Annotated in this window: 51 protein-coding genes and 1 other RNA gene (1 of these 52 running past the window's edge); 14 read left to right on the forward strand and 38 right to left on the reverse strand. The window is 61.2% G+C overall.

Features of this window, described 5'->3' with window-relative positions; translation table 11 throughout:
- Positions 1–219: the end of a HAMP domain-containing sensor histidine kinase gene (locus U1A53_RS17245; protein ID WP_322282869.1), read on the forward strand. It extends 1,197 nt beyond the left edge of the window; the window shows 219 of its 1,416 coding nt (coding positions 1,198–1,416); the start codon falls outside the window, past its left edge; the stop codon is at positions 217–219.
- A 2-nt stretch (positions 220–221) separates the two neighbouring features.
- Here U1A53_RS17245 and U1A53_RS17250 read toward each other — a convergent pair whose 3' ends face one another.
- From U1A53_RS17250 to U1A53_RS17320, 15 genes are all read right to left on the reverse strand, one after another.
- Positions 222–1,637, reverse strand: coding sequence for a neutral/alkaline non-lysosomal ceramidase N-terminal domain-containing protein (locus U1A53_RS17250; RefSeq protein ID WP_322282871.1), 1,416 nt, complete (start codon positions 1,635–1,637; stop codon positions 222–224).
- Between the two features lie 12 nt (positions 1,638–1,649).
- The gene (locus U1A53_RS17255) at positions 1,650–3,572 is read right to left on the reverse strand and encodes a CehA/McbA family metallohydrolase (protein ID WP_322282872.1); all 1,923 of its coding nucleotides are present in this window, start codon (positions 3,570–3,572) and stop codon (positions 1,650–1,652) included.
- A gap of 59 nt (positions 3,573–3,631) precedes the next feature.
- Complete coding sequence (locus U1A53_RS17260) at positions 3,632–4,342, reverse strand: hypothetical protein (protein WP_322282874.1); 711 nt, start codon at positions 4,340–4,342, stop codon at positions 3,632–3,634.
- A gap of 30 nt (positions 4,343–4,372) precedes the next feature.
- On the reverse strand, positions 4,373–5,578 hold the full coding sequence (locus U1A53_RS17265; protein ID WP_322282876.1) for a VCBS repeat-containing protein: 1,206 nt from the start codon (positions 5,576–5,578) through the stop codon (positions 4,373–4,375).
- Positions 5,579–5,597: 19 nt separating this feature from the next.
- Complete coding sequence (locus tag U1A53_RS17270) at positions 5,598–6,542, reverse strand: S8/S53 family peptidase (protein WP_322282877.1); 945 nt, start codon at positions 6,540–6,542, stop codon at positions 5,598–5,600.
- Complete coding sequence (locus tag U1A53_RS17275) at positions 6,532–8,970, reverse strand: PVC-type heme-binding CxxCH protein (RefSeq protein ID WP_322282879.1); 2,439 nt, start codon at positions 8,968–8,970, stop codon at positions 6,532–6,534. Before U1A53_RS17275 ends, U1A53_RS17270 begins: the two co-directional genes overlap by 11 nt.
- Positions 8,971–9,041: 71 nt before the next feature.
- Complete coding sequence (locus U1A53_RS17280; RefSeq protein WP_322282880.1) at positions 9,042–9,794, reverse strand: SDR family NAD(P)-dependent oxidoreductase; 753 nt, start codon at positions 9,792–9,794, stop codon at positions 9,042–9,044.
- 20 nt (positions 9,795–9,814) lie between these two features.
- Entirely contained in the window at positions 9,815–11,173 is a 1,359-nt protein-coding gene (locus tag U1A53_RS17285) for a gfo/Idh/MocA family oxidoreductase (protein ID WP_322282882.1), read from the reverse strand.
- A 42-nt stretch (positions 11,174–11,215) separates the two neighbouring features.
- Positions 11,216–12,274 (reverse strand): Gfo/Idh/MocA family oxidoreductase, encoded by a 1,059-nt coding sequence (locus U1A53_RS17290; protein WP_322282883.1) that lies wholly within the window; start codon positions 12,272–12,274, stop codon positions 11,216–11,218.
- Positions 12,275–12,289: 15 nt separating this feature from the next.
- The gene (locus U1A53_RS17295; RefSeq protein ID WP_322282884.1) at positions 12,290–15,820 is read right to left on the reverse strand and encodes a PVC-type heme-binding CxxCH protein; all 3,531 of its coding nucleotides are present in this window, start codon (positions 15,818–15,820) and stop codon (positions 12,290–12,292) included.
- 25 nt (positions 15,821–15,845) lie between these two features.
- Positions 15,846–16,952: an SUMF1/EgtB/PvdO family nonheme iron enzyme gene (locus U1A53_RS17300; RefSeq protein ID WP_322282886.1), complete on the reverse strand. Its 1,107-nt coding sequence runs from the start codon at positions 16,950–16,952 to the stop codon at positions 15,846–15,848.
- A gap of 26 nt (positions 16,953–16,978) precedes the next feature.
- Positions 16,979–17,977, reverse strand: a complete 999-nt coding sequence (locus U1A53_RS17305) for a Gfo/Idh/MocA family oxidoreductase (protein ID WP_322282888.1) — start codon at positions 17,975–17,977, stop codon at positions 16,979–16,981.
- A gap of 43 nt (positions 17,978–18,020) precedes the next feature.
- Positions 18,021–18,791 (reverse strand): SDR family oxidoreductase, encoded by a 771-nt coding sequence (locus tag U1A53_RS17310; protein ID WP_322282890.1) that lies wholly within the window; start codon positions 18,789–18,791, stop codon positions 18,021–18,023.
- Between the two features lie 4 nt (positions 18,792–18,795).
- Complete coding sequence (locus U1A53_RS17315) at positions 18,796–19,134, reverse strand: hypothetical protein (RefSeq protein WP_322282892.1); 339 nt, start codon at positions 19,132–19,134, stop codon at positions 18,796–18,798.
- Positions 19,131–20,084, reverse strand: coding sequence for an NAD(P)-dependent oxidoreductase (locus U1A53_RS17320; RefSeq protein WP_322282894.1), 954 nt, complete (start codon positions 20,082–20,084; stop codon positions 19,131–19,133). Before U1A53_RS17320 ends, U1A53_RS17315 begins: the two co-directional genes overlap by 4 nt.
- A gap of 71 nt (positions 20,085–20,155) precedes the next feature.
- Here U1A53_RS17320 and U1A53_RS17325 point away from each other — a divergent pair, with 71 nt between their 5' ends.
- The gene (locus U1A53_RS17325; RefSeq protein ID WP_322282896.1) at positions 20,156–20,932 is read left to right on the forward strand and encodes an AraC family transcriptional regulator; all 777 of its coding nucleotides are present in this window, start codon (positions 20,156–20,158) and stop codon (positions 20,930–20,932) included.
- A gap of 20 nt (positions 20,933–20,952) precedes the next feature.
- Here the strand turns inward: U1A53_RS17325 and U1A53_RS17330 are convergent, their stop codons facing one another.
- The 8 genes from U1A53_RS17330 to U1A53_RS17365 form a co-directional block, all read right to left on the reverse strand.
- Positions 20,953–21,795, reverse strand: coding sequence for a M15 family metallopeptidase (locus tag U1A53_RS17330; protein WP_322282898.1), 843 nt, complete (start codon positions 21,793–21,795; stop codon positions 20,953–20,955).
- 5 nt (positions 21,796–21,800) lie between these two features.
- Complete coding sequence (locus U1A53_RS17335; RefSeq protein ID WP_322282900.1) at positions 21,801–22,196, reverse strand: RidA family protein; 396 nt, start codon at positions 22,194–22,196, stop codon at positions 21,801–21,803.
- A gap of 13 nt (positions 22,197–22,209) precedes the next feature.
- Positions 22,210–23,583: a hypothetical protein gene (locus U1A53_RS17340; RefSeq protein ID WP_322282902.1), complete on the reverse strand. Its 1,374-nt coding sequence runs from the start codon at positions 23,581–23,583 to the stop codon at positions 22,210–22,212.
- Positions 23,584–23,633: 50 nt separating this feature from the next.
- Positions 23,634–24,434 (reverse strand): aldolase/citrate lyase family protein, encoded by an 801-nt coding sequence (locus U1A53_RS17345; protein ID WP_322282903.1) that lies wholly within the window; start codon positions 24,432–24,434, stop codon positions 23,634–23,636.
- Between the two features lie 95 nt (positions 24,435–24,529).
- Positions 24,530–26,356 (reverse strand): phosphoenolpyruvate carboxykinase (GTP), encoded by a 1,827-nt coding sequence (locus U1A53_RS17350; protein ID WP_322282904.1) that lies wholly within the window; start codon positions 26,354–26,356, stop codon positions 24,530–24,532.
- An 86-nt stretch (positions 26,357–26,442) separates the two neighbouring features.
- A complete protein-coding gene (locus U1A53_RS17355) occupies positions 26,443–27,288 on the reverse strand; it encodes a BPL-N domain-containing protein (RefSeq protein ID WP_322282905.1) in 846 nt (281 codons plus the stop codon).
- On the reverse strand, positions 27,285–28,106 hold the full coding sequence (locus U1A53_RS17360; RefSeq protein ID WP_322282907.1) for an SGNH/GDSL hydrolase family protein: 822 nt from the start codon (positions 28,104–28,106) through the stop codon (positions 27,285–27,287). Before U1A53_RS17360 ends, U1A53_RS17355 begins: the two co-directional genes overlap by 4 nt.
- Positions 28,107–28,108: 2 nt before the next feature.
- A complete protein-coding gene (locus tag U1A53_RS17365; protein ID WP_322282909.1) occupies positions 28,109–28,822 on the reverse strand; it encodes an SGNH/GDSL hydrolase family protein in 714 nt (237 codons plus the stop codon).
- A 90-nt stretch (positions 28,823–28,912) separates the two neighbouring features.
- Between U1A53_RS17365 and U1A53_RS17370 the strand changes: the two genes are divergently transcribed.
- Positions 28,913–32,515: a hypothetical protein gene (locus U1A53_RS17370; protein WP_322282911.1), complete on the forward strand. Its 3,603-nt coding sequence runs from the start codon at positions 28,913–28,915 to the stop codon at positions 32,513–32,515.
- Positions 32,516–32,576: 61 nt separating this feature from the next.
- Entirely contained in the window at positions 32,577–33,212 is a 636-nt protein-coding gene (locus U1A53_RS17375) for a DUF1080 domain-containing protein (RefSeq protein WP_322282912.1), read from the forward strand.
- A 57-nt stretch (positions 33,213–33,269) separates the two neighbouring features.
- Here U1A53_RS17375 and U1A53_RS17380 read toward each other — a convergent pair whose 3' ends face one another.
- From U1A53_RS17380 to U1A53_RS17390, 3 genes are all read right to left on the reverse strand, one after another.
- The gene (locus U1A53_RS17380) at positions 33,270–35,090 is read right to left on the reverse strand and encodes a monovalent cation:proton antiporter-2 (CPA2) family protein (protein WP_322282914.1); all 1,821 of its coding nucleotides are present in this window, start codon (positions 35,088–35,090) and stop codon (positions 33,270–33,272) included.
- 10 nt (positions 35,091–35,100) lie between these two features.
- Positions 35,101–35,565 carry a VOC family protein gene (locus tag U1A53_RS17385; RefSeq protein WP_322282916.1) on the reverse strand — a complete coding sequence of 155 codons (465 nt, stop codon included), beginning with the start codon at positions 35,563–35,565 and terminating at the stop codon, positions 35,101–35,103.
- 84 nt (positions 35,566–35,649) lie between these two features.
- Complete coding sequence (locus tag U1A53_RS17390) at positions 35,650–36,522, reverse strand: DMT family transporter (RefSeq protein ID WP_322282918.1); 873 nt, start codon at positions 36,520–36,522, stop codon at positions 35,650–35,652.
- Positions 36,523–36,659: 137 nt separating this feature from the next.
- On the opposite strand from U1A53_RS17390, the gene U1A53_RS17395 reads away from it, so the two are divergent.
- Positions 36,660–36,896 (forward strand): hypothetical protein, encoded by a 237-nt coding sequence (locus tag U1A53_RS17395; RefSeq protein WP_322282920.1) that lies wholly within the window; start codon positions 36,660–36,662, stop codon positions 36,894–36,896.
- 1 nt (position 36,897) lies between these two features.
- Here the strand turns inward: U1A53_RS17395 and U1A53_RS17400 are convergent, their stop codons facing one another.
- From U1A53_RS17400 to U1A53_RS17425, 6 genes are all read right to left on the reverse strand, one after another.
- Positions 36,898–37,800, reverse strand: a complete 903-nt coding sequence (locus U1A53_RS17400) for a YceI family protein (protein WP_322282921.1) — start codon at positions 37,798–37,800, stop codon at positions 36,898–36,900.
- A complete protein-coding gene (locus tag U1A53_RS17405) occupies positions 37,797–38,300 on the reverse strand; it encodes a VOC family protein (RefSeq protein WP_322282922.1) in 504 nt (167 codons plus the stop codon). The genes U1A53_RS17400 and U1A53_RS17405 overlap by 4 nt, the downstream gene beginning before the upstream one ends.
- A gap of 4 nt (positions 38,301–38,304) precedes the next feature.
- The gene (locus tag U1A53_RS17410; RefSeq protein ID WP_322282923.1) at positions 38,305–39,375 is read right to left on the reverse strand and encodes an alkene reductase; all 1,071 of its coding nucleotides are present in this window, start codon (positions 39,373–39,375) and stop codon (positions 38,305–38,307) included.
- An 89-nt stretch (positions 39,376–39,464) separates the two neighbouring features.
- Positions 39,465–39,857, reverse strand: a complete 393-nt coding sequence (locus U1A53_RS17415) for a hypothetical protein (RefSeq protein WP_322282924.1) — start codon at positions 39,855–39,857, stop codon at positions 39,465–39,467.
- 56 nt (positions 39,858–39,913) lie between these two features.
- Positions 39,914–40,615 carry a pirin family protein gene (locus tag U1A53_RS17420; RefSeq protein WP_322282925.1) on the reverse strand — a complete coding sequence of 234 codons (702 nt, stop codon included), beginning with the start codon at positions 40,613–40,615 and terminating at the stop codon, positions 39,914–39,916.
- Between the two features lie 333 nt (positions 40,616–40,948).
- Positions 40,949–43,270, reverse strand: coding sequence for a PQQ-binding-like beta-propeller repeat protein (locus tag U1A53_RS17425; protein ID WP_322282927.1), 2,322 nt, complete (start codon positions 43,268–43,270; stop codon positions 40,949–40,951).
- Positions 43,271–43,373: 103 nt separating this feature from the next.
- Here U1A53_RS17425 and U1A53_RS17430 point away from each other — a divergent pair, with 103 nt between their 5' ends.
- Both U1A53_RS17430 and U1A53_RS17435 read left to right on the forward strand, forming a co-directional pair.
- On the forward strand, positions 43,374–43,733 hold the full coding sequence (locus tag U1A53_RS17430; RefSeq protein WP_322282928.1) for a hypothetical protein: 360 nt from the start codon (positions 43,374–43,376) through the stop codon (positions 43,731–43,733).
- Positions 43,715–44,296, forward strand: coding sequence for a DUF6036 family nucleotidyltransferase (locus tag U1A53_RS17435; protein ID WP_322282930.1), 582 nt, complete (start codon positions 43,715–43,717; stop codon positions 44,294–44,296). Before U1A53_RS17430 ends, U1A53_RS17435 begins: the two co-directional genes overlap by 19 nt.
- Here the strand turns inward: U1A53_RS17435 and U1A53_RS17440 are convergent.
- Positions 44,293–45,726 (reverse strand): DUF1501 domain-containing protein, encoded by a 1,434-nt coding sequence (locus U1A53_RS17440; protein WP_322282932.1) that lies wholly within the window; start codon positions 45,724–45,726, stop codon positions 44,293–44,295. The two genes, U1A53_RS17435 and U1A53_RS17440, sit on opposite strands and share 4 nt — an antisense overlap.
- Positions 45,727–45,953: 227 nt before the next feature.
- Here U1A53_RS17440 and U1A53_RS17445 point away from each other — a divergent pair, with 227 nt between their 5' ends.
- Positions 45,954–46,862, forward strand: coding sequence for a LysR substrate-binding domain-containing protein (locus U1A53_RS17445; protein ID WP_322282933.1), 909 nt, complete (start codon positions 45,954–45,956; stop codon positions 46,860–46,862).
- 8 nt (positions 46,863–46,870) lie between these two features.
- Here U1A53_RS17445 and trpC read toward each other — a convergent pair whose 3' ends face one another.
- Positions 46,871–47,665: an indole-3-glycerol phosphate synthase TrpC gene (gene trpC / locus U1A53_RS17450; RefSeq protein ID WP_322282935.1), complete on the reverse strand. Its 795-nt coding sequence runs from the start codon at positions 47,663–47,665 to the stop codon at positions 46,871–46,873.
- Positions 47,666–47,773: 108 nt separating this feature from the next.
- On the opposite strand from trpC, the gene U1A53_RS17455 reads away from it, so the two are divergent.
- Both U1A53_RS17455 and U1A53_RS17460 read left to right on the forward strand, forming a co-directional pair.
- Positions 47,774–48,034 (forward strand): phosphopantetheine-binding protein, encoded by a 261-nt coding sequence (locus U1A53_RS17455; protein ID WP_322282937.1) that lies wholly within the window; start codon positions 47,774–47,776, stop codon positions 48,032–48,034.
- A gap of 434 nt (positions 48,035–48,468) precedes the next feature.
- A complete protein-coding gene (locus U1A53_RS17460; RefSeq protein WP_322282939.1) occupies positions 48,469–49,317 on the forward strand; it encodes a hypothetical protein in 849 nt (282 codons plus the stop codon).
- A gap of 31 nt (positions 49,318–49,348) precedes the next feature.
- Here U1A53_RS17460 and ffs read toward each other — a convergent pair.
- An RNA gene (gene ffs / locus U1A53_RS17465) (signal recognition particle sRNA small type) lies at positions 49,349–49,443 on the reverse strand.
- Positions 49,444–49,580: 137 nt separating this feature from the next.
- Between ffs and U1A53_RS17470 the strand changes: the two genes are divergently transcribed.
- Genes U1A53_RS17470 through U1A53_RS17480 form a run of 3 tightly spaced genes read left to right on the forward strand, consistent with a single transcriptional unit; the run spans position 49,581 to position 51,789 of the window.
- On the forward strand, positions 49,581–50,720 hold the full coding sequence (locus tag U1A53_RS17470) for a hypothetical protein (protein ID WP_322282941.1): 1,140 nt from the start codon (positions 49,581–49,583) through the stop codon (positions 50,718–50,720).
- A 50-nt stretch (positions 50,721–50,770) separates the two neighbouring features.
- Positions 50,771–51,559, forward strand: coding sequence for a hypothetical protein (locus U1A53_RS17475; RefSeq protein ID WP_322282943.1), 789 nt, complete (start codon positions 50,771–50,773; stop codon positions 51,557–51,559).
- Between the two features lie 23 nt (positions 51,560–51,582).
- Positions 51,583–51,789, forward strand: coding sequence for a hypothetical protein (locus U1A53_RS17480; protein ID WP_322282945.1), 207 nt, complete (start codon positions 51,583–51,585; stop codon positions 51,787–51,789).
- An 18-nt stretch (positions 51,790–51,807) separates the two neighbouring features.
- On the opposite strand, the gene hisI is transcribed toward U1A53_RS17480, so the two are convergent.
- Both hisI and U1A53_RS17490 read right to left on the reverse strand, forming a co-directional pair.
- Positions 51,808–52,224, reverse strand: a complete 417-nt coding sequence (hisI, locus tag U1A53_RS17485) for a phosphoribosyl-AMP cyclohydrolase (RefSeq protein ID WP_322282947.1) — start codon at positions 52,222–52,224, stop codon at positions 51,808–51,810.
- A 52-nt stretch (positions 52,225–52,276) separates the two neighbouring features.
- Positions 52,277–53,815 carry a hypothetical protein gene (locus U1A53_RS17490; protein ID WP_322282949.1) on the reverse strand — a complete coding sequence of 513 codons (1,539 nt, stop codon included), beginning with the start codon at positions 53,813–53,815 and terminating at the stop codon, positions 52,277–52,279.
- A 75-nt stretch (positions 53,816–53,890) separates the two neighbouring features.
- Between U1A53_RS17490 and U1A53_RS17495 the strand changes: the two genes are divergently transcribed.
- A complete protein-coding gene (locus U1A53_RS17495) occupies positions 53,891–55,711 on the forward strand; it encodes an ATP-binding cassette domain-containing protein (protein ID WP_322282951.1) in 1,821 nt (606 codons plus the stop codon).
- On the opposite strand, the gene U1A53_RS17500 is transcribed toward U1A53_RS17495, so the two are convergent.
- A complete protein-coding gene (locus U1A53_RS17500) occupies positions 55,712–57,082 on the reverse strand; it encodes an NCS2 family permease (RefSeq protein WP_322282953.1) in 1,371 nt (456 codons plus the stop codon). It lies immediately after the preceding gene.
- Positions 57,083–57,113: the final 31 nt, after the last annotated feature.

Genomic DNA, 57,113 nt, shown 5'->3' on the forward strand with positions numbered 1-57,113 from the left:
CAAGTCCTCGATCAAGGCCCCGGCGTTCCCGCCGATTCACTCGCACGTCTCTTCGAGCCCTTCTATCGGCCCGAAGCCGCACGCGGTCGCAACACCGGTGGCAGCGGCCTTGGCCTCGCGATCACCAAACGCTGCATCGATGCTTGCGGCGGCACGGTGACCGCTCGCTTGCGAGAGCCAGCGGGCTTGATCGTTGAGATTGTTATTCCAAACGGATGATCTCACTCCGCCGACTTCAGTTCTGCGAGCATCTCCAGCAGGTTCTTCGTGAGAATCACCGAGGTGTCCTCCTGCACTGAGTTCGTGCCGAGCCAGGTCTCGTAGCCGCCGAGCTTGTGCTGCTCCAGCGTTGGCAGGTAGCCATGCCTGCCATTCGCCAGGCCGATGACCATGGTCTGTAGAAAAGGACTGCGCTTCTTCAAATCGAGCCCGATCTCGACGAAGGTCTCAAAGGGAATGCCGCACACGGCCAGATCGCCGATGCGGATCGCCTGCAACTTCACCGTGATCGTCTCTTCCTTGCGCTCCGCCGCTGCGATGACGCTGCCTGCATAATTCTGTGCGAGACGCGGCAGTTTCTCGACGGCCTCTTTGTCCTTCACTGCGAGCACTGCCCTGGCTTCAGCCACATCCTGTGCGCTGGGGCGTCGATACTTCAGCGTGATCTCGCGCTGCATCATGCCGAGAGGTGCATCGCCACGATGCTTGCCGATCTTCTGATGGGCGAACCACACGGCATCGGCAGCTTTGGCGGCGACGAGGCGGATCTGCTCGAACGGCTCGCGCGGTGGCCGCGTGACGCCGAAGGGGATGTTGTTGATGTCGCCGGAGGTGCCGTTCGACATCATCGCCACCATCTTGCCGTTTCCGCGCAGGCGGTAAGGCATGATGCGGGCAAATTCGCCGAAGTAGTCCGCAGACATCTGGCCGGCTGGCGCGCCGCCGACGTAATGCAGCGAGTAGTTTGCGAACAGTGCCACCTGCTTGCGCTTCGTGTCTTCGACAGAGAGAATCGTGATGTCAGGATCGGTCGGACCGGCAGGGCGTTCGAGCACATCTGGGCTCGTGCCTGGATTCATCTTTACGGTGTCCATCCTGCCGAATGGATTGAGCGGCATCTTGCCCGGCTTGAGATACCAGCGGCGATTGAAAACTTCATCCGGCAATGGATGCGCCGCCGCACCGATGGTGGCAGGCTGGAGCGCCGTGTGGGCTTTGATGATCGACTCCGCCACGCCTGCGACAAATTGCTTGTAGTAGGCCGCGGCTGCCTCGCTGCGTGTGTTCAAAGACGGCCCGCTGTGCGTGTGTGTGGAGCTAATGAGCATCTTGTCCACCGTCATGCCCGTCTTTGCCGCTGCGAGGGCCTTGGCCTCGTTCAGCACATCCGGACCTGCACCGAGATTATCGACGACGACCATTGCCAGCGTCGTTTTGCCATCATCAAGCACCAGGGCGCGTGCATGAAAGGGATCATGCGCCTTCTCCGCCATGTTTGCGCTGAAGCCGCCGGGCATGTTCAGAGGGAAAATATTCGGTGTGATGTCCACTGCCGCGGCACCGGCGCGGAGAGCGGGTGCCGCGGCAGCGCTGAGCATGGTGAAAACAAAGGCGAGTCCAAGAGCGAGACATTTCATGGTCTAGAGGGATCAGTGGGAAAGAAGTGATTCAACTTGGATTACGACCGCCTCGTCGTGCTTCTTCAAAGCATTAAGCAGCTTGTCTTGATCGCCGCCGAAGCGCTGGATGAGCGATTGCGCGATGGCGAAGGCGGATTGAAACCGGCCATCACCGTCGGCATCGATCCAGATGGGATTGGTGGAGCCAATGACGCGTGGCGTGAAGGTCTTGCTGCTCGGTTGATATGGGCGCGGAATCTCCCAAAACGGTTCGGTGACGCCCGGCCCTGTGGCAATGACGACCAGATGAACGTCATGCGCGGGTTTGGGCAAGCTCCAGGTGATGCGCGCTTTTTCACCGGCACGATGTTCATCGTTGAGGGCCTGCTTGCGGATCAGGATGCCGTTGGCAAAGAGTTCGATGTGATCCGCCTTCACCCAGGCGGGTCCACTGACCACGGCCTCGACTTTGACCTGCTCGCCGAGCCCGGTGGCAAGATCGCCGACAGTGAATCGGTCATCGACCTTGAGCGTCGTCATCAATCCGAGGCTGACGAGCAAACGTCCCTGCTGGTAGCTGCGCCAGACGGCATCCAGATCCAGTTTCGCCGGATCAGCATCCTTCGCCGCCACATAAGTCCGGCCCTGGCCCAAAATGAAGCGGTTCACATCATGCGAATCGCTTGAGGCAATCGCCGCGATGCGATGTCCGCGATTCAGCAGCGCGAACCAGTCGCGATACAACAGATGAATGTCCGACTGCATCGCCGCTGACGTGACGACCTCCATCGCATCAATGTCCAGCGCTTCAGCCTGCCGATGTTTGCCCGTCTTGGGATTGAACTGCACGCCGCCGAGCGGGACGAAGCCGCTGTGCAGGTCGCGAGGATGATTCAGCGTGATCACCTGCACGCCCGGCGTGGCGCGGATGGCCGGGATGAGCTTCGCCCAGTCCTGCTCGTTGTGATTCACCAGCGCCGCGCCCGGTTGGATCGGGAAGGCATTGAAATGGCCGTGCTTCGTCGTGACTTCGTTGCCGATGACCGGCGTGAAATGATCCGCCACGCTCATGCTGGCGGCGGCAGGCGCGTAATCGGTGTGATGATTGTGATCCGTGGCGATCGCCAGCTCGATCCCCTCCCCCGCGATGGTGAGCATGCGTTCTTCAAGCCGCGCATCGCCATGGCCGCTGTGTGTGAGCGTGTGGATGTGGCTGTCCGCAGCGATCCAGCAGCGCGTGTCCACCTCACGCCGCAATTTTACCGACACCTCTTTGACCTCACCCGCTTTCAAAGACAGTGCCACACGCGCCACGCCCCATTCAAAACCGCGTCCTGCATGCAGCACATAATCACCCGGCGGCATCGAGAGCATCACGCGGCCCAGTCTGGTGTAAACGACCCCAGTCCTCACGGCCACATCACCCGCAGGCTCGGCACGCAACGGCTGTAACGTGCCGTCCTTTCGCGTCAGCGTGAACCGGCAGGGCAAGCCATCGCCACTCACCGTCACACTCGCGCCGCCAATCACCTCGTTCACCGGTCTTGCATCCAGAAACACCGGCCCCACCTCGATGTCATCGAGTGCTGGAGGTGCTTCGATGATCAAAACGTTCTCCCCATCACGCAAAGCACCGGCAGGCACCGCCAACACGCACTCCAGCGGCGTTTCCGTCGTCGTCAGTGTGCCGAGCTTGTTTCCGTTAATGAACACCGGCCATCCTAGCTTCACATCCCGCTGCCAGATGCGCAACGTGTGCTCCACCGCGTTCGCCTTCGCCTGAAACCGCATCTCCAGCCGCTCCGCATCCACCGGACGATCTTTGAACACATCCCACTCGAACTGGCCTGGTTTGCCAAGATGCAGCCGCTTCGCCTCCAGCATCGTCTCCTGCGCCATCGTGAAGGAACAAACCAAAACAGCCCAGAGGAAAATGAAACGCGGAAAAATCATGCGGACACCATTACGCGTCTCAACGAGACGGATTCTCATGCCGCGCTTAGCCTTTCCTCTCATTTCCCTTTCAGCAGGCGATATTCAGCCTCCGCCCTCGCCTCTAATTCGCGCTTCTTGGCTTCCGCCATGCGCCGCGACAAATCTTCAAAAGTCTCAAAGGGCTCCATTTCATTCAACAAACCGAGCCATCTCTGCGCCACACTATCATCAGGATGGCGGGCGACCACCTCCCACAACGCTAGACGTGCGATGCATCGCACAGGATAAAACTTCTCCCGCAGAGTGCCGCAGCCGCCGTTGACGACGAAATGGCCGTCGTCCATCGCCGCGAAGAACCACTCGATGGTCTGGCGATCCTGGAGACGTCGCAGTGTTTTCGCCGCGCTGATGCGCACGGCGTGAAAGTCCGACCAGGCCATCTCCCGTCCCGCCTTTTTGACCGAATCCGCATCGCCGAGCGCGGCAGCAATCACAATGAGCATACCGCGCATCTCGTCATCCAGCTCCTGCTTCATTTGTCTGCGCACGTCTGGCAGCAATGCCGCGCCAATCCTGCGGCAGTCCTGGATGATGGCCTCGCGTTTTCTCTCCGTCGGCATGCTGCGCTGCGACCAGTAGTAATCCGCCTCCGGGTTCGTTGGATCGCACTCATGTCGCAACCGGGCAAGGATGCCATCAAAGGCAGAACTCGGCCTCTCGTTCCAGTTCAGGACCAAACCGGGCACGAGCACGAACAGCAGGGCAACGATGAAGCGGTCGTGACTCATGCAGATGCAACGAATCAGCCCGCATCTTAATTAGCGCTGCGGATTCTCATACCAGATCACACCAAGTTGGTCGCGTTCCTCGCAGGTGATGACATCGAGATCGCCATCACCGTCGAGATCGAGCGTCTGCATGAGATCGTACTTCAGTCCTTCCGGCCCGCCGAGCGTGTGTTGTTTCCACGGGCCGCCACGCTGTTGTTCCAGCCACACGATGCCTTCGAGTTCGGCTTTGGCGTTTTCGCAGGTGAACAGCAGATCTGGCAGTGAGTCACCGTTCATGTCGGCAATCTTGACTGCCTTGGCATCGCCAAGTTTTGCGCCATCAAGGGTCAAAACCTGCTCCTGCCAGCCACCATCGGCTTTTTGCAGACAAAGCACGATCTCGACCGGCTTGGCAGCCACCGCCACATCCATCAGGCCGTCACCATTCACATCGCCGACATCAGCAAACATGACTTGCTTGCCCAATCCGCCAATCGCGTGCTCCTGCCACGCCGCGTGATCGCGATTGGCCGCAGCGCCGGGATTTTCGAGCCAGAACACGCCGGTGCGGCTGCCTTTGCGGTCGCTGAACAGCGCATCTGCGTCACCATCGCCATCCATGTCATGTGGTGCAAGCGACATGACCCAGCCGGCATCACGCAGCTTATGATATGACCACGCGCCAAGTTCATCCGGCTTCGGTGGCGCTTGCAGCCAGCCGACAGCGGCGTCTTGGCTCTTGGAAGCGACCAGTAAATCGACGCCATGCTGTTCGTCGAGATCGAGCGCCGCCACCTGCATCCACATCTGCTTGTTGGCCGTGGCTGGAAAAGCATCCGTGCGCCACTTATCACCCTCTGGGCGATGCCAATACAGCGTGCGCGTCTTGCCCTCCGTTCCGCTGACGACCTCCAGCCTGCCATCGCCATCGAGATCGGCAAAGATTGCCTCCTCCACGTTTTTGACCTCGCCCACCGTAACTTGCGGCCATGCTTCGCGCGCCTTGGCTGCGCCTGGATTCAAATACACGCGCACCACGCCGCCTTCCTCCCAGCCGGTGACGATGTCGGGCAGTCCGTCACGATTGAGATCTCCCAGCTTCACGCCATCCGCGCCACGCGAGGTATTGTCGATGGTGTGCCGCTGCCACACCACCCCCGGCGCAGACACCACTTCGCTGGCAAGCGTCCCCGCGACAGCAATCTCAGCCACCGGGGCAAACAGCATACCGAGGAGGGAAAGGCAGTATTTCATAAAGCGGGCGCGGCAGCAGTTACTTCTTCAGCACATGCTGCAAGGCCGCCATAACGTCGAGACGACGGAAAGATTGCTTCGTGGCGGCGTCTTCGACGGGTTTGCCGGTCTTTTGGAAGATCTTCATCATCGCGTCGGCGATGTTCTTGCCGTCAGCCCTCCAATCATAGCCGCTTTTCTCGATGGCCTCGCGCAGGAGCACGGCGGAGCCGCAGAGGATGGCGTTGGAGCTGCTCGTGGCCCGTGCAGGCACGAGGAGGTCGATCTTGGTGCTGCGGTCGAGGATGGCGATGTCTTTGCCGGGAGTGACTGCGCCGATGGCGAAGCAGTTCGGCTGTGACGCAGGCCACGAGATGCCCTTGGTGAAGTTGTGATTGCCCGCCGGAGCACTGACCCAAATGCCAAGTGCGCGCAACGTCGCGAGTTTAGCATCGATCTCGGTCGGTACAGGCTCGGCATGCTCTTTGTCATCGACGGGTGCCAAATTGACGGTGGTGATGTGATGCTCGGCGTGATGGTCGATGACCCACTGCAAAGCACGGGCAAGCGAGACGCTGTCGGTGATCTTGCAGTGGCAGCACTCAAGGCTGCGCACCACCGCGATCTGGTTATTGTAGGCCACGCCGCGCTTGCCGCCGTAGTTCACCGAGGATGGAATGCCGATCGTCGAGCCGTGATAACCCTTGCCTTCGTGCTTCGGGTCATCATCACCATCCACGGCATCAAAAGTGACGCGCACCTTCGGCACGCCGTCGATCACAGCTTTCCATTCCGGCCTCGACATAGTGCAGCCATCGTCGAGCAAGACGAGCGTTTGCCCCTTGCCGAAAGTGAGCACGTCGGCGTAGGCCTTCCAGGCAGCAATGACGCCTGCGTGCTCAAACTCGGCGGGTTGCGCCGGCTCTTGAGCGGAAGCGAGGCTGGAGAACAGCAGCAAGCCAGCAACGATGCCTTTAACGCTCATGTTTGGAGGTGAGGAAGGCCAGCAGATCACGCAGCTCCGCATCCGTCAGCGACATGACGAGTCCTGGTGGCATGAGAGAGGTCTTCAACTCGGTGCGGCTAACGATGTCGGCTTCGGGGAAGGAGCGTTCTTTGCCGGTGAGATCGCGGAAGACCTCGCTGCTGGAGGAGCGCAGAAGAATGCCGATGAACTCGGTGCCGTCCTTCAATTTGACCACAGATGGATAAAACTGCGGGGCGACTTCGCGATGCGGCTCCAGGATGGAGCGCAGGATGGCGGCGCGGTCGCCTTGCTGCGCGATGAGGGTGAGGTCGGGGCCGACCACGTTGCCACGGCCGCTTTGGCGGTGGCAGGAGGCGCAGAGGGCGACTTTGGGATGGAAGAAGAGACGACGACCCGCCTCGACGTCGGCAGTACCGGGAAGTGAATCCAGCATCTTCAACCACGCGACGGTGTCGTCGAATACGGGACGAGCGGTGCTCATGGTGAAGGACTTGTCGTGCTCGGTGAAGCGCAGGCCACGACGGGCTTCATCGCGGATGGTGGCGTTGTCACTCTTGGCGAGCTTTTGCAGCAAGGCGGTGTCTTCGACGCCGAGAATGGCTTCCGCGCGGAGCTGCGGGCTGCGTTTTTCATCGGCGGCGACTTCTGCGGAGGCTTTGCGGGCGGCGAGCGTGCGCACGACTTCAAGCGTGAGCACGTCATCGCCTGTGGCGAGGAGTTCGTTCAGCAACGGCACGGTGAGCGCCTTGTGCGTGGCAGGAACAAGCCGCAACGCGTAACCTTTGAGTCGTGCGGGCGTTTTCGGATTCGTGATGCGTTCGACGAGCACCTCGGGATTGGTCACGCCCGCGCCGGGTTCGCCGCGCAGGGTGTTCCAAGTGGCGAGAACGGCCTCGAAGAGACGGAAATCGAGTGTGGGGTCGGAAAGCATCGTTTCGACCTCGGGCATGAACTTCGTCAAAACGGCGTCGGCGATCCAGCGCAGGCACTCGAAACGCATTTCGGGATCGGTTTCGGCCACAAAGGCCCGCACCCACTTTTCGTCGTTCAAATCGGCGCGACGAAGCGCGACGAAGGCCCAGACGCGATCGGCTGCCGGGAGCTTTTTGAGTTCAGCGACGGTCCATGGCTGACGAGCGAGAGCGGTCAAAGCCGCATCGGAGAGATAAGAGTCACCACCACGGGCGAGTTCGAGCAGCTTGTTGGTGCTCAGCTTCGCTTTGCCTTCACGCAGTTCTTGGGCGAGACGCGCGTCATCGTTGAGCGGGTCAGGCGTGGTCTTGAGCCAGTTTGCTTTCGATTTGTCGATCTCCACCTTCCAGAGACGACCACGGCCGTGGATCGGATACGAACTGAACACCCAGTCGTTCATGTAGAACGCACCGTCGGGGCCGACGGCCATGCAGGTGGGGCGGAAGAAATCGCTGCCGCGCACCAGCGGGATGCGCTCGGAGGTGTAGCCCGCGCCTTTTCGCGTGAGCGGGAAGTAGTCGATGCTGTGATCGCTCCACGAGGGAATCATCACGCCGCCGCCGAGTTCGACGACCGCGCAGGGCCCCTCGCCACTCGGATGCACCATGCCGAGCGTGCCGCGCAACTCGCCGTTCCATGCGACAAAGGGATGCACGGGCGCGCTGCCATAGACCCACTGAAAGCCGTAGTCAGCGCCTTCGACAACATTGAGCAAACGGCACGGCGGACGGCTGCCGGGATCGTTTTCAGCGGCGAAGATTTCGCCGTCTTTGCGCACGAGCAGTCCAAACGGATTCCAGAAGCCCCGTGCGATGCGACGCATCTGTTTGCCATCGGCGGTGCAGCGGAAGACGCCGCCTTCACCGCGTCCGCTCACTTTCATGCCGTCGGTGCCAGTGATGGTCCAGTCTTTGCCGAAGTTCTCGCCGAGCGAGAAGACGAGGCCGCCATCGGGATGCCAGGCCATGCCGCTGAGGCCGTTGTGCGGATAATCCGCGAGCGTGTTCATCGTGGCGAGGTTCTCTTCCAAATCGCCGACGCCATCGCCATTCGTGTCCTTCACTCGCAGGATGCGATCACGCTCCGCGAGATAAATCCAGCCGTCCGGGCCGCATTCGACATGCATCGTGGCATCGGTCTTGTTGTAAAACACGCGGCGGTTTTTGCCGTTGGCATCAAAGACCACAATCTCATCGTGCTCAGGTCCCACATAGCCCTGCGGACGAAAATGCGTGTGGCAGGAAGCCAGCCAGATGTTGCCCTTTTCATCGACATCAATGCCCGTCGGCGTGACGAGATCGGGATGCTCGGCCAGCAATGTGAGTTTGACGCCGGGTTGTAACGTTTCGATCTGCGGTGGCAGATCCTTCGGCACATCGGGCGCTTTCGGTGGCGGGCCGGATTGGGCGAAAGCGGCGAGCGGGAGGAGAAAAGGGAGAAGTGATCGGTGCATGGAGGATTGGAATACGGACTGGCACCGCACACTTTGCGGCGGCGGCTCGCTTTACATGCGAGTGCTGGAGTTCAGTATGTCGCGCGACCGCCGGAGAGATCGAACACAGCGGCGGTGGTGAAGGAGCAGTCTTCGGAGCAGAGCCAGGCGACGAGCGCGGCGGCTTCCTCCTTTTTGCCAAAGCGGCCCATGGGGATCTTCGAGAGCATGTAGTCGATGTGAGACTGCTGCATCTGCAGGAGGATGTCTGTGGCGATGACGGCGGGTGTGACGGCGTTGACGGTGATGTTGGAAGTCGCGAGTTCTTTTCCAAGTGACTTGGTCAGCGCGATGACGCCTGCCTTCGACGCGCTGTAATGCGCTGCATTCGGGTTGCCTTCCTTCCCAGCGATGGAGGCGATGCTGACGATGCGGCCGTAGCCATTCTTCAGCAGATGCGGGACGACGCTGCGGCAGCAGAAGAACGGGCCGTTGAGATTGATGTCCATCACGCGCTGCCAGTCAGCGGGATCAATCTCCCAAGTCTTCGCGTTGCCGCCGGTGATGCCGGCGTTGTTCACGAGGATGTCGAGTTTTCCAAAGGCTTTCACCGTGGCCTCGGTGGCCGCTTGGACGGAGACGAGATTGGCGAGATCCACGGTGGCGGTATGCACCGTGTCCGGCGTGCCCATTTCAGCCGAAGCCTGCGCGAGCGCTGCCGCGTCCACATCCCACAGCGAGACACGAGCGCCGGAGGCGAGCAGGCGTTCGGCGATGGCGCGGCCAATGCCACGCGCGCCTCCGGTGACGATGGCGTTGCGATGATTGAGGTCGATTTGGTTCATGAAGGGTTGGCGTTGGATACTCAAAGCTCCGTCCACTGGCCGGGCACGGGCACCGGGTAGCGGCCTTTGTCATCAGACTTGATCGGCGGTTCGCTCTCATGCGTGAGCTGGTCGATGCCGGGGAACCATTCGAACTTCGACGCGAGCGCCTCGTCCCACGTCACGCTGCGACCCATGTGCATCGCGGCGCGGCCCATGATGGCGGCGAGGTTGGAGTGCGCGGCACGTTTCGCCTGATTGAAGGGCTTGTTCGTGCGGATCGCATCGAGGAAATCATTCCACTGATTCTGCCACACGGTGTGCTTTTCCTTCGGCGCGCGCCATTCGATGTTCCTGCGGTTGGTGTTCTGGTCTTTGTAAATCTCCACATCGGCGGCATGCGTGTTGCCGGAGAACTGCGCGGCTTTCTTGCTGCCATGCACATAGGTGGCGAAGTGGCTCTGCGTTTTCGCGATGTAGCGCACGGTGTGCATGGCCCGCGTGCCGTTGGGGAAGGTCCACTCGACATTGAAGGCGTCGAGGTTCTGGCTGCAATCCTGGCTGTTCGCGGCGCGTCCGCACACGCCCTGCGCGGAGACAGGCAGTGCATCGTGCAGCCAGCAAAGCTCGTCGATCTGATGGATATCCATTTCCGCCCAAAGTCCGCCGCAAACCCAGTAGAACTTCGTGAAGTTGCGCAACTGCCACTCCAGCTCGCTCTTGTCCGCTGGCTTTGGTCCGAGCCCTCCCGCAGGCCCCATGCGATAGGCGCGGGTGTATTGCAGATCGCCCAGTTCACCGGCGCGGAGGCGGCGGATGAGTTCCTCGCGGTTCGGCGAATGACGGCACATGAGACCAGCGGCAATCTTCACGCCCTTTTTCTCCGCAGCCTCGGCGGCAGCGATCACGCGCCTCACGCCGACGGGATCGGTGGCGAAGGATTTCTCCATGAAGACATTCACGCCGCGTTCCACAGCATACTCAAGCTGCTGCGGTCGAAAGCCTGCATAGCCGGTGAGCAGCGCGATGTCGCCCGATCCAGGCCGCAGCGAATCGATGGCCTTCTTGAAAGCATCAAAGCCGATGAACTGGCGCTCCGAGGGCACATCAATGCGCTCTTGAAACTTGTCGTAGAGAACCGTGTGCGACCGCTGCAGCCGGTCTTCATACAGATCGGCCATGGCGACGAGCTTCGTGGTGCTGCCGGTGGCTTCCATCGCATTGGCAATGGCACCGCTGCCACGTCCGCCGCTGCCGATGATGGCAAGCTGAATGGTGTCACTGCCCGCCGCATGGACGTGCGGTATGGCGATCCCGGCCAGAGCGGATGCGGCGACGATTTTGCCGCTTTGCTGGAAGAAATCACGACGAGTCAGGTGGTTGGAGTCGGTGGGTTTCATGGTTTTGATGGGGGCTTGCGGTTGTTTGTCTGGATCAAATCATCAGAGGCCCGCGAGCACCTCGCTGAGCTTCACCTCGCGTCCGAGTTCGAGGGAACGTTTGGCGGCTTCTAGCGCTGCGATGACCTCGACTTCCTCCTCGATGGGCACGCTCTCCTTGCCGGTGATGACGAGATCAAGGAAGGCCTCCAGCAGGTAGGCGTAAAGATTCGTCAAGTCGGGCGTGACCGTGCGCCAGCCCTTCTCGCCGTAGAGATTGATCTGGTAGCCGCTGCGCATCGCTTCTTTGTCGGCGACCATGAGCACGACATCGCGCTTCTCGCCGAAGCGCAGTCGCGCGATGTTCGCACCGGACTTGCCGACGTTGATGGCGCTCACGGCGCCCTTGCCGAGCACGGCGTAGGCCATCGAGAGCGCGTGGATGCCGTAATAAACCAGTTCGTTGCCGCAGATGACGCTCGCGAGATGCACCTCGCCGAGTTGCGGCAGTTCGTTGCGCAGCTTGATGATGTCGGGCACAAAACGCAGGCTGCTGGCGGACATGAAGCGCGTCTTCGTCTCGCGTGCGAGCTTCGCCACGGCGGCGGCCTCACGCGCGGTCATGGCGAGCGGCTTGTCGCAGAACGTGGGCACGCCTTTGCGCAGCGAATGCTCCGCGTATTTCCATTGCGATCCGCTGCCGTCATCAACGATGAGCACGGCATCGACACCGTCGCAGCATTGTTCGGGCGTGTCAGTCACGGTCTCGATGCCACAGACATCTGCCAGCGCTCGCGCGGCGGCTTTGTCCGTGTCCCAGATCTTCACCACGCGCGCGCCTTCGAGCCTGCGGCCTGATTTGACGAAGGTGCCCTTGAGCTGCTTCGCCTTCTCCTCGTCCCACCCATTGAACGTCGTGGAAAAAGCGGTGCCGTGATGCGAGCCCGGCATGCGCGGCGCGGCAGGGTTGTTATAGGTGGGCGCATACGTCGCCGCAGAGATGATGCCGAGCTTCAACGGCGCTGATTGGGCGCGTCCGATGATCGGAACTCCGGCCATCGACGCGGCAAGCGCGGCGGCGGATCGGGTGACAAACGTGCGGCGGTCGAGTGGTGGATTCATGGCGTGTGGATGGGATTACTTGGTGATCGGATGCGAAATGCGCAGGTAGGCGAAGAAATCGCGGAGCTGCTGCTCGGTCAGGCCTTCAAGCATGCCCTCGGGCATGAGGCTGCGGCCCATGGGCTGCACGGCCTTGATGTCCTGCGCGCCGAGGGTCACGTCCTGGCCGTCAAGCCCGCGCAACACGGTGACTTGATTGTCGCGGTCCACCTGGAAGCCGCCGATGCTGCGGCCGTCCTTCGTCTCCACGGTGATGAACTGGAAGCCTTCGCGAATTTCGGCGTTGGGATTCACGATGCTGATGAGCATGGTTCCGAGATTGTCGCGCTGGTAGGTGGTGAGTTCGGGTCCGATGTTGCCGCCCTTGAAGAAGAGTTTGTGGCAGCTCGCGCAGCGCTGCATGTAGGTGGCCTCGCCTTGATATGGGTTGCCAGCGCCGCGCGTCAACGCCGCCTCGACCTCCGCGAGCTTCTTCTTGTAGTCGTAGCCAGTGGTCGTCGCCTTCGGAAAAAGTTTCACCGCCGCTTCGCTGATCGCTTTGTCGCGGTTCATGCGCAGATGGTCCGCGATGTCGTTCGGCACAAGCGAGAGGCTGAGCTTGCCCGACTGCAATTCCGCCATCAGCGCCTGCGTCCATTTTGCGCGGCTGGAAAGCAGGGTAAGGGCCGCGGCGCGCACGTCTTCGGGCAGCTTCGGCAAAGCCTCCAGCGTGCCGGTGGCGATGCTGTCATGGTCATACGCGCTCAGTGAAGCAAAGGCGGCCTTGCGCAGTTCGACACTGCGATCAGTCGTGGCGGCCTTCAGTAACACGGGCACGGCACCGGCGCTGCGCACTTCGCCGAAGCTGCGGGCGTAGAGCAGGCGGTCTTCGGGTTTCGCCTTCGCATCGCCGACAATAGCGAGCGCTTCCTTCACGGCTGCGGCATCGCCCTGGCGCAGACGAATCGCGAGCGAAGCGCCGCCGGACGACGCCATCGCGGTGATCAGCTCCTCCGGCAGCCCGGTCATGGCACGTCCGCGAAACGCCTCTTCAAATCCCTTCAACAACTGCGTCGCCTGTTCCTTGCCCGGCGCGAGCTTCAGCAATTGGGCGACGAGCAGCAACTCCTGCCGTTTTCCATCCACGGCAAATCGTCGCACGACACGCGGCAGCACCTGCTGCATCACCAGCGGCTCATCCCACAGCGCACGTGTCTTGAGAAAATCCATCACCTCGGCAGTGGCGGACGGAATGCGCGCCTCGAAGACCCACCAGCAGAGCAGCGGGATGTAGGGATCGTTCACATCCTCGTCGTGCCCCATCACGGCGGCGATGAGCGGAAACGCCTGCACGTCGGCGAGTCGGCGCGCGGTGCAGGCGAAAAGCGAGCGCACCTCGGCATCCTTCTCCGCCACGGCCTGTGCGACGAGTGTGTCGAACACGTTGGTCGGCAGCAACTGCGCCTCTTTGCGCGCGGGCGGCAGGCCGAGATTGCGATTGATGCCGTATTCATCGCCGAGCAGGCGCGCAGCCCACGAGCGCACGGACGGATTCGCATGCTTCAGCGCGAGCACCGCCGTGGCATCGTCGAGGCCGCTTGATTGATGCAGCGCCCACAGCGCATTCAGCGCGGCGAGGCCGGTGTCCTTCGCGATGACTTGCTTCAACGCCGGCGCGGCCTTCGGATCCTTGCGCTCGCCAAGCAAATGCACAGCGGTGTGGCGATGCCATTTGTTCGGATGGCCGAGCAATGCGATGAGTTGCTCCGTGCTCTTCGCCGCGAGATTGATGTCCGTTTCGAGCTTCGCGTCCTTGCCCGCGATGCGGTAGATGCGTCCGGTCGTGGGATCGATCTGGTTCTGATAGTGCTGGCCGTGCGCGATGTAGAACTCATACATGTCCGAGACGTAGATCGAGCCGTCGGGCGCGTTGGCGATATAGACAGGACGAAACGCGGCATCACTGCTTTTCACCACCACGCCGTGATCCTTGGTGTCGAACGTCGAGCCGCGCGGCATCCGCCGGCTGGCAATGACTTCATTGTGCAGCGGATCAATGGAGAAAAGCATGCCAGCTAACTTCGACGGTATCGCGCTGCCATCGGCAAATGCGCCAAAGTGGGTGAAGCGCACGACGGGATCGGTCGTCGCCATCATCGGCAGATCGCCGAACGCATACGGATTGCGCGGTGGGCCGAATTTGCCGGGTGTGACGCCCTGCATGAGGTAGAAGCCGCCCTGAATATAATGCCAGCCGCGTGTGTTGCCTCCGTTGTGGCCGGAATATGCGCGGCCCTGCGCATCCATCTCGACGCCGAACGTGTTGCCGCCGCCCTCGGCGAAAATTTCAAATGCGCGTGTCTCCGGATGATAGCGCCACACCATGCAGCCCTCGAAATGCGCTCCCGGCGAGTCCGGCGCATCGAGTCCGGGCCGGCGCACGCGACATGACGTGCCGCTGCCCTGGCAGCCGTAAAGCCAGCCGTCGAGTCCCCACACGAGGCCGTTTGCCTGCGCGTGTGTGTCTTCGAATCCGAAGCCGGAGAGATGCGTCACCGGCGGTCCGTCGGGAACGTCGTCGCCGTCCTTGTCAGGATAGAAGATCAGATACGGTACATGCATCACCCACACACCTCCGCGACCACGTACGGCGGCGTTGGCCATGTTCAGGCCGTCCACGAAGACCTTGTGCTTGTCGTAAACACCGTCGCCATCCGTGTCCTCGTGAACCGAGATGATGTCCGCGCCGCGAACATGATTCGGCGGCGCGACGGGCACCTTGTCATAGACCGCGCGGTAGTATTTGTCGCGGCTGAGCATCGTGAGGCCCGCAGGATACGGATACTGCCGCGTCTGCGCCACCCAGATGCGTCCGCGCTCGTCGAAGCTGAAATGAAACGGCTGCGCGATCTGCGGGTCGCTCAAGACAAGCTCGGTCTTGAGACCATCGAAGGCATTCATCTTTGCTGCGGACTCCTTCGGCGGCAGCTTCGGCCCATGCACCTGCTCGGTGCGGCCGAGCACGCGCTGCGACTCGTGAAAACTGTCGAACGCGGCGCGCGCGGGTTTTTGCGTGAGCGCACCGCCCGGCTTGTAATCGTCGGCAGCGCGGAACTCCCACTCGCCCTCGAAAATGCACTCCTGCTCATAGTTCATGATGAAGGGCGCATCGCCGAGGAATCCGCCCGGGCCGGACGGCACATGCATGCGAATGGCGACCTCGTTCCACTCACCTTTGCGCAGCGTGCCGACGGGAACCTTGTGACGAAACAATGTGCTACCCGCGCTCTGGTAGGCTGGCGGGAATGCGCCGCCGGTGCCTATCTTCTTCCCGTTCACCCACACTTCATGCGCGCCCGTGAGATCGCGGATGTTCACGCCGACGGATTCTTCAAACAAGTTGCGCTCGTGCTTGAGGAAGAAGCTGTCATGCACCTTCACCCACGCGCGCAGCCAGGCGGTGCCGGTGAAGTCGAGTTTGCCAGGCACGCGCGCGGTTTGCCAGTCGGCGGCTTCTGCTCCGGCGATGAGAGTCAGCGACAGGATGAGGCGAAGCAGAGTCTTCATAATAAGATGTGTCCAGAAATGCAGGCTACTTCCCAGCTACAGGCCGGCCCAGGCAGATGCGAAATCCGTCGCGTGAGTCCGAATAGGTCACATCCCGAATTCCCAACCGGACGGCGCAACGCGCATTGCCAGGAACGTCGAAGTAGTTTCCACCACGGCAGACGGGTCGAGTTACGGTGCCTTGCTCCGCGTTTTGATAATGGACATCCTCATGCCCGCCCTTCGGGTCAAAGTGGTCGATGACAAATTCCCACACGCCGCCGCACATGTCGGCGAGGCCAAAACCGTTGCGGCCCTTTTCGCCGTAGTGATCCACGGGAGAGACAAAGGAATAGCCGTCGCTCCACGGCACCTTGGCGAGCGGCCATGCTTTCGTGCGTCCCGGCAGGACATCCATGCTGGAGATGTTCAGCCTGCCTTCGCCGTTCTCGATCTCGTTTCCCCACCAGAAATAGCGGCTCTCCTTGCTGCCGCCGCGGCAGCCATACTCCCACTCCGCCTCCGTGGGCAGCCGGTATTCCAGGCCCTCCAGCAGCCGGCCTGCCTTGCTTTCCTGTTGTGTCAGCCATTGGCCAAACGCCTTCATGTCGTTGTAGCTCACGCTCACGACTGGATAGACGTCCTTGTTCGGAAATCCCCAGTTCGGGTCACGCCAGCTCTTGCCCTTCATGGACTTCCACGGATGCACCACCTGCGTCGTCAGATGGTAGCCGTCCCATTCGGGATCGAACACCTGAGTCTCTCCGCCAGGCTTCTCGGCGTCGGTCACAAAACCGGACTCTTCCACGAAACGCCGGAACTGTCCGACGCTCACCTCCGTGCGGCCCATCCAGAAGCCGTCCTTCACGCGCGTCAATCGCGGTTGCTCACCCTCGAACGACTCGCGCGTCGTCCCTGGCTGCGCGCCGCCTTCGATTCCCGTGGCCCACTGCTTTTCCGCCGGCGTGCTGCCCATCATGAACTCGCCGGGCGGGATGAAGATGACCTCCAGTGTCACGCCACCACCGAGATCCACTCGTTTCGCCTCGCCCTTGGTCGGTTCGGCGGCATGAAGCGCCGCGACGGACAAGAAGAGACTGCAAACGGCAGATGTGAACGTTGCGATGAAGAAGAGGCGGTGATTCGGTTTCATGGGAAGGGTTCTTGGCGTTGTAATTTTCAAATCTTCACCACCTGGCCCGTGCGGGCGGATTCCTCGGCGGCGAGGCAGGCGCGAACGGCCTCTCGCGATTCCTCGGGCGTGATGACGGTGGGTTTCTCACCCGTGGCGACGCAGTTCACGAAGTAGGCGAGCTCGTCGCGCAGCGCGCCGCGGAGCTGGCCGTGGATCGTGGGCCAGTAGGTCGTGTCCGGGCAACGGGTGCCTTTGCTGTCCACGATCATGAGGTTGGGATGCGTGTCGTGGATGGAGATGGAGCCCTCAGTACCGACAATTTCGAGACGCTCGTCGATTTGAAACGGCGTGGTGTCCGGCAGGCACCACACGGACTCCAAAATGCACGACGCGCCGCTCTCCAGCCGATACATGACGTGGCCGAGGTCGGGATTGGCGTGCTGGCGGAACTGCACCGTCTGCGCATACGCCGACACGGCGCGTGAGCCGCTGAACCAGAACATCAGGTCGGTGTCATGCACGCCATCGCCGATGATCGGGCCGATCTTGTCGAGTACCGAGGCGCCCACCCACGCGGGCAAATTCCGGCGCGCATACATCGAGATGATCTTGCCGATCTTTCCCGCCTCGATCTCCTGCTTTGCTGCCGCATAGCGCGGATTGAAGCGGCAGATATGGCCGACCATGAAGAAGCCTTTCGCCGTGTTGGCCGCATCGACGATCGCGTCGCAGTCGGCGACGGTCGAGGCCATCGGTTTCTCCAAAAAGACGTGCTTCCCGGCCTGAAGCGCGGCCACGGCAGGCGCGGCGTGCTGATCCCACATCGTGGTGATGCTGACGGATTCCAATTCGGGATCAGCCAGCATCGCGTGGTAGTCGGTGAAGGTCTTCTTCACGCCAAACTTCTTCGCCACTTCGGCGAGACGATCGGAGTTGCGGGTGCAGACCGCGTAGATTTCCGCATTGGGGATCGCCGCGAGCGCTTCGCAATGCTTCTCGCCAAACCAGCCGAGACCGAGGATGCCGTGTTTCACTTTTTTCATGAGTGGAGTGGGTGGATTGTTGTCTGGGGACTTCCTTTTCACTTCACCACGGCGGCAGCGCCATGGTGCCGCCATCGAGCACGATGGAGGTGGCATTGATGTAGCCTGCGTCATCACTGAGCAGGAAGGCGGCGGTCTGCGCGATGTCGATGGGCTGTCCAAGGCGGCGCACTGGGATGCGGCGTGCGACATCGGCGTAAAGCTCGGCGACGGGCTTGTCCCAGCCCTCGCAGCTCGCCGCGAGCATCGGCGTGTCGATCGTTCCAGGGCAGATGCCGACGACGCGTACTTTGCCCGCATGATCCACCGCGAGACAGCGAATCAAGGACTCCAGCGCGCCCTTCGACGCGCAATAGAGTGCATGCGCCGGGAAGCCGATGAACGCCGCCACCGACGTCGTGATGAGGAACACGCCCTGGCCCTGCTGCTCCATCACGGGAATCACGTGCTTCGCGGTCCAGAACACGCTCTTCACGTTCACGCCCATGAGCTTGTCCCACGCGGCGTCATCGAACTCCGTGACCTTGCCCTTGCCCCAGACGCCCGCGTTGCAATGCACGCCGTCGATGCGCCCGTAAAGCTCCACCGCGCGTTCCACCATCGCCTTCACGCTCTCTTCGCGCGACACGTCGGCGAAGACGAAGCGCACGTCATGACCGGCATCGCGCAGCTCCTTTTCGAGAGCATCTCCGCGCTCCTGTTGATTCGACGCGATAACCACGCGCGCGCCGAGCGTTGCAAAATGTCGGCTGCATGCCTCGCCAATGCCCGACGTGCCGCCGGTGACCAGAATGACCTTGTCTTTGATGTTCATGATTTTATTTCCACGGTAGATCGCTGTCTTTCTCAAACTTCATGAACTCAATCACCGCGCCGTCCTTGAGGATGAAGGCCACGGTGAAGTTCGGCGAAGGCTCGAAGGGCTCGATGAGCACCTGCTCTCCAAGCAGTTCCGCCTGGATGTCGTCCACGCGATACGCGACGTGCGGCAGGTCACGCACCGGACCCGTGACCGGGCTGTCTGCTTCAAAGCGCAGATACTCGACCTTGTAGGGATGCTTGCGCGGGTCAGTGACCCACACCTTGGTGTCTTCGACAAAATACTCGCCGGGATGACTCTCGTCTGTCGGCAGGCCGATGTGATGGAATGTTCTCATGTTGTTGATGTTCTTTCTGCGATGGCACGGTCGGCCATGCGGAAGAAATCATTCTCCGGGGCGTAACCAAGCACCGTGCGGGCGCGGGTGATGTTGATCTCGAACGGGTGATACTTTGGGCTGGGAATCTCCACTGTCGGCACGCCGAGCTGCTTCGACAGATAGTCCGCTGCGACGCGGTAATCGAAGGCCGACGGCCCGGCGATGTTGAAGGTCTGGCCGAATGCGGACGGATTGTCGATCATGCGATCAAAGGCCTGCATCACATCATCGACATGCACGATGTGCCGACGCAGCGGTACGCCGTTCGCGTCCATGAGGATCGGAATGCGCTCCTGTTTGGCCCGCACGAGTGCGAGAATGTCATCGCTCACTTCGCCAAAACCGTGGCCCGGCTCGGCAGGATTCACGCTCCGCAGCAACGAGAAGTGATTCAGCAAGTCGTCGTGCTCAAACACCCACGACGAGCGCAGCACCGTGACCGGCACGCCGTATTGAATCGCATACTGTGCGGCCATCGTCTCCTCCATCACCTTGGAGAAGGCGTAGTAGCCTGGGTAGGCCGTGAGCGGATGATTTTCGTCGATGGGAATCGGCTGCGGATAAAACCAGATGCCCTGCGCGGCATCGCCACCGAAGAGGATGAACTGCTTCACACTCTGACGGCGGCAGGCTTCGAGGATGTTGAAAGTGCCTCGCACACTCACGTCGAAGAAGGTGTCCGCGTCTTCCTTCGTCGTGGCGAGCTGCACCACGATGTCCGCGCCGCGCACCGTTTCTTCAACGGCCTTCGCGTCCGTGATGCTGCCGGTCACCGAGGTGATGTTCTCGCCCACCACCGGTGTGCGATGCACCAGCGCCCTCACCGCAAAACCGCGCCGGGCCAGAACCGCCAGCGCGTGGCGTCCGAGTTTTCCGCTGGCTCCAAAGATGGCGACAGTCTTTTTCATGCGACAAGTATAACGCTGCCCGATGGCTCAAAGCATTGGCCGGGAGCGTCAACCTTTGGTATTTTCCGGCCATGAACGAACAACGCCGGGCGCAGCAATTCCAGCAGGCATTTCTCAAACGCATGGGCGGCGGCCTCCAGCTTTCCGCGCTCTTCGCCACGCTGCCGATGATCGCCTTCCTGGCCAAGGACAAGGAAAGTCGCTTCGTCTGCGCCAACGCCCGCACGCTGAAGATCTTCAATCTGGAGCACGAGTGGCAGATGCTCGGCAAGATGGACCGCGACTTCTTTCCCCGCGAGCTAGCTGCCAGCTTCGTGGATGAAGACCGGCGTGTGATGCGCACGGGCAAGACGCGCACCTATTACTCGCAAATGGTGCCGGACATCAGCGGCCCGCTGAATTGGTATGTCGTCTCCGTCTCACCGCTGCGGGACATGCGTAGACATATCAGCGGTGTGGCTCTCGTGCTCTACGACATGCATGAGGTGGGCGGCGTGGCGCAGCCCTTCCAGCAGTTGGAACCTGCGCTACGCCATCTGCACACGCGCTTTCGCGAGCCCATCGAAACCAAGAAGCTCGCTGCGCTCACGCATCTGTCGGAGCGGCAGTTCACACGCCTATTTCACAAGCTGCTCGGCGAGCCGCCGATGCGTTATCTCATCCACCAGCGCATTCATGCCGCGTGCCAGGATCTCATCGCCACGGATCACACCGCTGGAGCCATCGCCCTCGAATGTGGCTTCTACGATCAAAGCGCCTTCACCCGCGCCTTCCGCGCCCACACGGGCCTGACTCCCGCCGCGTATCGGCAACGGCATCTGGATGAGCTGACGGCGGGTGGAGTGTGATGTGGGCCTCTACCTCGAGTTCAATTCTTCGCCCACTCCAAGGCCGCCGAGATTTCGCGCTCAATGATCGGCAGCGGATTGAGCAAGGCGAGCGGGTCTTCCACCGGAGTGACCTCGTTGGTCTGCGGATTCCAGTTCACGGGACCGAAACGGCAGGGCGCGGGATTGCCGGTGAGGATGTGCATCCCGGCGTCGTCTTTGTCGAAGTGCCAGAACTCGAAGGGGAAATGAATGAAGCCGTGCTTCTCCATCATCGAGCAGATCTCCAGCCGTGTGGCGATGTGCTCCGGCGCGACGAAGGGCGAGCGCATCGGCGTGCATTCGCTCATTTCGAGATACGGATAACCGCGCCAGACCTCGGTGCCGTCGTCGCGAAGGAAGACCGAGATGTCGATGGCGGAGCCGGACATGTGCGCGCCGATCTTCGGCATGTTTGCCGTCAGCACGATGGCGCGGCGGAACATGAAATCCGGCGTTGGAATCTGGCCGCCAAGCTCCCAGATGCATTTTTTCAACACCGTATCGAAAACGGACGGCTTGCGCACGAGCTGGCGCTGCATGTCGAGCGAGCGGAAGCCGTCCTCGATCTTCAGAATCCAGCCTCGTTCGTTCATCTCGCGGCCGATGGTGATGACATCGCGCACGAGGCTCTCGCGCAGGAAGTAAACGCGATCCAGATCACCCGCGATCTTGCTGGTGGAGAACTGCATCTCCACCTTCGCAGCAGCAGCGGCATCGGAAATGGAGGCAAAGCGCTCGCCGCATTCGTTCACCGGAAACTCGATGAGCTTCTGCACGATGGCATAGCCTTGTTCCATTTGTTCGGCCCAGTAGGCGCGGCGGGCGGCTTCGTCGTTGTTCATGGAGGTCATTGAGCAGGTTTGCGCACGGCGATGGCCTCCACCTCGTATTTGAGCGACGGCGGCAGGCAGTTCGTGATGGTCGTGCGCGCAGGCGAGGGCTGCGGGAAGTATTCGCGATAGAGCTGGTTGTAGAGCGCCACGTCTTCGGCATCGCGGACGTAGTTCCGCGTCTGCACGACATGCGCGAGGTCGCTGCCCGCGGCTTCGAGCACTTTGCGGACGTTTTCGATGCTGCGGCGGAATTCGCCTTCGAAAGTGTCGCTGACGATGTTGCCCTGCTGATCGACGGAGGCCTGGCCGGAGACGAAGATCAAGTCACCCACGACCACACAGGGGCTGAAGGGGAGGTGAGATGTTGGAGTATTGGAAAGTTGGGGATATGAGACGAGCGGGTGGGTCATGATGATGAAAAAATCAAGGTTTGGCCGTTGGTGCGGACTGAAGCCGAGTTTTTTCCTCGGCATCGCGCTTCTGCATGTCCTTCGGGTGCTTCGAGAAGCTTTCGAAGACATCGCCGACGACGCGGTCGGCGAGCGAGCCGAGTTGTTTGAGGATGACGGCCTCAGCTTCGGGCTTGAGGATGGAACGATTGGGCTCGTAGCCGCCGACGGTGTGCGCCTCGGCGGTGGCGATGTAACCGATGTTGCCGTTTGCGTAGCCGACGATGATGGGCGTGGCGCGGTCGGAGATGGCCTTTTCGAGCTTGAAGCCGTATTCGACCATCGGCTCGCCAGGCATGGTGAGCAGGAGGAAGGGGCCAATCTTCATCGCCATGAGTTCAGCGCGCACAGGCCCGTCTTTGCCGGGAAGTTCGACGACCTCGCTGGCGACACGGATTTGATAGAAGGTCTCGCGTCTGTGCAATTGCTCACGCGTCAGACTGAAGGCCGCCGCGCGCGCAACAGCACCGCCGAGATCGCGGCCCGCCCACTGGATGTCAGCTTCATCCGCGCAGCGATACGGATAACCGGGCAGATTCGGCCGGATGTCGCCCGCGCAGCCTTGCATGAACAGGGCGCTGGTCTTTTGCGCGTAACACATCTCGACAAAGGTCTGCGCCTCGCCGGGAAAATCGGCGCTCATCTTCGGATAACCCTTCGGATAGGGCTGCGAGCCTTTGTCTCCCCAGGTGAAGAAACACGGATGGCAGACGGCATGCATGATCACCGCCAGCGGCGTGAGGGTGGTGCCGTCGTCGAAGCGCAGGACCTTCACGCGAGGATCGTTCGGCCCGTCAGAGTTCAAACTGACCACCGCACGGCCGTCGTAGGTCTTGCGTCGGTTGATGCCGAAGCTGATGCTCTCCTCGCTGTAGCCGACGCTCACCGGTTTCATGCTCTCGGCTGCTTGTTTGGCCGCAGCACCGAGTTTTTTGATCAAATCAGCCGCCCAGCGCATGTTTTCGACGTAACCCGGCCCTGAGTGGTTGTGAGAGGCCGCGATGAGGATGTTTGCCGCCGGAACACCGGTCTCGGCTTCGATTTTCGCCCGCGCATCACGCACCATGTCCTCCCACGCGCCGATGGTGTCCAGCGTGACGATGGCAGCCTTCGTTTCGCCATCATCGAGGATCAAAACACCCGCCCGCAGCGGATCGCGCACTCCTGTGACCTGCCGCACATGCCCCACGATCTTGACTGCTGCGGCATCCGGCGGCGTGATGTCGATTTTCGCGACTCCGGCTTTTAAGTTCGAGATGACGGCGAACTGGCCGTCTTTGATCTCCTCCGCGAAAGCGGAATGAAGGACGAATGAAGCGCAAAGAAAAAGAGCTGGGCGGAGTTGCATCGCTCTTCTACGCTGCCGGAGTGCCCGGTTCATCGCCGCAGGTGGAATGATCAGCCTTTTCGCAGCGCCGTGAAGGTCGTGGTCATGATGTCCTTCAACAGGCTGCTGTCGTTCGAGTGGCAGATGAAGCGCGCCCCCTGTTTGATGGCGCGGAGCTGCTGCTCGACCTTCCCAAACCACGAACCGGCGGGGATGTGGCGCTTGTCGGCCGCATCGATGACTTTTTGCACGACGGCGATGAAGTCAGGATGGTCGTACTCGTTCGGGATGCCCATATTCGTCGTCATGTCGTTCGGGCCGATGAAAAGCGCGCTCACGCCGGGAATGGAGCAGATGGCATCGAGGTTCGACACGGCCTTCACCGACTCGATCATCGGCACGAAGAGTGTGTTGGCGCATTTTTCAGCGATGTAATCTCGAGTCTTGTCGCTCGGCCATCTGCCTTCCTTGATCGCGCGTTCGAGCGCCTCGCCCTTGAGTGGACGATAAACGGCGGCGGCGGCCAGACGCTTGATCAGCTCCACATCCTCCGCATACGGAATGACCACGCCATCGAAGGAGTCGCAGACCTTGGCCACATCATCAGCATCGCGGCTGTGCGTGCGAGCCAGCGTGGCGATGCCTTTCGCTGCGAGCGCGTAGCGCAGCGGCATGAAGTCGGCGATGTCGAGCGCGTTGTGCTCGGCGGTGACGATGACGAAGTCGATGCTGCCGTCCGGGATGAAATCGACGATCGACGGCACCACGGCGTGCTGGACGAGCATGCCGAAAACGGCATGACCTTTCATCATCTTGTCCTTGAGGACGGCGGCGGGCTTCGAGGCGGTGGCAGCGTAAGGTTGCGAACTCATGGTTGAACACATACGAACGCGGCCCCCGGTGTTATCCGGGATAGACGACGGCTTGTGCTGGCGAAGCGCTGGGAGAACGAATCTGGAGATTCGTTCTACATCCGGCAGATGAGCAGCTCGCGCTCGTAGATCAGCTCTTTGGGAAGATGTGTCTTCAGGTCGATGAAAAGTTCCTCGTGAGAGAGAATTTCGGCACGCCAGGCGGCGCGGTCGAAGTGTTGCAGCTCCTCGAATTTTTCTTTGGGGAAATCGAGGCCCTTCCAGTCGATGTCAGCGTAGTGCGGCACCCATCCGATCGGAGTTTCCTTCGCAATGCCCCGCCCATTCGCACGGGCCACGATCCATTGCAGCACGCGCATGTTTTCGCTGAAGCCGGGCCAAAGGAACTTGCCATCGGCGTCCTTGCGGAACCAGTTCACGTTAAAAACACGCGGCGTTTCGCTCAGGTTGCGCTGCATGCTGATCCAGTGGCGGAAGTAGTCGCCCATGTTGTAGCCGCAGAAGGGCAGCATGGCCATCGGGTCGCGGCGCACCTTGCCAATCGTGCCAGCGGCGGCGGCGGTCATCTCACTGCCCATCGTCGCGCCGGTGTACACACCACCGCTCCAATTGAAGGCCTGATAGACAAGCGGCATCGTCGTGGCACGGCGGCCACCGAAAATGATCGCGCTGATCGGCACGCCCTCGGGTTTTTCCCAGTCGGGGTCAATCGTGGGACACTGTGAGGCGGGAGCGGTGAAGCGTGAGTTCGCGTGAGCTGCCTTGACGCCTTTCTCCTTGGCGATTTCGGGCGTCCATTGATTGCCCTGCCAGTCGGTGCATTTCGCGGGTGGTGTGTCGGTCATTCCTTCCCACCACACGCCGCCGTCGGGCGTGAGCGCCACATTGGTGAAGATGGTGTTCTTCCGCAGCGAGGCCATGGCGTTTGGATTCGTCTTGCCGCTCGTTCCAGGAGCCACGCCGAAGAAACCGGCTTCTGGATTGATCGCATGGAGCCGGCCATCCGCGCCGGGTTTGATCCACGCGATGTCATCGCCCACGGTCCAGATCTTCCAGCCTTTCTCCACAAAGTACTGCGGCGGAATGAGCATGGCAAAGTTCGTCTTGCCGCAGGCGCTGGGGAAAGCGGCGGCGACATACGTTTTTTTGCCCTTGGGATCTTCGACACCGAGAATGAGCATGTGCTCGGCCATCCATCCTTCATCTCGGGCCATCGCGGAGGCGATGCGCAGAGCAAAGCATTTCTTGCCGAGCAGCGCGTTGCCGCCGTAACCGGAGCCATAGCTCCAGATCTCGCGTGATTCAGGGAAGTGAACGATGTACTTCTCCTTGTTGCAGGGCCAGGCCACGTCCTTCTGCCCTTTCTTGAGCGGTGCGCCGACGGTGTGCATGCATGGCACCACGCGTTTCTTCGCTTTGTCGATCACCTCGAACACTTTTTTGCCGATGCGCGCCATGATGCGCATGTTCACCACCACATAGGGCGAATCGGTGAGCTGCACACCGATCTGCGCCATCGGCGAATCAACCGGCCCCATGCTGAAGGCCAGCACATACATCGTGCGGCCCTTCATGCAGCCGTTGAAGAGCTTGCGGAGCTTGTCCTTCATCTCAAAAGGGTTCATCCAGTTGTTCGTCGGCCCCGCGCCTTCTTTGGAGTTGCTGCAGATGAACGTGCGCTCCTCCACGCGCGCCACATCGCTGGGGTCCGACTTGGCGTAGAAGCATCCCGGCCATTGCTTCTGGTTCAGGCGGGTGAAGGTGCCTGCATCGACCATTTCATTGCAGAGGCGGTCGTACTCGGCCTTGGAGCCGTCCACCCAGTGAATCTTGTCCGGTTTGCACAGCGCGGCCATTTTGGTGACCCAGCGCTGAAGGTGAATGTTTTTGCTGAGGGGTTTCGAGGAGGAAAGTTTGGTCATTGTCGGAACGCGCGGTTGGCGCGTCCCATACACGCGGATTCTGTGCCAAATGTCCACTGCACATGCCGTGCCGATTTTGTGCTCCATCACTTCAGCACCTCGTCCTGCCCGGCGGCCCACAAAATGGCGCGCGGGATGAGATGCTCCAGGCCCGGCGTGTTTTCGGGATGCGGGCTGGAAATGAAGACGCGCCCTTTGCCAAAGGTGCCAACGGCCTGCGCGGGTGAATTCACCATGAGGCCGGCAGGCGAGCCGTTTTCAGCGATCTCACTTCGGAACAGCGCCACGGGCCGGTAGGCCGGAATATCGGCCCGATCACCGGGTTTAATGATGGGACCGTTGTTGTAGCGCACTTTGAAAATGCCGCCCACGTCGCCCAGCAGTGGTTTTCCATCCACCGTGACCTCGATGTCCATGAAACCGCGCCCACGCATCCATTTGTTGGAAACCGTGCTCGCATTGAGAATGCCGAGGCCCCAGGAAAAATTCGAGCAGGCGAGATACGCACCCGCGCAGATGCCGCAGTAGCCGCCACCACCGCGCACATACTCGCGCACGTTCTTCAATCCGGCCTCGCCGATGCTTTTCGATTGCTGGGAGCCGCTGCCGCCGGAGAAGACGATGACATCGAACTGCTTCAAGTCGATGCTGCCCACTTGTTCTCCCGGAATCCGCGTCACCTGCGCCTGTGGCAGTGTTTTAAGCACGTTGATGACGTTGTTGATGCCGTCATCAGGAGCACCCTTGCCCTCAAAGATGCCCACCTGAACCGGTTTTGGAGCCAGCGGCGGCTGCACGATGGTTTTGAGACCATTGACGTCTGGCGGAATGACGAAGGTCGAGTTCTTCGCCTTCGACTCCGCTTTACCGGCCTCCTGAGCTTGGGCGCCCAGGCTCAATAGGAATAGCGATGCCAGCCAGAGGTGTTTCATGGTGATGATATTTGTGCAGTGATCGACTTAGCCACCTGCTGGCCCATAAGTTCGTAGCCTTTGCCGTTGAAGTGGACATCCTTCGGATTGGCGATGCCTTCGAGCTGTGGCGCGAGGAAGGCGTGCAGATCGTTGATGGCGACGCCGTGCTTCTGCATCACTCGCCGAGCGATTTCGTTCTTCTCGGCGATTTGCGTGACAATTTCAGGGCCGTCCTTCGTGTCTGGCGGCACGGGCGTGGTGGTCGCGAAAATGAGCTTCGCGCCGGTTTGTTTCATGCGGGTGATGAGGGCTTCAAGACGCTGCTCGTAATCCGCTGGCGGCGTTTTGCGGTCGTGGATGCCGAAGTTGAAGTGGATCACGTCCCATTTGCCAGCGCCGAGCCAGATCTCGATCTTCTTCACGCCATTGGCCGTGGGGCCGCAGTTTTCCGGCGCACGATGCACGTTGGCTTTGCCAGCCATGGCCTTGCGCACGTCGAGCGTATAGCCGCGTGAGATGGAATCGCCAATGAGAAGAACTCGCGGCAGCTTGGGATCATCTTGGACGAAATCCCAGGCGTTGGAGCGGCCCGCGATTTTGTCTTTCTTGTGAAGAGGCAGATAGAAACCATTGCCCAAATTCTGCTCCAGCACGGTTTCCCAGGCTTGTTGATCGACAGGGAGCTTCGACTTCCAGGCCTGATACTGATCATCGAGCGCCTGGTCCGCCGCCGCCTTTTTCGCGGCGGCTTCGGCGGTATTGGTGGGTTCGTTTTGGGTTTTGATTTGAGCCTGTGAGAGGCCGAAGAACGCGAGAAGGAGGAGGACAGGCTTCATGCTTACTTCTTCGGGAGGTGTTCGGAGATCACGGCGGCGACTTTTTCCGCGAGGTAGCGGCTGCCAGCGGGCGAGTAATGGACATTGCCATCTGGAAGCTGCGCGTCGGGCTTGGAGAGGGCGTGGGCGCGGAGGTCATTGGTGGGAACTCCAGCGGCCGTCATCACGCGGGCGGCGGCTTCGTTGTATTTCACTTCATCGCTCTCAACACGGCCATCGCTTCCCGCCGCGACGTGCGTGGTGTTGCACCAAATGAGCTTCGCGCCGGTGGCCTGCATGGTTTTGACGAGTTCGGCGAGGTTCTTCTCATAATCGGCCAGTGCCACCTGGGGATGAGAGCCTGCGGCCTTCGGATCAGCGCGCTTCGAGGGATCTTCCTGGATGTACTTCAAGTCATGCAGGCCCCAGTTGAAGTGAATCACATCCCATTTCGAGTCGCCGAGCCACGCCTTGATGTTTTTGAGGCCGTTCGTCGTCGGGCCGCCGTTGGTGGGGATGCGGTGGACGTTGGCCTTGCCCTTGAGCAGCTCGCGCACGTCGAGCGTGTAACCCATCGAGATCGAGTCGCCGATGAGCAGCACACGCGGCAGTCCGGCCACGTCCTCGACCTTCACCAGGGAGGGATTGGGCTTGCGCTCGCGTTTGACGGGCTTTTTGGGCGTTTCGGCGAGAGCGACGGCGGTGGTGAGCAGGGCAAGAAGCAGGATGAATTTCATGAGGCGGGATTAAACGCAGCGCTGCCGCCGGAATATCGCGAAAGAAAGCGCGCTTGACCTTGAATGGCCGTTTTCGCTAACCTCGGGCCTATGTTGTCTTCAAATCTGCTGCTGGCGGGCGTTTTGACGCCGTTGCTGCTGACGGCGCAAACGGCGGTGACAGTTCAGCCGGAATTGCCGCCATGGCAGGCGAAGCTGGCAGATCCCGCCTGCCGGCAGAGCCTGGAGCAGGCGAACGATGTGAGCGCGGCCTTGCAGGAGCTGGAGGTTTCGCCCTTTGATCATGCCGCGTTCTATGACTGGCTGCGCGCACAGGCCAAACCACCGCAGCAGCACATAATCGAGTGTCTGCTGCTCGCGCATCTCGCGCGTGAGCTGCAACGGTCCGAAACGGAGATCAGCGCGGCAGACGATCTGGTGCTGCAAGCCGCGCCGAATCTGCCCCAGGGCTGGTTTGGCCGTGCGGAGCAGTATGCGGCGGCCACGCAAAAGGAATCCGCCGCATGGGCAGCGGAGGCGGCGGTGCAGGGCATGCGCCGCGTGGATCTGGCGTCCGCACAGTGGCCGCGGCAGTTGCAGGCGTATCGCGGCGTGGACTGGCTGGCGCATGCGGTGAAGTCCGGGCATCTCACGGAATGGGTGAAAGCGGTCGCCGCCGCATTGGAACATGCACCCCAAGGCATGGCGCGTCCCGATGCGTGCCGTCTCGTGCTCACCATCTTGCGCCACGATGCCATGCGCCAGGAGCCGCTGCTCGGCCAGATTTTGCTGGAGTCCGTGCAAACCGCGCAGCCGCAGCTTGTGCTCGGTGATCCGGCGAATTTCGCCGTGGTGCTGCGTGATCTGCAAGCCGCCGGCCAGCCCGCGCTGGCGCAGCGCGTCGCACGGCTGCTGGTGCTCGCCCCGGTGCCAAAGGACGCCGTGTCAGGTGCTGGCGGGGTGGATTTGCTGTCGATCACGTTCGGACTGCGCAGCGGCTTCAGCGAGCTGCTCGGCCTGTGGGAGGACACCACGACGCCGCATCAGCCCACGACGCAGGCGCGGCAGATTTTGCACGCGGCGCTGGGGGATGAGCCCGCCTTTGCCGAGACCTGCCTGCAAGCGGCGCAGACGCAGCCGTGGAATGAAAATCTCGTCACCCATGCGCTGCTGGCGCTGGCCCTGAACGGCGGCGTGAGCCCGGAGCAGATGAAGCTGGCCGCCAATCTCAGCGTGGATAGCCGGGCCCGCGTGGCGCTGCGCCTCGCGGCCTTCGCGCCGCCGGGCAGTCATCCGCAGAGCACCTCAGGTCCGTGGCTGGAGGAGCTGGCGCTGAGTCTCGTCACGAAAATGCAGTACACGACGGAACGTGGCTCATTCGAGAGCCTGCTCAACTGCTTGGAGCACCTGCAACGCGGCGGTGAGCAGGCGCGTCTCACGCGTGTGCTCGAAGCGGCGCGCAACTCGACACCACGGCTTGATGATCTCGATCACTGGGAGCGCCACGCACAGCTCATTCTGCGGCAGAAGAATCTCGCTCTCACGCGGACGCTCGCCACGGCCTGGGGCGGCGCGTTGGATCAAACCTCGCAGCAAAAGACGCACCTGCTGCCACTCGCGCGCACGGCCATCCTCGCGGGGAAAAATGGCGGCGTTGAGTTTGCCATGATGGCGCTGACGCTGTGGGAGCGGCATCACGCGGAGATGAGCAGCACCTCGCTGCCGCCGCCGGGCGAGGCGGCCCGCGTGGGCGAGGCATTGATGGCCTGCGATTATCTGGAAGGCTTCAACCGCTTCGTCACCGGCCTGGAACACCTGCAAAAACACCGCGTCACCTCGCTCTACAAGCAGATGACGGGCGAGCTCGTCGCGCTGCGTGATTTGATCGAGGGCAAGGGTGATCTGGTGCCGGTCGTCGAGGCCTGGGTGCGTCCGCCTGCGGTGGCGGACGAGGCCGTGACCGTGCAATGGCAGTTTGTTCTGCCGGAACTCGGCTCCTCGCCTGATCGCGCGATGATCCTGACCACTGGCGACCGCGATGGCCGCAAACCCTCCGACAAACTTGCCGACGCGCGCTGGTGGCGTGCTGGCACTTCGTTGTCAGCACTCGCACGACTCAGTGGCACATGCTCCATCGAAATCCTGGCCGGTGATGATCCTGACAAGCTGCGCTCACTCGTCACCATCCCGAGTGCGCCAGCGCGTGGTTCGCATCCCATCATCACGCTGCCCGCTTCCGGCTGTTTGAAGGTCATGCTGCGCTCACAGGCCAATGGCATGACCGCCGCGAGCGAGCCCCGCGCCTTCTCCACCCGTCCGCCGTTGTTCACGAACGGCCGCGAACCGGCTGCGGCGGAGGAAATCTCAGCGGTGGCATGTCCTGATCTCACGCAGGTGCCGCAGCCGGAACAATGGTTGCCGGAGGATGCCAAACGCTGGGGCCGTGTGATCGCCCCGCCGGTCGAAATTGAGGACGCGGCGGAATATGTGCTCACGCAATGGTCTGACACGCCATTCAGCAACACTCGCATGATTTTGCTCGATGCGGAGCAGCGCCCGCTCGGACCGGTGCCAGTGGCGAGCATGGGCTGGCAGGCAGGCAGCCTCGCGCTCACCCACACGCCTGTGAACCGCGTGTCGCGCTCACGCGCACAGCGGTTTCGCCCGGGCGACTGGGCGGGCGATGGCGATCTCGTGTTTCCCAGCGATGGGCGGGCAGGCGAGCAAAAGGCGCGTTACATCGCCTTCGTCACGCGTGAGGTTGCGCCCAAAACACTGCCGCTGCTGCAACTGCGCCCGTATCGCACCGCTTCGATGCCGGGCAAGGCGGACCCAAGTTTTCGCTCGTTCACCCCCGAGCTGCCGGAGTTGAACGACGAGTACATCGGCGATCTCGGCTTCGCGGTGCATTCGTGGCATGTCACCTTCGCGTCAGATCGCGGCATCATCACAGGCAAAGGCGCGCTGGCCGGTTTCGATGTGATGCACATCCCGTGGAAGCCGCTGGTGCGCGCGGAGTCGGAGCTGATCGAGGGCAATGAATGGCCGATGGTCTTCACGCCGGAGCACAGCCTCGTCATCGAGCCGTCGTGGAATGGCACGCGCAATCTGGGCCTGCGCTTCGTGCCGTTCGATGTGCGCGGCGAGCGCTACGCCGCCTGCCGCCGCATCGAGCTGCCGCTGCCGAGTTATAGTCGAGGGGAAATCTCCGAATGGCTCGACGGCGCGGTGCTGATGGTGTCCTCGCAACGCGGCGAAAATCCCGAACCCGCCTGCGCCTGGGTGGAGCCGGACGGGAAGTGCCACGTCGTCAAACTGCCCCGTCCGCCGATCAAGAACAGTCCCGGCCTCGAAATCGCCTGGTGGGGGCCGGGCGGCACGAAATTCACGCTGCATGAGGACGGCCTGCTCTTTCACATGGAGCACCGCGACGGCCTGCGCCTGCTCAGCGTGGAGCCAGGCACGCCCGATGACATGCCCGCAGGCTGCAAACCGGGCCGCTCCAAGCGCAAACGCGCCTGGCGGCTCGAACGTCCCGACGTGCTGGTGCAGATGGACAAAAAGACCAGCATGATCACCCGCCGCTTCCACCTGCCCAAGCCCTGCGCCGGCACGCCCATGGCCTTCGACACTCGTGGCTATGTGATTTTGTTCACTACCGACCACGAGATCATCCGCGTGAACCCGCCGGGCCGCATCGCCATCGACAATTGAAAAACGCGCTGGCGTCCCGCTGACCTCTCGCCTTTGATGCACTGCAACCTTCCTTCCAATCATGCGCACGCTTCTCTGCACCCTCGCTCTCGCCTTATCCGTCACTGCCGCTGAACCGGTTTATCTGACGCTGGCCGATTTCACCGACACCAAAGATGCCGCGCCATCCGGCGGCTGGACCACTGAAGGCGATAACACCATTCACCTTACCGGCAAAGGCGGCGGCAGTCTGCTCTCGAAAAATGAATACACGAACTTCGAACTCGAATGGGAGTGGAAGCTCAATGCCAAGGGCAACAACGGCATCAAATACTGGGTCACGAAGATCGGAGGCAAGGAATGGCTCGGCATCGAATACCAGATGATCGACGACAGCGGTCATCCCGACGGCCTCAAAGGCGGCTCCCACACCACGGCGTCGATTTATGACATCAAGGAGCCGGTGAAGGACAAGGCGGTGAAACCCGCCGGTGAATGGAACACGAGCAAGATCATCGTGCAGGACGGACTGATCCAGCATTGGCTCAATGGCGCCCTGGCCTGCGAGGCGAACACCACCACGCCCGAGTGGAAGGAAATGGTCGGGAAGAGCAAGTTCAAGAGCAAGGAAGGCTTCGCCCCCGGCAAAGGCAAGATCATGCTGACCGAGCACGGTGACGAGACGTGGTTCCGCAACATCAAGATCACGGCGAAGTAAAAAGTAGCCCAGTTCCTGCGGAACTGGAGCTTGGGAGCCTGTTCCTCAGGAACAGGACTACTTTTCCACCTCCGCGCGATCCTTCTCAAACAACTGCGTCAACTGGACGCGCCGCTCGCGCACGATGCTCGCATAGGCGTCGAAGTCGTCCTGCACCGGGACGATGAGGTGCATCGTTTCATCGTCGTAGCGCCGCCACTTGCGCGCGGCCTCCTCCATCGCGGCGGCGGGCTTGCCGAGCGCTTGCAGCGCGCGCGTGGCCAGCACCAGCGCGCTGTGCATCTGCTCATGCACCATGTCTTCCGCGCTGATGCCGAGTTTCAGCAGTTCAAAACGATGATCGTAATCCTGCGCGCGCACCAGGATGCGCACCTTGGGAAACTTCTCCCGCACTTCCGTCACGAGCCGCGCCACTTTGGACTGGTCCGCCAGTGTGATGATCAGCATGCAGGCCTGCTCAATGCCCGCCGCGTGCAGCAGGTCCAGCCGCGTGGCATCACCATAGAAGACCTTGAAACCAAAGGCACGCAGCATGTCCACATGATCGGGATCGCTTTCCAAGACCGTCACCTTCACGCCCTGCGACATCATGAAACGGCCCAGGAAATTGCCGAAGCGGCCGAATCCTGCCAGGATCACCGGCGCATGCTCATCAATCGGGTCTGGCGCGCGCTCCTCCTTGCTCACCGCCGTGTAACGCGGCGCAATGATGCGTTCATAGACGATGAACAGCAGCGGCGTCACCGCCATGGAGAGCGCCACAACGGCCACGAGCAGCTTTGAATTCTCCGCATCGAGAATCTGCTGCTGAGAGGCCATCGACAGCAGCGCAAAAGCAAACTCACCGCCTTGCGCCAGCGCCAGTGCAAGCAACCAGCGGTGGCTGCCGCGAATCTTCAGCAGCGTGGCAATCGCAAAAAGCACCAGCGTCTTCAACACGATCAATCCCAGCACCAAAACGCCCACCAGCAGCGGTTTGGCCGCGATCACGCTGAAATCCAGCGACGCGCCGACCGCGAGGAAGAACAAGCCGAGCAGCAGGCCTTTGAACGGCTCCAGATTGCTCTCCAACTCATGCCGGTAATGACTTCCCGCAAGCACCACGCCCGCGACGAACGCGCCGAGCGCCGGTGAGAGGCCCACCTGCGTCATCAGCAGCGCCACGCCGACGATCAAGAGCAGCGCCGCCGCCGTCAGCAGCTCACGCAGGCCCGTTTTTGCCAGAATCGCAAACCCGCGCGGCACCACGAACTGACCGGCGATGACAATCGCCACCACCGCGCCCAGCGTGACCAGCGGCTGCAACCAATGCGGCAACGTTTGCAGCCAGCCGTGATGCTCCGTTGCCGCGCCACCTGCCGCGAGCAGCGGAAACACCGCCAGCATCGGAATGACCGCGATGTCTTGAAACAGTAGCACCGCGAACGAATCCGCGCCGCCATCGGTGCGCATCAGCGCCTTCTCCTGCAGCGTCTGAATCACGATGGCGGTCGATGACAGCGCCAAAATCATGCCCGTGGCGATGGCGGGCTTGTATTCCAGTCCGCAAGCCATTGCGATGCCCATCACCGCCAGCCCCGTGAACACGACCTGCATGCCACCGAGGCCAAAAATCGGCCCGCGCATGCGCCACAGCCGTGACGGCTCCAGTTCGAGGCCGATCATGAACAGCATGATCACCACGCCAAACTCCGCGAAGTGCAGCGCCTCCTCGCCTTGCTCACCCCCGACCCAGCCCAGCACAAACGGCCCGATCAACGCCCCGCCGATCAAATAGCCGAGCACGCTGCCCAATCCCAGCCGATGCGCCACCGGCACCAGCAGCACGGCTGCCGCAAGGTAGATGAAGGCCGAGAGAAAAAAGTTCGCGTCGTGCATGGCCTCGGAATCACTCGCCAAACATCGCCGCCGTGACTCCCACCAGCTCTTCAGGCGACATGTCCCGCACCTTCTGCGCCAGCGTCCAGCGATAGCCAAATGGATCAGCCACGCGTGCGGTTCGATCTCCCCAGAACTGATCCGTAGGCTCAAAGAGAACCGCCGCGCCGGCTTCCACGGCTTGTTTGAAAGCCACTTCGACATCCTTCACGTAGATGATGAACAAGCCGCCCTTCCCGACTTGAGGCGCAAGTGCGCCGGTCTCTGGATACTCATCGGAAATCATGATCGCGCAGTTGCCGATGTTGAACTCCGCATGCGAGATGCCGCCCGACTTCGGATCCGGCAGTATGAAATTCTCCACCGCTCCAAATGCCTTCGAGTAGAACTCGATGGCCGCCTTCGCATCCTTCACCGTGAGGGCGGGAGTGACGGAATGATAACCAGCGGGGATGTAGGAAAAGTCGTGGCTCATGACGGCCCACGAACGCACAAAACCATGCCTGATGCCAGCACTTCAGCTTGGTCCGCACCGCATGAAACGAGTTGAAAACGCGCCCTACCTGCCACGCGCCATCCACACGCCCAGCAGGGCCACCCCCATGCCGAGGAGCGATAAACCGGTCAGCGTCTCGCCAAAGATGCCCCAGGCCATCAGCGCTGTCACAGCGGGCACGGTGTAAAACAGGCTCGCCACATTCACCGCCGTGCCGCTGCGGATCAGATGATTGAGGAGGCTGATCGCGCCGATGGACAACACGAGCGCCACCCACAGCAGCGCGAACACAAACTGGCCGCTCCACTCCACCTGCATCGTCTCCGTGGTCAGCGCCAGCACCGCTGTCACCACCAGACTCGCCGCATACTGCACCACCGTGCTCGTGCGCAGGTCAAAACGCGGACAGTGCCGCTTCTGCCACATCGTTCCCGCCGTGATGCCGATCAGCGACAGGATTGCTGGCACCGTCATCAAGAAAGTCAGCCCGCTGCCCGTCTTGTGCGCCACCACCAGCACCGTGCCGACGAACCCCAGCGCCAACCCCGTCCATTGACGCGGCAGCACCCGCTCGCCCAGCGCCACACCCGCAAACGCCGCCGTGAACAGCGGCTGCAGCGACACAATCAAACTCAAAATCCCCGCCGGCAGCCCCAGCCGCAGTGACCACACACAACCACTCAGATACAGCGCATGAATCAGCAAGCCCGCAAAGGCCACATGCATCATCTGCCCCTTCCCCTGCGGCCACGGTGCCTGTGAAACAAGCGCAATCGGCACCAAGATCGCCAGCACGATGCAGTAGCGCAGCGTCAGAAACGTGAACGGCTCCGCATACGGCACCCCCAGCTTCGATCCAATGAACCCGCTGCTCCACAGCAGTACAAACAGCCACGGAATGACGACCGTCCATCGTGAGACACGAGTGGCGCTCATTCGGAGATGATGGATGGCAAGGTTGGCATGACCACAGGCAGAATGGCTTGGAGCAACTTAGATACAATCATTCGAAGTCCAAGCTAATGCGCAAACAAGCTCGACAGCTTCACATCTGATTTCATATTCAAAGCCCTATGAATGAACCATTCAGTATCACGCTTGAAGATGACGACGGTAACGTAGTTCTCCCAAAGAATCCCGGAAAAGAAGGCAATGCATTTTCAATTCGCCATCTCCCACGCAAAGGAGATGAAATTCAGATTTATGAAACCCGCTACACTGTGATTGATGTGATTCATAGACTAACCCACGAACATCCCGCCTTCGTTTCACTCCGAGTTGCTCTGATTGATCTCGATCTCAACAATTGAGTCACTCGGTTTCGGCTCGTTTTGCATGCAGTTTCACATGCAGATGGACGTGATCATTCACGACGTGCTTGCCGAGGAACGCAAACAGCCTGCCGGAGCCGTAGTGGCTGCCGAACTGCGTGCGGTCGATCTCAAACTGCGCCTGACCGGTGAGATGATCCGCATCGGCGGCGGCAATCACGGCGGGGAAGCTCAAGGGCTGCGTGACACCGCGCAGGGTCATCGAGCCATGCAGCGTGTAGTTCGGCGTGCCGGGTGTGCAAGAAGGTAAGGGCTCCGCATGCTCACAGACGAACTCGGCGGTCGGAAAACGCTCCACAGCGAAGAAATCATCGTCACGCAGATGGCGGATGAGCAGCGCGTTGTAGGCGGTGTCCACGAGGTCTTCGCAAACGATGTGGTTCATATCGAGCGTGAAGCGGGCGGCTTTCAAAGCGCCGTTTTGCACCTCGATCCTGCCTCCCGCCAGTTTCACGGTGCCTTGATGATGATTGAACAAGTTCCGGCCCGTCCAGCGCACCACGCTGGTGTCGGTGTCCAGTTCATAAACGCCGTTCACCTCACATGAATCGCCCTGCAGGCCAGTTCCTTCGACGGCGAGGCCGTGTTGCAGCCATTCCGTCAATCCACCGCGAAAATCGCGCACGTTGGTGTAACCCGCTTTCTCCAGCTTTCCCGCCGCCGTGCTCGAATCGAGCGAGGGATCACCCGCGCCATACACGATGATCGCCGCCGACTTGTCCGGCACGAGTTCGGCCACCTTCGGGAGGAAGATCATCTCATACACGCAAGCATTCACCGCGCCTGGCAGATGCTGCTGCGCGAAGTGCTCCTCCGGCAGCACATGGATCAGCGCGGCATGGCCTGCGAGAGCCTTGAGTTCGTGGGCGGTGATTGTTTTCATGATGAAGGTGAAGGGGAGGGTGATTCGGCCAACAGCGCGTCGAGATCAAGCGGACCGGTGGTCATGGCGATTTCGCCCTTCGCATCGCGGGGCCATGCGGCGGGATCGCGGTCGGTGTAGAGTTCGATACCATTGCCGTCGGGATCTTGGAGGTAGATCGCCTCGCTGACGCCGTGATCGGCGGCGCCATCAAGCGGCACCTTGTGTTCGATCAGGCGGCGCAGAGCATCGGCAAGCGATGCACGGTCGGGATAAAGGATGGCGACGTGATACAGGCCGGTGGTGCCGGGCGGCGGGGGCTTTCCGCCACGGCTTTCCCAGGTGTTCAGCCCGATGTGATGATGATAACCGCCTGCTGAGATAAAGGCGGCCTGCGGCCCGTAGCGCTGCCTGAGCTGGAAGCCGAGCACGCCGCAATAAAACGCCAGCGCCCGCTCCAGATCGGCCACTTTCAGATGAACGTGGCCGATGCGGACACCGGGATGAATGGGCGTGCTCATGAAATCAGGCGGCGCTGAGCGCGGGATAGTCGGTGTAACCTTTGGGACCGGGTGAGTAGAACCTGGCGGCATCCGGCGCATTGAGTTCCGCCTTGGCGGCAATGCGCGCAGGCAGATCGGGATTGGCGAGAAAGCTCGTGCCAAAGGCCACGGCATCGAGCTGACCGGAGGCGATGGCCTGGTCGGCTTCATCGGCGGTGTAGCCCATGTTGCCGACGAGCACGCCTTTAAAGTGCTCGCGGGCAGGCGTCATGACATCGCCTTGCTGGGCCTGGAAAAAGTCACTGCGCATGACATGCAGGTAGGCGATGCCACGAGCGCTGGTCTGCTCGGCGATGTAGGTGGTGACGGCCACGGGATCGCTGTCGATCATGCTGTTGTAACTGTTCAGCGGCGAGATGCGCAAGCCCACGCAATCCGCGCCCCAGACGCTGATGACGGCGTCGAGTACTTCGAGCATGAGACGAGCACGATTCTCGATGCTGCCGCCATACGGGCCGCTGCGCTTGTTCGCACCATCGCGCAGGAACTCATCAAGGAGGTAGCCATTGGCTCCGTGGACTTCGACGCCGTCGAATCCGGCGGCTTTGGCGTTCTCAGCGGCTTTTTTGAAGCCGGCGACGATGCCGGGGATTTCGTCGTCGCGCAGCTCACGCGGCGTGACGTAGGGCTTCTTGCCTTCGGGCGTGTGAACCTCATCGCCGGTGATCGGAATGGCACTTGGCGCGACGGGTTGAGCGCCGCCATTGAGCAACGGATGGCACGCACGACCGCCATGCCAAAGTTGCAACACGATCTGGCCGCCCTTGGCATGAACGGCATCGGTCACTGTTTTCCAGCCTTGCACTTGAGCCTCCGAATAGATGCCGGGCTCCATCCAGAAGGATGAATTACCCTCCATCACCATCGTGGCCTCGGCAATGATGAGTCCAGCGCTGGCACGTTGAGCATAATACTCGGCCATGAGCGGCGTGGGATTGTGGTCGGCATCGGCACGGCAGCGCGTAAGCGGTGCCATGAGGATGCGGTTTGGCAGAGTGAGAGCGCCGACTTGGAGTGGGGAAAGGAGTTTCATGGGGTGGTGGAGTTTGGGAGTGATGAATGATCCTGGAAGCTCGTGCGAGTGACGATGCGGTCACTCGCATGAGTTGTGCTTTTTACGTCTCAGGCTTTGATGAGGCTGAGCCAAGTTTTGCGCTCGCTGAAGAGCACGAAGGCCGAGAGCATCGCGATGGCGACGACCGGCGGCTCGAAGAGGCCCGCGCCCTTGGTGAGGAAGACATGGAAGGCGAGGATGTTCACCACAATCGGGCCGAGCACGAGCAGGCCGATGTTGCGCGTCTTTGGCAGAGCGACGAGCACGCCGCCGAGGATCTCCAGCACCTTCACGAAGGTGAGATAACCGGTGGGGAACATCGCCCCCATGAAGAGCTTGTGCGGAGCATCGGCGGGCGATGGATCAGCAGGCATCGGAATGAAGTTCAGGAAGAAATTCGCGCCGAAGGTGATGAAGGCGAGACCGAGGAGGGCGGAGGCAAGGGTGGGGAGGTGTTTCATTGGGAGTTTGCGGTGGGTTGCTGTTGTTGGCGATGGTTTGCAGTGGTTGGGATGAGTTAAGCGAGGTCGAAGAGAAGGGCTTCGGCGTCTTCGCTGGCGGTGAGGGTCAGTGTGCCAGCGTCGTCGGTGCTGGCGGCATCGCCTGGATTGAGCGTGGTGCCATTCACACTGACGCTGCCTTTGATGAGCTGGAGCCAGGCTCCACGACCGGCGTTGACTTCATGCGTGGTGGATTTGCCAGCGCCAAGGCGCACGCGGTAGATGTCGGCATCCTGGTGAATGGTGGCGCTGTCTTCGCGGCCATCGCTGGAGATGACGAGCACCTTCTCGGCGGTTTCATGCTCCGGTTTCGGATGCCATTCGGTGTAGCTGGGCTTCAGGCCGTTCTGACGCGGACGAATCCAGATCTGCAACAGGCTGCCGGGCTCGGTCTTCGACGGATTGAACTCGCTGTGAGTCACGCCGCTGCCCGCACTCATGAGCTGGATCTGGCCGGGCTTGAGCACACGAGCGGTGCCCATGCTGTCCTTGTGTGCCAGTGCGCCGTACAAGATATAGCTGAAGATCTCCATGTCGCGATGCGGGTGCGTAGGGAATCCAGCACCACCGGCAATGACGTCCTGATTGATGACACGCAGGCTGCGGAAGCCCATGTGCGCCGGATCGTAGTAGTCGGCAAAGCTGAAGGTGTGGTAGCTGTCGAGCCAGCCGTGGTCGGCGTGGCCGCGTTCGTTGGATTTGCGGAGTTTGAGTTTCATAAGAGTGGTGTTTGAAGTTTGGACGCTGTGGCAGCCCGCCGCCGTGAGCAGGAGACCTGCTTTGAGGAGAAGCTGTCTGCGTTTCATGACGACACGATACTGCGGCATGGGGGTCCATGCCGCCAATGCCGCTTGCTTAACAAGTTCATGCCGGGAGGTAATCAATGCGACCGAAGCCGCGCCGCCACAACCTGTGTGGGCGAGACGTGCGCGGCAGCGTCCTGGAGTGCGCCGGTCCTCCGGCGCTTTCGAGAGTCCACCGGCCAGCGAAAGCTCCAGAGGGCTGGAGCACTCCAAAACGCTAGCGCGAAGAACGAAGCCCCATGGCCTGCCTCACTTCCCGCCCTTGATGACCTTCCGCAAGGCGCGGTAGCCGTGCTGATTGAGGAGGGCAATGGCTCCACGATCACTAGAGTCCCGTGCCACGTCGGAATAGGAATTGAGCGAGTTGTAAACAGACTCCATCGCGGCTTCGAGGGATTCGGCGCGGGTGGCGGGATCGTGGGATTTGTAGAGGGACTCGATGGCGCTGATGAAATGGAAGGTGAACTCCAAACGCTTCGCGTTGTAGAGCGTGAAACTGCGCGAGCCTTCGCGGGCGCGCGTGTTGGCGCGATACATCTCGTTCATCGCGGTGGTGTAGAGTGTTTTGACCTCGGTGAGCCAGGCGGGCGGCACTCCCTTCGAGTTCAAATGACGCAGCAGCATGTCAGGCGCTGGCACGCCGAGCTTGGGATCGTTTTGCGCGATGAGTTGCGCAGCCTTGTCGATGGCCTGGAAGCCCAGCCACATCCGCTCGGCCACGCCTTCACCGCACATCGGTGTGACGAGGTCACTGAGGGCTTTTTCGTCACGGAAGTCATTTTTCGGCAGCACCGAGACGGCGACTGGATCAGCAGCGATGATTTCAAAACCAAGCTTCGCGGCCTTTTCACGAAAACGGGCCGTGATGGCGGCCACATCGGGATTCTCGAAGGTTTTCGCGCCTCGGAAGGCTTTGCGACCACCGGTGTCGCCATCGACACGAATCGGCGTGAAGGACGCGACTGTCTTCGGAGTCGCAACGGTGGTGTAGCCGAGCTTTTTGAGTTGTTGGAGACGCATTTCCAGCTCCGCCTCGCTCCATGACTCCTGGCCCATCGCGTTGCCGGTGTAGCCATTCCACACGCGGGAGCCACTGACGGGTTGCGAGGTGATCTCAATCGTGGTGGGCATCGCTGCGTTCTCGGCCAACACCGTCTTCGAGCCGCCTGCGGCCACGCAGAAGAGATTTTCACGCGTGCGGATATAAAGCCGGCCATCAGCGATGCTCGGTGTGGCGATGATCTCCTCGCCGATGTCATTCTTTGCGAGCACCTTCAATTGGGGCCCGTCTTCCAACACGACGACGAAGCCATTCTTGCCTGCGATGAAGACCTTGCCATCCGCCGCAACGGGTGAGGCGAAGTAATCGCCAAAATTACCGAGGCGGCTGCGATCCCAGAGCGTTTTGCCGTCCTTCGCGTCGTAGCAGCTCGACATGCCGCCGCTTTTGACCAGATAGAGGCGGTTGTTGAACAGGAGCGGCGAGGAAAGATTCGAGGGCGACTTGTGATCGAGATTCCAGAGCACATGCGTCTTCGTCACATCACCGCTGCCGCCGCCTTTGATGGCCTGGATGATGTTTCCGCCAGCAGCCATGTTGTCAGGGCTTTGGAAAGCGGTGTCGATCTCGTCGGCATCAATGAGGCCGTTCTTGTTTTTGTCAGACGCGTCAAAACGTTCATGAAATTCCTTCGGCGTCTCGTCGCGGGCGAGGATTTTGTCCTGGTTGGTGTCCAGCCATTCGAGCAGCGCGTGTTTCAGCGTGCGCGTGGCATCGCCATAGCTCTGCACGGCGATGTAAATAACGCCGTCATGCACGACTGGCGACGTCATGATGGTGCGCAGCAGCGTGTTGCAGGTCCAGAGTTCCTTGCCGGTGGCGGGAGCGTAGCCCTTCATCTTGCCGCTGCCGGCGACGACGAGATCGGTGCGGCTGTTCGCCTCGCACAACACGGGCAGCGCATAACCCGCGAGCATGTCCTTGCGCAACGTCTTCCACTTTTCTTGGCCGGTTTTGGCATCCACCGCGACCACGAAGGGCGCGAGGTCGTCATCCTGGCAGAAAATGACGAGACCATCATGCACAATGGGCGACGCTGCCGCGCCCCAGTCCATCAAATAGGCCGGACGTGGCATCGAGTAGCGCCAGACTTCTTTTCCAGTCACGGAATCGAAGGCGAGCAAGCCGATGGTGCTGAAATGCAGATACACACGCTCGCCATCCGTGGCCGGAGTGGAGGCCGCGTGGCTGTTTGGTGGTGTGATGCGCGGCAGCGTGCCGGTGTCGAACTCCGACTTCCATTTCGGCGCTCCGGTGGCGGCGTCAAAGGCATGCACCGCGACTTTGGCATCGCCCGCCATGCCGGTGGCGAAGACGACACCGTTTTTCACGATGGCGGAGCCGACGCCGTCACCGAGCCGTGCTTTCCACGCGATGTTTTTGTCGGCTGAGAATTCGAGCGGAATGTTCTTCGAGGCGGAGACGCCGCTGCCGTTGGAACCGCGAAACTGCGCCCAGTCCTCCGCGTGAATCGTGATGACGAGCAGGACAAGGATGAGAAGAGTTTTCATGCGGCCTGAACCATACGCGCCGGAATGAAGCCACATATCAGCCCCGTCTTTTCATGCCAAGAAGCCTCTTGGCGGCAGGCAGGTGCTGTGGCAAAATGCCGCCATGTCAGCCACCGCCGCTTTCGCCTACCTCGACTCGCGCACCGAACGCACGGGCGACGAAGTGTCAGCCGACCGCTTCCGGCTGATCGCGGACAAGATCGAGGCTGATCCGTCGCTGCTGAGCATTCCTTTGGGAAACATCGAGCGGTGGCTTTCTCAGGGCCATCGCAGTGTCGAACGACTTGAAGGCTGGCGCTCCATGCTGCTGGAAGCACAAAACACCAGGAAAGGCATGGATGGGCTGCTTTCATTGCTGCGCGACCAATCTTGGGAGGCGCTGCTTTGGAAGGGGTTCTCGCCGTTTCCGGGCATCCTGAACAATGAAGAGCTGGAGCGTCTCTCATGGAAATCTCGACATTGACCCATCTGCTGCGTTCTGTTCGTGAGTCAGCGCCGGACAGAAAGATCATTGTTTTCGGATCATCCTCATTGTTTGCTTCTTTTCCAGATGTTGATCCCGAGTTGCTGGGCACAGCCGTCACGCTCGACGCTGACTTTTTCATTGATCCTGACGACCAGACCCTGCGTGAGAAGCTGGAGGCAAATTTTGGCGAGAATCACGCCTTCCACAACGTCACCGGCCACTACGGCGACTTCGTCGATCTGCGTCTCTCCGAATCATTTCCTGAGGGATGGCGTGAGCGGCTGGTGCCGGTGCCAGGCTTTGACAATGTCTTCGCCCTGGAGCCGGTGGACATGGCGGTGACGAAGGTGGCGGCCACGGCACGCTCGCGGCTGTGGCGCAGGCTTGGCAAGGGCGGCGCGGAACGCGGCATGAAGGACATCAACACCATCGTGGCCTTGCTCAAAGGCGGGCGCATGTGCCTCGACATCTTGAAGAAGCGGCTGGATGGCATGGATTACGAGCCTTCGCTCATCGTCGAGTGCTCGCAGGTGATGCGCGAGATTGAGGCACTCGTCTAACCGAACAACTCAGTCAGCGGCTTGCCTTCATCGAGCAGGTTGTAGGCACGGCCGAGCTTGTCTTTGGCTTCGAGGTTGTCGATGCCCATGGCGTAATAGACAGTCTTCGTGATGTCCTCGGGGTGAATCGGCCTGTCCTTCGGCAATTCGGCCCGCGCATCGGTTTCGCCGACGACCTGCCCGCCTTTGATGCCCGCTCCGGCCATGAGCACGCTCATACACGCGGTCCAGTGATCGCGACCGGCGCCGAGGGGGCCGCCGCTGCGGCGGTCGCCGACTTTGGGCATGCGGCCCATCTCGCTCGTCACCATGACGAGCGTTTCATCGAGCAATCCGCGCGAGGAGAGGTCTTCGAGGAAGGCAGAGAAGCCGCGGTCGAACTGCGGCAGCAGGTTATCGCGCAGGCAGTTGAAGTTGTTGCCATGCGTGTCCCAGCCACCGGCGCTTTTACATTTTTTATGCAGGCTTTCGTCCTCTTTCCAAAAGACCGTGATGAACGGCACGCCCGCCTCGACCATGCGCCGCGCCATGAGCAGGCTCATGCCGTTGATGTCCTGGCCGTAGCGCTCGCGCAGGGCCAGCGGCTCGCTTTGAATGTCGAACGCGTTTGTGGTGCCGCTTGATGAGAGCAGGTCAAAGGCGCGCTCCTGCTGCTTCACATAGTTTTGGATCGCCATTTCGTGATCCAGCTCGCGGCGCGCGTCATTCATCGCGGCGAGCAGCGCCTTGCGATCCTGCATGCGCGAAGCCGTCATGCCTCCGCCCAGGGAGATGGTGGGCGCGGCAAAGTTCAGCGGCTCGTCGAAGCTGCCCGTCAGCAAAAAGGGATCGAACTCCATGCCGATGCGGCCCGCGAACTGACCGGGGCGAGTGTAGGGCAGCTTGCTGGGCTTGTGCGGCAGCGTGATCAGCGAGGGCAGCGACGGATGCTGTGGGCGCTTCATCGCGACGACGCTGCCCATGTAAGGCCAGTCTTCGGGATACGGTCGGCGATCATTGCCCTGCTGTTTGAAGGTGGGATCGGGCGCGTGGCCGGTGAGGTTGTAATAATAACCGGCGTGATGATCCCCGGTAGCCTGGCCGCCATCCGTCACGCCATGGATCATGGCAAAGTGGTGCGCTTGCTTAGAGAGAAGCGGCAAGTGCTCGCACAAGCGGATGTCATCACCCGTGGTGCGGATGGGTTTGAACTCACCGCGATACTCCAGCGGCGCGTCCGGCTTCATATCCCACATGTCGATGTGCGACGATCCGCCGCACAGAAAGAACAGCACGGTCGATTTCGCCGGCTTGGCGAGCGTGGAAGACGCGACCGCAGGTCCGGTCGAGGCACGCACGCCACCTTTGAAACCAAGAGACGCCAAACCCATCGTCGAGGCCGTGAGAAAGGCCCGGCGGTCCATGGAGGGACGAAACAGCGGTGATGGCATGACGGAAACCTTTTACGCTCGCCAATGCGCGGCCTTGCAAACGTAGAACGGGTGTGGCGACAGCCCGCCCGTTTCAGAGCGCGTCGAAAAGCCAATGGACTCCGCAAGTCCCCAGAGCCGGACGGTTCGGCGACGAACACCAAGGTGCGAAAGAGGAACAATCCCACCGAACACATCCGGCCTACGGCCTGATTTGCGCTCGCTGCCGGTCTGTGGTCTGATCTGGCGTGGAATTTCACCAGCTTCGTTACTTCATTGCCGCCGCCGAGGATTTGAGCATTTCGGGCGCGGCGAAGCGTCTGCACGTCACGCAGCCCGCGCTGAGCCGTCAGATCGCCGTGCTGGAGGCGGAGCTGGGCGTGCCGCTGTTTGATCGCATCCGCAAACGCATCCACCTCACCGACGCGGGCCGCTTTTTCCTGCCCAAGGCGCGGCAAATCATCTGCGACGCTGAAACGGGCGCGCAGCAGTTGCGCGAGCAGTTTGGCAAGGCCCGCCGCACACTGCGTCTCGGCTTCCTCACGCCGGTTCTCGATGATCTCGTCGCTCCAGCGGTGCGCGAGTTCCGCCAGCGGCATCCGAACGCACAAGTGAGCCTGTTTGAGCTGCCACCGCGCGCGCAGCTCGACCGCCTGCGCAATCATGAGTTGGACGCCGCCATCCTCGGCAATCTCGACGACCATGACCGCGCCCATTTCGACATCCGCCGCCTTTCCCGCAACAAAATGGCCGCCGTGCTGCCCGAGGATCATCTGCTCGCGAAGAAGAAGTCGATCAAGCTGGCCGCGCTGAAGCACGAGCGCTGGGTTTCGCTCTCCGACGCCTTTTTCCCCGGTCGTCGTGAGTTCTTGCGTAGCATGTGCCAGACCGCCGGGTTCGAGCCGAACATTGTCAGCGAGGTCGATTCGCTTCCCATGATGCTGGGGGCCGTCACCTCAGGCGAAGGCGTCGCCGTGATGCCCGCTCACGCCGGCAAACTGCCGCATGGCGGCTGCGTCATCATCCCGCTCGCCGCGCCCGTTCCCACGGCGGAACTGCTGCTCGTGCTGCCGAAACAAGAGCCCAGCCGCGAACTCACGACGCTGACGACTTTGATTGCGGAACTGGCCACGCAGATCGCGCAGGAACAGCATTGAGTTGTTGATCAGCCAAGCCGCTCCGCCGTTGGCGCGCGGAACTGGGGCAAATCGGTGAGGATGTTCTGGCTGCGCATGAGCGTTTCGCCAATGAGAAGTGAATCAGCACCGGCTTCGGCGAGGCGGAGGGCGTCGGCGGGGGTTTTGATGCCGCTTTCGGAGACGAGGACGATGTCGTCGGGCACTTCTTCGGCGAGCTGCTCGGTGGTGGCGAGATCGACGGTGAAGCTCTTCAAGTTGCGGTTGTTCACGCCGATGATGCGGGCGTCGGTGGCGAGGGCGCGTTCGAGTTCGGGGAGGTTGTGAACTTCAACGAGGGCGTCGAGCTGGAAGGTCTGGGCGACTTCGAGGAGATGCTCGAGTGTGGGTTGATCAAGCGCGGCGACGATGAGCAGGATGGCATCCGCTCCGGCGACGACGGCCTCGAAGATCTGCGCCTCGTGGATGATGAAGTCCTTGCGCAGGCAGGGGATGTCGAGCTGCTCGCGGATGAGGGTGAGGTAGTCGAGGCGGCCTTGGAAGTACTTTTCATCCGTGAGCACGGAGATGGCGCTGGCACCGGCCTTTTCATAACCACGGGCGATGGTGAGCGGGTCAAAATCGGCCGAGATGGTGCCGACGGAGGGAGAGGCGCGTTTGACCTCGGCGATGATGCTCAGGCGGGTGGGGTCGGCGCGCAGGGCGTCATAAAAGGAGCGCACGTCATCACGCAGGGCGGCGGCGGCGCGGAGTTTTTCGGCGCGGGGCAGCAGGCGTTGCAGTTCGGTGTGCTTGTGGGCGATGATTTCGTCCAGCTTGTTCATGGGGCGCGCATGGTGGCGGCGGTCTGGCATCACGCAACCTCTCATGCGGGCAAAATACGCATGCACGGGCTTCTTGACGCGGGGCATGATGCAGGCTCTTTCCAAGCAATGCCCGAAGCTCCCATCACCCCCGCCACCGTGATCGAACTGCTCACCACCGAACACATCCTCGAACCGCAGGGAACGATCGCGCCGGACACGGATCTTTTCTCGATGGGACTCGACTCGATGGCGATGATGCAACTGCTGCTGCAGATCGAGGAGCGGTTCCGGCTGACGGTGAATCCGGCGGAGATGACACGCGAGCGTTTTGCCACAGCGGGGGCGCTGGCCACGTTTCTGGGTGAAAAACGCCGCCTCGCCGCCTGATGCCGACACTGCCCGCCACCACGGTCGATTTTTTCCTCGCTGGGTTGGAGTCCTTCATGAACCGCAGTGGTCAGGGCACGCATTGGGGAGTGACGATGCTGCGGCTGGAAGGCAAACCGGATGCGGCCATGCTGGCGAACGCCTGGGAGCAGGTTCACGCGCAGCATCCGATGCTTGGAGCGCGATTGAAACGTGCCTGGCGCGGTTGGCGGCTGGTGTGGAAAACTCCAGGCCCGATTTCGGCTCCTTCGATTATCTGGCATCCACTGCAATCCCAGCCGCCGGACGAATCGGTCATTCGCGAACGGCTTCAGGGAAGAAGCAGCGCTGGAATGCTTGCCACGCCTTTGTGGATGGAGGTTTTTCCTTGGGGTGACGAAAACGGGCATGTCGTTCTATTAACATGGCGGCATGCGCTGCTGGACGGTTCAGGAGTGAATCTGCTGCTGGAAAAGCTAGCCTCGGGCGCCTGTGAAACCGGGCCGCCTGTGGCTGCCATGCCGAAACGCGACGGGATCGCCAGGTTATTTAAGCGAGCACAGCCCCTGATGAGGCGGCTGCACGCCATGACCCGCGCCGGATGTCTTTCCGCCTGGGCCAAGGGCATGCCGAAGGGCGGATTGCCCGGTTTTCGGCTCATTGAGCTTTCCACAGTGCAGTCTCAAGCGGCCTCAGCGCGTTTGCGCGCCTCCTGCGGTGATTTCTTGCAGATGCCATTCTATGCAGCGGTCGCCGCGCGCGCGCTGAGACTGCTGCATGTGATGCGTGACTGGCGCAGCCCGGAGATCCATCTGCAACTGCCGGTTCAGTCCCGTGGTCGGAGTCGGGATCTGATTTTTGGCAATCATCTGGGCTCACTGCCATTGTTTCTCGATGCCGAAGCGCTCGGCACACTGGATGAGGCCATCATTCATCTTCTGGAGAAATACCGCGAGGCGATGAAACTGGGGATGCCGCAGGCCTCGGAGGCTTTGATGACGCTGGCGTCACAAATGCCGGTGAGCTGGTTCATCTCCGGGGTGCGGTTGACGAACCGCGGGCAAATTTGCAGCCTGTTTCATTCCCACACCGGCTCCTTTCTGCCGGGACGGGCGGTGTTCGCCGGCGCGCCGGTTCAAAACGTCTGCACCATTCCCAGCGTGTGCTCACCACCCGGACTGGGCGTCTTCTTTTCCGATTTTGCCGGACGCATCACCGTCACGCTGTCCTGGCGGGAAGCCTGTATGTCCACGGCTGAGATTGAGGCCTTGTGCCAGCAGATTCAGGCGGATTTGGCCGGTTGATCGGCAGGGTAACCACCCTCAGAGAGGAAAAAAGTGCCAGGGAACCGCGACATGGACAGGCAGGCTGCCGTTGCTTCCGTCAGGACCTGGCGGGGTTCGCAAGCTGGACATCCGCGGCCCCTGACGCCTGCTGCTCTAGCCGCGGGGTTCGTCCGGCACAAGCAAGATTCCGGCCTTGGGGCAAAATGCCCGAAAATTGGTGTTGTCGAAAGTCCGCCTATCCGGTAAAAATCAGGCTCTTAATTCTCAAATCCGCTTCCGTTATGGTCTGGAAAATCCTCTCTGCTCTCACCGCCGTCTGCCTCGGCACCGCCTGTTACTTCGCCTGGGCCAACCAGAAAGCGCTCGTCGAGGAGCGCAAACGCGAAACCTACGCCAAGGCCAATCTCGAAGAACAAAAAGCGCATATTGTACAGGCTGAGGAGGCGAAGAAGAATCGAGAAACCCAGTTTGCGACGGTCACCAAAGACCTCGAAACCACCAAGACTGCCGTATTGGACACCACCACCAAGGCCCAGACCAAGGAGCAGGAACTGGCCGTGGTGCAGACGAACTTGGACCAGATCACCAAGATCGTGAATGACCTTCAAAAGCAGATTGATGACGCTGGCGACATCAAGGCGCTGCTCGCCCAGATCGAAGCCATCAAAAAAGAGCGCGCCGAGGCGGAGGCCGCGCTTACCATCCAGAGCCAGCATCTGGCTGCCGCCCAGGAAAGGGTAACGAGCCTCACCAACGCCGCCAAGGAAGCGGAAGAACGCGAATCCCGTGGCCGCCGTGGCATCGTGGACAGTGATTTCACCGCCAAAGTGGCCCAGTCCTACACCGACTGGGGTTTCGTGGTGCTCAACAAAGGCAACGGCGGTGGCGTGTTCGCCAATGCCGATCTTGAAGTGAAACGTGGCAAGGAGGTTCTCGCCAAGCTCAAGGTGCGCAACGTGGATCAGAACTCCTCCGTGGCCGATCTGGTCAAGGGAAGCCTTGCTGAAGGTGAACGCATTCGTCAGGGAGACCTTGTGGTCGCCGCTGCCGAGCAGAGCGCTAAAACCGCTCCGGCCAAAGGAGCCGCTGGAACAGCCGCCCCTGCACCTGGCGCGCCTGCTGCTCCTGGCGCTGCCCCCGCCGCACCTGCGATGGGAGCCGATCCGTTTGGCGCACCTGCTGCTCCAGGGGCGCCCGCTGCCGCACCGGCGATGGGAAGCGATCCGTTTGGTGCGCCTGCTGCACCTGCCGCCCCCCCTGCGGGTGGTGCGCCTGCCATGAATTCCGATCCGTTTGGTGCCGCTCCGGCCACGCCGCCCGCTACACCGCCCGCCACTCCCACTCCTCCGGCTGGTGGCGCCACGCCTCCGAGCACAGCGGATCCTTTTGGTGGTGCCACCCCTCCTCCGGCCAAACCCTGATCGCGGCCTGAAACCCTTCCTCTGGAAATTTTCCTCGATTCCCTTCTCCCATGACCAAAGTCCTCTTCATCCTCAGTGCTGTCGTGATCCTCGTCGCCAGCTTCTTTGCCTATCAAAACGGGCGTGAGTTTGCCGCCGTGCGCACCAGCATCGCGGGTATCAACGCCAATATCGTCAACGAAAAGAAGACCGAGAAAACCGTTGTCGGTCAGGTCAACCAGTTGGTCGCAGACATCACCCGCGTGCAGGGAGAACTCGATGTCGAGGGTGAAAAACTGAAGGCTCAAAAAAACAAGCTGGCCCAGGCTGAGAGCGAGTACACGCGTGTGGAGGGGGAACTGAACGGCAAGGTCAAAAAACAACAGGAACTCGCCAAGCTCCTTGCCGACCTCCCCAAGGGCGTCAAGCCGGAGACCATTGCGGAAGACATTGCCCGCATGAAGAAGGAAAAACTCGAATATGAAGCCCAGGCTGAAGCCAAGAAAAAAGAGGTGACCGCCGAGCAGGAGAAGGTGGCCGGCATCCAGAAACGCCTCGACGATGTGGTGCACAAGATCGAGGAACGCCGCAAAAACTTCGAGCGCAACAGCCTCAGCTCCCGTGTTGTCGCGGTGAACTATGACTGGGGCTTTGTGGTGATTGACGCCGGCAAAGCCGCCGGTCTCACCCAGGACACCAAGCTGATCGTTACACGTGGCGCACTGACAGTGGGCAAGGTGAGCGTCATGTCCGTCGAGAACAACGCCACCATGGCCAGCATTGTACCGGATGCGGTCGTCACCGGCCAGATCATCATGCCGGGAGATCGCGTGATCCTCGAGAACTTGGTGCAAAACTGATTTGAGGGACCAAGGGACGACAAATGACAAAGCGCCTGTTCAACCTCATACTTCTGGCGGTAGTCACCTTCTGCTCGCTCACCTCCTGTGCTTCGGAAGAACCGAAGCGTAAAAAGGTGGTCGGCCCGGATGGCAGCCAGTACAGCAATCTCCCTTGGAACCGCCCGCGTTCCTGGGAAGGCAATGCCCGCAATCCCCTCGGAGCCATGGGTGGCATGGGCAGCCGCTGAGGTTTTTCCACGCCTCTGTCAGGCAACAGGCTCCAGCAGCGCCTCACCGTTCATGGTCTTCACCACCCGGTAAAAGCAACTGGGGCGTTTCGTGTGGCAGCAGCCACCACCGTGCTGTTTCACCCGGAGAACCAGCGCATCCTGGTCGCAGTCCGTGCGGATTTCGACGATCTTCTGAAACTCGCCGCTCGTCGCGCCCTTGTGCCAGATCTGGTTGCGGCTTCGACTCCAATAGACCGCCTGGCCGAGTTCCAGGGTCATTTTGAGCGACTGCTCGTTCATGTAGGCCAGCATCAGCGGCGCACCGCTCTCTGCGTCCACCGCCATCGCCGGAATCAGGCCATGCTCGTCGAACTTCGGGGCAAAAAGCATGCCTTCTTCAATGGCATGCTTGGACTCACGGGCGGCGAACGAGATGGGGGCTGAGGCGGACATGGAAGGCGCATGCTAGCGGCACCCGTGCGTCGTGCAACCACCGGCTGCCGGGTCATTTCCTTGGAAAAATCGGCAGCACCTTGTTGATGATGCCGGTTCCGGCCTTCACCGTGTTTTCAATCACACCGCTGGTGCCCTCGATGACTTTGCCGGGCATCTGGGCGGCTCCTTCACCAAGCACGGGCTTGAGCAGCGTCTCCGCGCCTTTACCGACCAAACTGCCGGGAGTGTCAAAGAGCAGGGACATGCCGGCAGCGCCGATCAGACGTGTGCTGAGATCCTCCTGTGGTGAGTCGAGCGTGCCGGCAATGCGCACGCGTGTCCATTGCAGGCCGGGAGGTCCGGCAGGGTTGTTTCCCACAAAGACACGACTGTTGGCACCGGGAATGCCACGCACGGTTTCCGGCGTGACCCCGAGCATGAAATCACCGTCCACCATGCGACCACGGATGGTCAATGAGCCTTCAATGCGCAGCAGTCCGTTGGATTGCACGATGATGTTCTCGATACGCAGGGAATCTCCCTGCGCGCTAAAAGAGGCGCTGCAGATATCGAGCACGAGGCGTTTGAAGCGATGCGTGTTCGTGTAGGTCACGAGTTTCTCGAGAATGGGCAGGCCGGTGAGCACACCATCTTTGAGCAAGGCATCCGCTCTCCAGGTTGGCGGTGCATTGCGTGTGCCAGCCACCTCGAGATCACCCTCGATCTTGCCGGAGAGGCGCTGTTTCCACACGGGATCGAGAAATTCATCGAGCGGGACGGCTTTGACGTGGGTGAAGGTCTGCCAGGCACCAGTTTCAACCTTCAAAGAGCCGCGCAGCGTGGCCTCGGAGTCCTGCTTCCAGCGCAGGGTGGCGTCGCTGAGCTGAAGCTGCTTTTCTCCCAGACGCAATGTGGCCTGGGCGAGGTCGAGCTTGAGAGGCTCCTTCTGTTCAGGGGCGGTGATGGGGGTTTGCAGCGTGCCGCCGTTCAATCTGGCGGACACGGATGTTTCCCCGCTTTTCCAGCTCCCGAGGCGCAACTGCGTCCCGGCTATTTTCCATGCGCCCTGCTCAAAGAAGAATCGATGCACGTCGAAGCCGCTGACTTTAGTTTCGGAGGGAATGTAACGGCGCAGAAATGATGGAATCGAACCCGCGTCCGCCATCGGGTCCAATCGCTCGGGGCCTGAGGCTGCCGGGCTGGCCATGGGTGCGGTGGTCGTGAGACGCAGCGTGAGATCGTCGGCCCCGGTGTTCTGGATGCTCCAGGAGCCTTGGCGAATGGCACCAAAGTCGAGAGCGAGGTGCATGCCTCCGGCATCGACGTTCCAGCCGCTGGCTGTTTCCAATGACAAATCGGTGACACTGGCGATGTCGTCGTTCCAGATGATCGGAGCGATGTTTGCCTTGCCGCCGAGTTTTGCGGTGATCATGTCCTCGGCTTTCTGGCGAAACTCGGCTTTCCGCAGATAGGAACGAATGTAGCCAGTAACGAGCGAGGGGGCCAGCAGCACGAGCACCACGCCGCTGACGAGGATCAATCCCACCAGCCACCACAACCAGCGGAAGGATGAGGACGGGCGTCGGCTCGTGCGGCTGTGGCGTTGCATTTTGGCAAAGAGTGAGATTTTTTCATCGCCAGAGCTGTGGTCTCCGGCCTAGTTTCAGGCACTTATTTAACCTGTATGCTCAAAGCGCTCAACGTCTGTCTTGAAGTCGATGGCCCGGGGGACTCGGAGGAAAACGCCGTGGTGCATCTGCTCAGGGAGGTGTCTTTCAACGTGCCGCCGGCGCATCTGGTGGCGATCGTAGGGCCCTCCGGCTGCGGCAAGACCACGCTGCTAAAGGTGATCACCGGCATTTTGCAGCAGACCTCCGGCGAGCTGCACTGGGATGGTCGTGACTTGAGCGACGAGGAGGATCTGCATCCCGGAGACCTCGGTTACGTGCCGCAATTCAGTGTGGCCTACGACCTGCTGACGGTGGAGGAGAGCATCGCCAGTGCGATGGTGCTGCGCACCCAACTGGCACAGACGGAGGACTTCATCCCTTCGCTGGACTACATCCTTGAAGTGACTGGTTTGACGCACCTCTCGGACCGTCAGGTCAAAGTGCTCTCGGGAGGGCAGAAACGCCGTCTCGGTCTCGCGCTGGAACTGGTCACCGACCCGTGCCTGCTGCTGTGCGACGAAGTCACCAGCGGTCTGGACCCGAAATCCGAGCATGAGATCACCGATTTGCTGCGCGTGCTCTCACGCGGACATCCAAAACGCGTGGTGGTCAATGTCACGCACAGTCTCGCCAGCCTGGACGCCTATGACAGCGTGATGGTGATGTATCAGGGAGTGCTGACCTATCACGGCCCACCGAAATCGATGATGCATTACTTTGCTGCGGAGCATCCCGAGGAGGTCTATCTCAAGCTCACGGAGCGCAAGGCCGGTGACTGGCACGAGTCATGGGAAAAACATCGCGATACCTATTACAAGCGCCATGGCTTCGACGGCTCACGCGTGCTGCCAGAGGACGAGGCGGCGGAAAAGAAAAGCGGCGGGCCGTCCAAGACCTCGGTGCGTGAGGAACGCGCGGTCGCTGATGTGGACATGGCCGGCGTGCCCGAGCATCACGAGTTCCCACCCATCGAAATGCCCTCGATGATGACGCAGTTGTTTGAGCTGCTGCGGCGGCGCTGGACCATTTTCCGCCGTGACAAGGCGCAGGTGTGGCTGCATCTCGCGATGCTGCTGGGCTTTCCGCTGCTGGTGGTGATCTTTGCGCTCGACGGCATCAAGCCGCTGCGCGCGCTCTCGACGCATCAGGATGAAAATGTCGTGTTCGAGATGCAGCGGCAGGCGCAGCATCAACTTGAACAGCTCAATGCGGGCAGCCTCGTCTCCGGCCTGATCATGCTGCAAGTCGTGCTGGTCACACTGATGGCCAGCAACAACGCCGCGCGTGAGATCGCCTCCGAACGCCTGATCCTGGAGCGCGAGAAGCTCGGTGGGCTGCATCCTTTCGCGTATGTGGGCAGCAAGGTGATCTTCCTCGGCGTCTTCGTGCTCGCGCAGAGTTTATGGATGGGCTTTTTCGTCGATATGGTCGTGGGCGGACTGCCGGGAGATCTGGTCGTGAAGCTGGCGCTGCTCGTGCTGGCCTCTGCCGCCATGACCAGCGTGTGTCTCGGCATCTCCGCGATGAGCAAGACGCCGGAGAAGGCCACGATCCTGTGCATCTACCTCGTTGGTTTCCAGCTTCCGCTCTCGGGCGCCGTGCTCACGCTGCCGGACTGGCTGGAAAACTGGGTGCAACCCCTGATCGCTGCGTTCTGGAGCTGGAGCGGCAGCCTCACCAGCATGCGCAGCACCGCGTTTTACGACGCTGTACGCCAGGTCACAGACACGGACCTTGTCTCGCCGGCCATCGCCGGATTCGTGCTTTTTGTACATGTCCTCGTCGGCCTCAGCATGTCCTTCGTCGGCGTGCAGCGCAGTCAGTGGGACTCGTGATTAGTGCGGCAGGCCGAACAGATAATAAGCTGCGCACAGCAGCGCCAAAACGATCATGCCCGCGTTCAATTCATGCGCACGACCTGAGGCCAGTTTGAGAACGGGATGCACCACCAGACCCGCAGTGAGGCCGTTGGCGATATTGTAGGTGAAGAGCATCATCACGATCGTCACGAAGGCCGGAACCCACTCAGTGAGGTCATCAAAGTCGATCCGCCGCACCGAACCGACCATCAGCACGCCCACGGCGATCAAGGCCGGCCCGTAGGCGAAGCGGAGTTGCTGCAATGGCTCGATCAGAGGGATGAAGAACAATGAAAGCGCGAACAACACCGCCGTGACGAGTGCTGCGAGGCCCGTGCGCGCGCCTTCGCTGATGCCGGTGGCGGATTCGATGTACGCACCACTCGTCGAGGTGCCCACGAGGCCGCTGAACATGCAAGTCAGCGCATCCACCAGCATCGGACGTTCCACCTGCGGGAAATTGCCCTTCTCATCAAGCAGGTTCGCCGCCGCGCCGAGTCCGGTCAGCGTGCCGAGCGTGTCGAGAAAGCTCATCAGGAACAGCGTGAGCAGCACGGGCAGGAAACTGAGCTTCAAAACGCCGGCGAGGTCCAGTTTGAAGGCGATCTGACTCAAATCGTAATCGCCGGTGAACGGCAGCGCCGCGATGGCCTTCGGCGCATGACCAAAGCCGAGCGCTCCACCGATCAACGCCGTCACCACGATGCCGATGAGCAACGCTCCGCGCGTTTTTCGAATCATGAGGATCGTCATCAGCACAAAGCCTCCAATCGCCAGCAGCACCTGCGGATCACGCAGATTGCCGATCTTCACCGGAACCGCAGGAGTCACAAAGAGGCTGTGCGTATCGGTTTGCAGCGCCTGAGCGGGCATCCCGGCCACGAAACTCGTCACGATGCCGGTTTCGTAGAGCCCGATGAAGGCCAGAAACAAACCAATGCCGACGGCGAAGCTGTGTTTGAGCCCCACCGGCACCGAATTCGCCAGCCACCCGCGAATGCCGAGCAATGTGATGATCAGGAACAGAACTCCGCTGACAAACACCGCACCCAACCGCTGCTCCCAGCCGATTCCCAACGCCGCGAGGCCAAAGGCGATGAAGGCGTTCTCACCCATGTAAGGCGCGACGGCGATGGGCCGATTCGCGATCAGGCCCATCAACACGCAACCCACTGCCGCCGTCAGAATCGTTGCCACGGTGCTCGGCCCCACCGGAATGCCCGCAAACGAGAGAATCGCCGGATTCACCACCATGATGTAGGCCATCGTGATGAACGTGGTCACACCGCCGATAATCTCGGCCCGGACCGAAGATCCCCGTTCACGCAGCTTGAAAAAGGCTTCCATGATGGCGCAGAGAGGAGCGCGGACGCGACTG

Source organism: Prosthecobacter sp. (genome assembly GCF_034366625.1).
In the GTDB taxonomy this organism is placed as follows: Bacteria; Verrucomicrobiota; Verrucomicrobiia; order Verrucomicrobiales; family Verrucomicrobiaceae; genus Prosthecobacter.

Coding starts and splice junctions, on each gene's coding strand:
- U1A53_RS17250 (WP_322282871.1), bottom strand. CDS start 1,637: ATGAAATGTCTCGCTCTTGGACTCGCCTTTGTTTTCACCATGCTCAGC.
- U1A53_RS17255 (WP_322282872.1), bottom strand. CDS start 3,572: ATGATTTTTCCGCGTTTCATTTTCCTCTGGGCTGTTTTGGTTTGTTCC.
- U1A53_RS17260 (WP_322282874.1), bottom strand. CDS start 4,342: ATGAGTCACGACCGCTTCATCGTTGCCCTGCTGTTCGTGCTCGTGCCC.
- U1A53_RS17265 (WP_322282876.1), bottom strand. CDS start 5,578: ATGAAATACTGCCTTTCCCTCCTCGGTATGCTGTTTGCCCCGGTGGCT.
- U1A53_RS17270 (WP_322282877.1), bottom strand. CDS start 6,542: ATGAGCGTTAAAGGCATCGTTGCTGGCTTGCTGCTGTTCTCCAGCCTC.
- U1A53_RS17275 (WP_322282879.1), bottom strand. CDS start 8,970: ATGCACCGATCACTTCTCCCTTTTCTCCTCCCGCTCGCCGCTTTCGCC.
- U1A53_RS17280 (WP_322282880.1), bottom strand. CDS start 9,794: ATGAACCAAATCGACCTCAATCATCGCAACGCCATCGTCACCGGAGGC.
- U1A53_RS17285 (WP_322282882.1), bottom strand. CDS start 11,173: ATGAAACCCACCGACTCCAACCACCTGACTCGTCGTGATTTCTTCCAG.
- U1A53_RS17290 (WP_322282883.1), bottom strand. CDS start 12,274: ATGAATCCACCACTCGACCGCCGCACGTTTGTCACCCGATCCGCCGCC.
- U1A53_RS17295 (WP_322282884.1), bottom strand. CDS start 15,820: ATGAAGACTCTGCTTCGCCTCATCCTGTCGCTGACTCTCATCGCCGGA.
- U1A53_RS17300 (WP_322282886.1), bottom strand. CDS start 16,952: ATGAAACCGAATCACCGCCTCTTCTTCATCGCAACGTTCACATCTGCC.
- U1A53_RS17305 (WP_322282888.1), bottom strand. CDS start 17,977: ATGAAAAAAGTGAAACACGGCATCCTCGGTCTCGGCTGGTTTGGCGAG.
- U1A53_RS17310 (WP_322282890.1), bottom strand. CDS start 18,791: ATGAACATCAAAGACAAGGTCATTCTGGTCACCGGCGGCACGTCGGGC.
- U1A53_RS17315 (WP_322282892.1), bottom strand. CDS start 19,134: ATGAGAACATTCCATCACATCGGCCTGCCGACAGACGAGAGTCATCCC.
- U1A53_RS17320 (WP_322282894.1), bottom strand. CDS start 20,084: ATGAAAAAGACTGTCGCCATCTTTGGAGCCAGCGGAAAACTCGGACGC.
- U1A53_RS17325 (WP_322282896.1), top strand. CDS start 20,156: ATGAACGAACAACGCCGGGCGCAGCAATTCCAGCAGGCATTTCTCAAA.
- U1A53_RS17330 (WP_322282898.1), bottom strand. CDS start 21,795: ATGAACAACGACGAAGCCGCCCGCCGCGCCTACTGGGCCGAACAAATG.
- U1A53_RS17335 (WP_322282900.1), bottom strand. CDS start 22,196: ATGACCCACCCGCTCGTCTCATATCCCCAACTTTCCAATACTCCAACA.
- U1A53_RS17340 (WP_322282902.1), bottom strand. CDS start 23,583: ATGCAACTCCGCCCAGCTCTTTTTCTTTGCGCTTCATTCGTCCTTCAT.
- U1A53_RS17345 (WP_322282903.1), bottom strand. CDS start 24,434: ATGAGTTCGCAACCTTACGCTGCCACCGCCTCGAAGCCCGCCGCCGTC.
- U1A53_RS17350 (WP_322282904.1), bottom strand. CDS start 26,356: ATGACCAAACTTTCCTCCTCGAAACCCCTCAGCAAAAACATTCACCTT.
- U1A53_RS17355 (WP_322282905.1), bottom strand. CDS start 27,288: ATGAAACACCTCTGGCTGGCATCGCTATTCCTATTGAGCCTGGGCGCC.
- U1A53_RS17360 (WP_322282907.1), bottom strand. CDS start 28,106: ATGAAGCCTGTCCTCCTCCTTCTCGCGTTCTTCGGCCTCTCACAGGCT.
- U1A53_RS17365 (WP_322282909.1), bottom strand. CDS start 28,822: ATGAAATTCATCCTGCTTCTTGCCCTGCTCACCACCGCCGTCGCTCTC.
- U1A53_RS17370 (WP_322282911.1), top strand. CDS start 28,913: ATGTTGTCTTCAAATCTGCTGCTGGCGGGCGTTTTGACGCCGTTGCTG.
- U1A53_RS17375 (WP_322282912.1), top strand. CDS start 32,577: ATGCGCACGCTTCTCTGCACCCTCGCTCTCGCCTTATCCGTCACTGCC.
- U1A53_RS17380 (WP_322282914.1), bottom strand. CDS start 35,090: ATGCACGACGCGAACTTTTTTCTCTCGGCCTTCATCTACCTTGCGGCA.
- U1A53_RS17385 (WP_322282916.1), bottom strand. CDS start 35,565: ATGAGCCACGACTTTTCCTACATCCCCGCTGGTTATCATTCCGTCACT.
- U1A53_RS17390 (WP_322282918.1), bottom strand. CDS start 36,522: ATGAGCGCCACTCGTGTCTCACGATGGACGGTCGTCATTCCGTGGCTG.
- U1A53_RS17395 (WP_322282920.1), top strand. CDS start 36,660: ATGAATGAACCATTCAGTATCACGCTTGAAGATGACGACGGTAACGTA.
- U1A53_RS17400 (WP_322282921.1), bottom strand. CDS start 37,800: ATGAAAACAATCACCGCCCACGAACTCAAGGCTCTCGCAGGCCATGCC.
- U1A53_RS17405 (WP_322282922.1), bottom strand. CDS start 38,300: ATGAGCACGCCCATTCATCCCGGTGTCCGCATCGGCCACGTTCATCTG.
- U1A53_RS17410 (WP_322282923.1), bottom strand. CDS start 39,375: ATGAAACTCCTTTCCCCACTCCAAGTCGGCGCTCTCACTCTGCCAAAC.
- U1A53_RS17415 (WP_322282924.1), bottom strand. CDS start 39,857: ATGAAACACCTCCCCACCCTTGCCTCCGCCCTCCTCGGTCTCGCCTTC.
- U1A53_RS17420 (WP_322282925.1), bottom strand. CDS start 40,615: ATGAAACTCAAACTCCGCAAATCCAACGAACGCGGCCACGCCGACCAC.
- U1A53_RS17425 (WP_322282927.1), bottom strand. CDS start 43,270: ATGAAAACTCTTCTCATCCTTGTCCTGCTCGTCATCACGATTCACGCG.
- U1A53_RS17430 (WP_322282928.1), top strand. CDS start 43,374: ATGTCAGCCACCGCCGCTTTCGCCTACCTCGACTCGCGCACCGAACGC.
- U1A53_RS17435 (WP_322282930.1), top strand. CDS start 43,715: ATGGAAATCTCGACATTGACCCATCTGCTGCGTTCTGTTCGTGAGTCA.
- U1A53_RS17440 (WP_322282932.1), bottom strand. CDS start 45,726: ATGCCATCACCGCTGTTTCGTCCCTCCATGGACCGCCGGGCCTTTCTC.
- trpC (WP_322282935.1), bottom strand. CDS start 47,665: ATGAACAAGCTGGACGAAATCATCGCCCACAAGCACACCGAACTGCAA.
- U1A53_RS17455 (WP_322282937.1), top strand. CDS start 47,774: ATGCCCGAAGCTCCCATCACCCCCGCCACCGTGATCGAACTGCTCACC.
- U1A53_RS17470 (WP_322282941.1), top strand. CDS start 49,581: ATGGTCTGGAAAATCCTCTCTGCTCTCACCGCCGTCTGCCTCGGCACC.
- U1A53_RS17475 (WP_322282943.1), top strand. CDS start 50,771: ATGACCAAAGTCCTCTTCATCCTCAGTGCTGTCGTGATCCTCGTCGCC.
- U1A53_RS17480 (WP_322282945.1), top strand. CDS start 51,583: ATGACAAAGCGCCTGTTCAACCTCATACTTCTGGCGGTAGTCACCTTC.
- hisI (WP_322282947.1), bottom strand. CDS start 52,224: ATGTCCGCCTCAGCCCCCATCTCGTTCGCCGCCCGTGAGTCCAAGCAT.
- U1A53_RS17490 (WP_322282949.1), bottom strand. CDS start 53,815: ATGCAACGCCACAGCCGCACGAGCCGACGCCCGTCCTCATCCTTCCGC.
- U1A53_RS17495 (WP_322282951.1), top strand. CDS start 53,891: ATGCTCAAAGCGCTCAACGTCTGTCTTGAAGTCGATGGCCCGGGGGAC.
- U1A53_RS17500 (WP_322282953.1), bottom strand. CDS start 57,082: ATGGAAGCCTTTTTCAAGCTGCGTGAACGGGGATCTTCGGTCCGGGCC.